The organism is Micromonospora sp. DH13 (assembly GCF_020873825.1).
GTDB classification, from domain to species: domain Bacteria; phylum Actinomycetota; class Actinomycetes; order Mycobacteriales; family Micromonosporaceae; genus Micromonospora; species Micromonospora haikouensis.
This window is the reverse complement of sequence record NZ_JAHWGR010000044.1, coordinates 1-57,671: the sequence shown is the minus strand read 5'-3', so window position 1 is coordinate 57,671 and position 57,671 is coordinate 1. Positions and strand designations below refer to the sequence as shown.

Here is a 57,671-nt window from a genome sequence, read left to right as displayed (position 1 = left end):
CGAGCAGCTCGGCGTATCCGGGCCGGACGGCGGTGACGCCCGCCCAGAGCAGCTGTGCGCCCAGCGGGGCGACGACGATCGGCACCAGGCCCAGCGCGAACCCGGCGGCGAGCCGCCCGTACGTGGTCCGGCCGCGCCGCTGGGCGAGCCAGCCGAGCGCGGCCACGGCCAGCAGGGCGGCCACGGCCAGCGGCAGGACCAGCCAGCCGGGGTAGCGGGCGAGCCCGCCGGGGACGGGGAAGTAGGTGGCGTCGTGCCCGGCGTCGAGGGCCTTGAGGTCGGCGCGGCCGAACTCGCGGGCCAGGCCGAGCGCGTTGTCGCCGTGCTGCTGGAGGCTGGCCCGGTCCATCGCGGCCGGGGTGTCCAGCGGCGTGTGGTAGACGGCTCCGCCGTCGATGTAGGCGGAGTTGAGCCCGACGAAGCCGGCCCGGTCGAGGAACGCGGTGAAGTCGGTGTCGTTGGGCAGCGCCCGGTAGATCTCCACGGCGAACGAGGTGCCGACGGGGTGCGGGGCGGCGCGGCCGAACACGTCGACGAGCTTCGCGTTGTCCCGGGACGTCTCGAACATGATCACCGGGCCGGTCGAGCCGCGCGCCTCCAGGTTGAGCACGACCCCGCCGTCGGCGGCGAGCGGATGGTCGGCGGCGAACGCGGACGCCCCGCAGAGGCACGCCTCCTCGGCGTCGGTGAGCACGAACACGACGTCGTTGCGGGGGCGGGGGCCGGCGGCCAGCGCGCGGGCCACCTCCAGGATGGTGGAGGTGCCGGCGGCGTCGTCGTTGCCGCCGGGGCCGGACTGCACCGAGTCGTAGTGGGCGACCAGGAACACCTTGCCGGTGGGGTCGGTGCCGGGCAGCCGGGCGACGACGTTGCGGACCCGGGCCAGGGTCGACCCGGCGGCGGCCCCGCTGAGCTGGCCGGCCTCCCGGGCGACGGTGTCCTGCACCGAGGTCTCCAGGCCGAGGCCGCGCAGCACGCCCTCCAGGTGCGCGCGGACCTGGTCGTTGGCCGGGCTGCCGGCCGGGTGCGGCCGGGCCGCGATCGTCTCCACGGTCCGGTACGCCCGCGCGGCGCTGAACTCGTCGGCGGGGGCGTCGGCGGGGCGCGGGGCGGGGGTGTCCAGGTCGTACGCGACGGTGCCGCCGACGGCGAGCAGGGCGGCGAGCGCGGCGAGGGCGGCGAGCGGGCGGCGGCGGGGGCGGGCCAGCGCCCGGTCGGCGGCGCGGGTGGGGGGCGGTGCGCCCACGGGTACTCCTCGGGGTGGGGCCGGGCCGGGCCTCGGGGTGGTGGGCCAGGGTGGGCACCATCCTGCACCGTCGGGCCCCGCGGCGGGACTCCCCGCGGCACTTGTTCCCTTTGTCCGCGCCGGGTGGTGACCGGCGGCATCCCGTCCGTGCCGGACCCGTCGTGTTGTGTGGGAGCGTTGTCTAATACAGGATCAGCAGGGCACTCGGAAGGAGCCCGACATCACCAGCGATCTCCCGCGTCCCGGTGCGGTGACGCGGCCGCCCCGGGGGGCCGGCTCTGCCGGTTCCTCCGTCGTGCCCCGGGCGTTCCCGGCCGCCGGCGGCCTGGGTCACCACCCGGTGCTGCCGCCCGGCGAGCGGCTGCGGGTGCTGCTGGTCGAGGACGACGAGGGCGACGCCTTCCTGGTCGGCGAGTTGCTCGCCGAGACCAACTCGTCGATCGACCTGCTGGTCGCGACCAGCCTGAGCGAGGCCCGGCAGCGGGTGATGGGCGTCGACTGCGTGCTGCTCGACCTCGGCCTGCCCGACGCGCAGGGGCTGGACGGGCTGCGCCAGGTCCTGGAGATGTCCAGCGGCGCGGCGGTCTGCGTGCTGACCGGGCGCTCCGACGAGCACCTGGGCATCGTCGCGGTCGCCGAGGGCGCGCAGGACTACCTGGTCAAGGGCCAGGTCGACGGGGTGCTGCTGACCCGGGCGCTGCGCTACGCGGTGGAGCGCAAGCGGGCCGACGTCAACGCGCGGCGGCTGCGCGAGGTGGAGCTGCGCCAGGCCGAGTCGGCCCGGTTGGAGCGCGGCCTGCTGCCCCAGCCGCTGATGTCGACCGACGAGGTCGCGGTGCACACGTTCTACCGGCCCGGCCGGCACGCGGCGCTCATCGGCGGCGACTTCTACGACGTGGTGCAGACCCGCCCGGACCGGGTGGACCTGATCGTCGGCGACGTGTGCGGGCACGGCGTGGACGAGGCGGCGCTGGGGGTGGAGCTGCGGGTGGCGTGGCGGGCGCTCGTGCTGGCCGGGGTGCCCGACGACGAGGTGCTGCCGGCCCTGGAGCAGGTGCTGATGAGCGAGCGCCGACTCCAGGAGATCTTCGCCACCGTGGCGACCGCCCGGCTCGACCTGGCCGGCAACGCGGCCACGGTGCGCCTCGCGGGGCATCCGCCGCCGCTGCTGCTGTCCGGGGGTAAGGTCGCGCCCGTGCCGGCGCCGGGCGGCCTGCTGCTGGGCGTCCGCCCCCGCCGTCCCGTGGCCTTCGACCTGGAGTTCGACACCGATGACTGGTCCCTGTTGATGTACACCGACGGCCTGATCGAGGGGCGCGTCGGCGACGGCGACGAGCGGCTCGACGTCCCCGGCCTGACCGAGCTGCTCGGCGACCGGGACAATCTCGCCGTGCCGCTGGCCGAGCTGCCGGCGTGGCTGGTCGGGCGGGCCGAGCAGATCAACGGCGGCCCGCTCGCCGACGACGTCGCCATGCTCCTGGTCACCCGGGGCGGTGGCCGGTGACGGCACGCACCGCCGGCTGGACCCTGCGCCGCCGGGTCGTCGCGCTGCTCACCGTCGTGGGCGTGCTGCTGGGCGCGTCGGTGGCCGTGGAGATCGCCGTGGCCGCGAAGAACCGCGACTACACCCACTCGGTGCTCGACCGCACCGGCCCGCTGCGCGCCCAGTCGCAGGAGCTACTCAGCGTGCTGGTCGACCAGGAGACGGCGATCCGGGGGTACGCGCTGACCGGCGACCGCCGGGACCTCGAACCGTACGTGCAGGGCGGCGAGCGCGAGCAGCAGATCTACCGGAGCATGCGCGGCCTCATCGGCGTCTACCCGGCGCTGGCCCGCCAGCTCGACGCGGTCGAGGCGGAGGCGGGCCGGTGGCGCAGCACGGTCGCCGAGCCGGTGATCCGCACCACCGAGGAGCAGGGCACCACCGCCGGGCGGGCGTTGATCACGGAGGACTCCCGGCAGCGCTTCGACGTCATCCGCAAGTCGGTGAGCCAGCTCCAGGAGGGCATCCTCGTCGAGCGCGAGAAGGGCGCCGACAACATCTACCGCACCAGCAGCATGCTGGTGCTGCTGCTGGTCGGGGCGGCCCTGGTGGTGGCGGTCGCCGGGGCGGTGCTGCTGATCTCGCTGGAGCGGATGGTGGTCCGGCCGCTGACGGGCCTGGCCGAGCAGGTCCGCGAGGTGGCCAGGGGCGACTTCCAGCACCGCATCGCCGGCTCCGGGCCGCCGGAGTTCCTGCGGCTCGCCGACGACGTGGACGCGATGCGCCAGAAGATCGCCAAGGACCTGGCCGAGGTGCGGGAGGCCCGGGAACGCATCGAGTGGGTCAACAGCCAGCTCCAGAAGCAGGCCGAGGAACTGGTCCGGTCCAACCGGGACCTGGAGCAGTTCGCGTACGTCGCCTCGCACGACCTGCAGGAGCCGCTGCGCAAGGTGGCCAGCTTCTGCCAGCTCCTGCAGCGCCGGTACGCGGGGCAGCTCGACGAGCGCGCCGACCAGTACATCGCGTTCGCCGTGGACGGCGCGCAGCGGATGCAGCGGCTCATCAACGACCTGCTGGCGTTCTCCCGGATCGGGCGGCTCACCACCGGCTTCACCGAGGTCGACCTCAACGGGGTGATGGGCGACGTGGCGGGGCAGACCGAGGCCGCCCGGCAGTACGCCGACGGCGAGCTGACCTGGGACGCGCTGCCGACGATCCGGGGCGAGGAGCCCCTGCTGACGAACCTGCTGGCCAACCTGGTCAGCAACTCGATCAAGTTCCGCCGCCCGGACGTGCCGCCGAGGGTGCACGTCTCCGCGCGGCTGGTGGGCGACGAGTGGGAGATCAGCTGCCAGGACAACGGCATCGGCATCGAGCCGGAGTTCGCGGACAAGATCTTCGTGATCTTCCAGCGGCTGCACTCCAAGGACGCGTACCCAGGCACCGGCATCGGGCTGGCGATCGTGAAGAAGATCGTCGAATACCACGGCGGCCGGGTCTGGGTGGACACCGACACCGCCGAGGGCACCGCGATCCGGTTCACCCTCCCGGCGCTGCCCGAGGACGTGGAGGCGGCCGCGCGGGCCGCCGAGCAGCCGCCGGCCGGCGAGGCGGCGGGCGACGAGGCGACGGCGGGCGACGAGGCGACGGCGGGCGACGAGCCGGCGACCGGCGAGGCGGCCGGGGCCGACCCCGTGGAGGGCGGCGCGCCGGTCGAGCCGGCCGACGACGACGGGGCCCGGGTGGAGGTGCCCCGGCCACGCGGCGCGCGGGCGGAGGGGACCGACGGGACCCAGGACAGCGACGGCACGAAGGAGGCGGTGGGATGACCGCGCCCGCAGACGGCAAGAGCCCGATCGAGGTCCTGCTGGTCGAGGACGACCCGGGCGACGTGTTGATGACCCAGGAGGCGTTCGAGGAGCACAAGCTCCGCAACCGGCTGACCGTCGTCTCCGACGGCGCGGAGGCTCTGGCCTACCTGCGCCGGGAGGGCAAGTACGCGGACGCGGTGGCGCCGGACCTGATCCTGCTCGACCTGAACCTGCCCCGCCGGGACGGTCGGGAGGTGCTGGAGGAGATAAAGCAGGACGAGCAGCTCTGCCGCATCCCGGTGGTGGTGCTGACCACCTCCCAGGCCGACGAGGACATCCTGCGCAGCTACCAGCTGCACGCGAACGCGTACGTCACGAAGCCGGTCGACTTCGAGCGGTTCATCGCGGTGGTCCGGCAGATCGACGAGTTCTTCGTCAGCGTGGTGAAGTTGCCGCCGCGTGGCTGACCTCACCGACACCCTGACCGACGACGTCGCCGAGCTGCTGCACCGCGCGGCGACGGACGTCGTGCTGCCCCTGTTCCAGCAGCTGGACGACGCCGACGTGACGGAGAAGGCCCCCGGTGACCTGGTCACCGTCGCCGACCAGCGGGCCGAGGAGCTGATCAGCGCCGGGCTGCGCCGGCTGCGCCCCGCTTCGGTGGTGGTCGGCGAGGAGGCGGTCGCCGACGACCCGTCCCTGCTCGGGCATCTGCGCCCCGGCGGGGCCGGCGGGCACCTGAGCGGCGGCGGCGACGTCTGGCTGGTCGACCCCGTCGACGGCACCGCCAACTTCGCCGCCGGCAGGCGCCCGTTCGCGCTGATGGTGGCGCTGCTGACCGGCGGGGAACAGGTCGGCGCGTGGGTGCTGGACCCGCTGGGCGGGACCCTGGCCGTCGCCCGCGCGGGCCACGGCACGACGGTGAACGGTGTGCCGGTGCGCATCGGCGACGCCGTGCCGCCGCCCGGCGAGCTGCGCGGCACGGCGATGACCCAGTTCCTGCCGCCGAAGCTGCGGCGGCGGGCCGAGGCCGGCGGGGAGCGCATCGGCGCGCTGCTGCCCGGCCAGCACTGCGCCGGTCGGGAATACCTCGACATGCTCGTCGGCGAGCAACAGTTCGTGCTCTTCTGGCGCACCCTGCCGTGGGACCACGCCCCCGGGGCGCTGCTGGTCCGCGAGGCCGGCGGGGTGGCCCGCCGGTTCGACGGCAGCGACTACCACCCGGCCGAGGACGCGCCGGGGTTGCTGGTCGCCGCGAACGAGCGGGTGTGGGCCGAGGCCCGCGAGGCATTGATCCTCGACTGAGATCCGTGGGAGCCTCCGCCGGGGCGTCCGCCGCCGTCCGGTCCGGTATCCTGACCGGCGGTCTCCGCCAGCGGGCCGTCGCCCGGCGTCGGTGGGGGCCGCCGCGCACCACCGGGAGCCGGTGGTCGAGGGAAGGGACGCCGCCGTGCCCAGGACCAGCCTCATCCGGCGTCGCGGCCGGGGGCCGCTGACCGTGCTGCTCGTCGCCGTGGCGCTGCTGCTCGGCGTGGGCGCCGTGCCGGCCGCCGCCGAACCCAACGAGGGCGGCACGAAGAAGCTGCGCGAGGCGCTGGAGTCCGCCGCCAAGGGACACATCGAGGCCAAGGCGAAGCTCGACAACTCCAAGCGCCGCCAGCAGCTGCTCACCACCCAGCTCAAGACCGTCGAGACCCGGCTGGTGGGGCTGACCGCGCAGGTCGGCGAGGTGGCCGCGCAGTCGTACCGGCTGGGCCGGATGACCGCGCCGGCGCTGCTCATCCAGTCGGTGTCCCCGGAGGCGTTCCTGAACCGCGCCGTCGAGCTGGACGTGATGGCCCAGCGGGACAGCCGCCGGTTGCGCGAGATGATCGAGACCCGGGACGAGGCGAACCGCGCCAAGATCGCCATCGACGCCGAGGTGCGGGAGCAGCAGAAGCAGCTCGCGGCGCTGGCCAAGAAGAAGCGGGAGGCCGAGACCGCGCTCGCGGCGGTCAGCTCCGGCAGCGGCTCCGGGTTCAGCGGCGGCTCCGCCTCGGCCAAGCCGGCCCCGCGCAACTCCGACGGCAGCTGGCCGTCCGAGTCCTGCTCGGTCAACGACCCGACCACCTCCGGCTGCATCACCCCGCGCACCCTGCACGCCCTCCAGCAGGCCAAGGCCGCCGGCTACAAGCGGTACGTCTCCTGCTACCGCAGCGGCGGCAGCGGCGAGCACCCCAAGGGGCGGGCCTGCGACTTCTCCGCCGCCACCAACGGCTTCAAGGACGAGACGGCCACCGGTGGCGACAAGGCGTACGGCGACAGCCTGGCCAACTACTTCAAGAACAACGCCAGCCGGCTCGGCGTGCTCTACGTGATCTGGTACAGGCAGATCTGGATGCCGAACACCGGATGGCGGGCGTACAGCGGCAGCGGCAGCCCCGCCGCCGACCACACGAACCATGTTCATCTCTCGATGTACTGACCCGGGGGCCCAGCTTCGCTGCGTACCATCGCGACGGTGAGCAGCTCATCGTCGCCCGCCGCCGTCGCGCAGGCGCGGCCCGCGCCGCCCCCCGCCCGCGCCCTGCCCAACGGTCTCGCCGCGTTCCTGGTCTTCTTCTCCAGCGGGGCGGTGCTCGTGCTGGAGACCGTCGCGCTGCGCCTCGTCGGCCCGTACGTCGGGGTCACCCTGGAGGTGACCAGCTCCGTCATCGGCATCGCGCTGGGCGCGATCGCGTACGGGGCGTGGACGGGCGGCTGGCTGGCCGACCGGCGGGACCCGCGCGCCCTGATCGCCCCGGCGCTGGTGCTGGCCGGCATCGCCACGGCCGTCACCCTCCCCGTCGTCCGGTACGCGGGCGAGGTGCTGCGCGGCGGGGCGGCCAGCGCCGTGCTGCTGCTCACCGCGCTCGCCGTGTTCGTGCCGGCGGCGCTGCTCGCGGCGGTCACCCCGCTCGTGGTGAAGCTCCAACTCGCCGACCTGCGCCGCACCGGGCAGGTCGTCGGCCGGCTCTCCGGCATCGGCACGCTGGGCGGCATCACGGCGACCCTGCTGACCGGCTTCGTGCTCGTCGCCGCGCTGCCCAGCAGCGTCATCCTGCTCGCCCTCGCCGTGCTGCTCGGCGGCACCGGGCTGGGGCTCGGCGCGTACCTGCACCGGCAGGGGCGGGCGGGGCTGGCCGGGGCGGGGGCGGGGCTGCCCGGTCCGGGCCGGACGAAGGCCGTCCTCGCGGTGCTCGGGCTGGCCGGGGCGGGACTGACCACCATCGCCCCGAACCCGTGCGACGTGGAGACGGCGTACCACTGCGCGTCGGTGGAGACCGATCCCGGCCGGCCGTCCGGGCGGACGCTGCTGCTCAACTCCGCCCAGCACTCGTACGTCGACCTGGCCGACCCCACCCACCTGGAGTACGCGTACACGCAGTGGATCGGCGCGGCGGCCGACGTGGCCGCCCCCGCCGGGCAACGCCTGGACGCCCTGCACCTGGGCGGCGGCGGCTTCACCGTGCCGCGCTACCTGACCGCCACCCGGCCCGGCACCGACAACGCGGTCTTCGAGATCGACGGCGGCCTCGTCGAGCTGGACCGCCGGGAGCTGGGCGTGCGCCCCGGGCCGGGCCTGCGCATCGAGGCCGGCGACGCCCGGGTGCTGCTCGACGCGGAGCCCGCCGACAGCCGTGACCTGGTGGTCGGCGACGCGTTCGGGCACCTCGTGGTGCCGTGGCACCTCGCCACCCGGGAGATGGCCGCCGGGATCAACCGGGTGCTGCGCCCCGGCGGGATCTACGTGCAGAACGTCATCGACTACCCGCCCGGCCGGTTCGTCCGCAGCGAACTGGCCACCGTCGCCGCCGCGTTCCGGCACGTCGCCCTGGTCGCCCCGCCCGACGCTGTCGCCGGCCGGACCGGCGCGAACTTCCTCATCGTCGCCTCCGACGCGCCGCTGCCGCTGGCTCCGCTCGCGGGCCGGGTCAACGCCCTGCCCGAGGCGGCGATCGTGCTCGCCGGCGACGTGCTGACGTCCTTCGTCGGGGACGCGCTGGTGCTCACCGACGACTACGCCCCCGTGGACCAACTGCTCGCTACCGCCTGAAAGGGTGAAACCCTGACCGATTCTGACCGTGCGGGGTTAGGACGGCGCGGGTCGGGCAAAACCTCCGACCATGGGTGGAGCGGTCCGTAACGGCGCGCAGCTGCTCGGCGAGCGCTACCGGCTCGTCGAGCAGCTCGGCGCGGGCGGCATGTCCGTCGTGTGGCGCGGCTACGACGAGGTGCTGGGCCGGCAGGTCGCGGTTAAGGTGCTCGCCTCCCGGCTGGCCAGCGACCGGGCGTTCCGGCACCGGCTCCGCGCCGAGGCCCAGGCCGCCGCCCGGCTCTGCCACCCCAACATCACCAACGTGTACGACTACGGCGAGTCCGAGCAGGTCGGGCTGACCGTCCCGTACGTCGTCATGGAGCTGGTCGACGGCGGGCCGCTCAGTGCCCGGCTCGGCCGCGACGGGACGCTGCCCTGGCGGGAGGCCGTGACCATCGGCGCTGAGGTCACCTCGGCGCTGGCCACCGCGCACGCCCGGGGCGTGGTGCACCGCGACGTGACCCCGGGCAACGTCATGCTCACCTCCACCGGCGTGAAGGTCGTCGACTTCGGCATCTCGGCGCTGGCCGGGGAGAGCGAGAAGGGCGCGGAGGGCACGCTGCTCGGCACCCCCGCCTACCTGGCCCCGGAGCGGCTGGACAACGGCCAGGTCTCCCCGGCCACCGACGTGTACGCCCTCGGCCTGCTGCTCTACCGGATGCTCACCGGCCGGCTGCCCTGGCAGGCGAGCACCACCACCCAGATGCTGCGCGCCCACATGTACGCCGAGCCCGAGCCGATGCCGGACGTGCCGGGGCTGCCCGTCGAGGTGGCCGGGATGGTGCACCGCTGCCTGGCCAAGCGCCCCGAGGACCGCCCGGCCACCGCCGAGGTGGCCCGCACCCTCGCCGACGCGGCCGGGATGCTCGCCACGGTTCCGGTGCCGTCCGCGCCGGCCGGGGGCGACCCGGCCCGGCTCGACCCGGACGTGCTCGCCAACGCCGGCACCACGATCCTGCCCTGGTCGACGGAGACCGGCGCGCTGCCCTTCCCCGGCCGCACCCGCGCCCGGCGGGCGGTGGCGCGGCGGCGTCGGGTCGAGGCGGGGGTGGCGGCGGCCGGCCTGGTGGCGGTCACCGCGACGATGTGGGGGCTGACGTCCCGCAGCCCGGCCAGCGGCGGCATCGACCGGCCCATCGAGGCCCGGATGGGGCTGACCGGGCCGCCGCCCTGCGCCGTCGACTACGCGCTGCGCAAGGACTCCGGGAAGGACTTCACCGCCGAGCTGACCCTCACCAACACCTCCGAGCGGGAGCTGCGCGACTGGACGATGAGCTTCGCGTTCCCCGGCCAGCAGACCGTGACAAAGACCGACCCGGCCGTACGCCAGCAGGGGCGCACGGTCGAGGTGCGGCCCGCCGCCGGGCAGCCCGCGCTGGCACCCGGCGCGGCCCGGAAGGTCGCGCTGACCGGCCGGTACACCGGCACGAACCCGCTGCCGCTGGAGTTCCGCCTCGGCGACGCCGAGTGCCGCGTACGCGTCTCCGGCGTCGCCGGGACCGTGCCCACCGCCAAGCCGACCGCCAAGCCGACGAAGGCCCCGGCGAAGCCCACCACGAAGAAGGCCACGGTCGCGAAGGCCGGCGGCCCGGGCGGCGGCGCGAACAGCGGCTCGGGCGGCGGCGCGAAGGCCCAGCCCGACAAGCCGGACAAGCCCGCGAAGCCCGGCCCGCCCGCCAAGCCCGGTGCGCCCGGCAAGGGCAAGGGGAAGTAGCCCGGCCCGGCTCAACCCAGCGCAGCGCAGCTGGCTCAGGTCAGCTCGGCGAAGCGCTGCACCTGGGCGATGCTGCCCTCCACGATCAGCACGCTGCCCGGGGCGAGGACGGTGCCCGGGTCGGCGTACCGGAACCGCTCGCCGGGCAGCTTCGCCCCGACCACCATCACCCCGTAGCGGTCCGCCGGGGCCAGCTCGCGCAGCGGCCGCCCGACCAGCGCGTCCGGCACCCGCACCTTGGCGATGGCGAAGTCGTCGCCGAACTCGATGAAGTCGAGCATCTTGCTGACGATCAGGTGCGCCACCCGTTCCCCGGTCTCCGCCTCCGGGAAGATCACGTGGCGGGCGCCGACGGAGCCGAGGATCTTCGCGTGCTTCTCCGAGGTGGCCCGCGCCCAGATCTCCGGCACGCCCAGCTCGGTCAGCCCGAGGACGGTCAGCACGCTCGCCTCCACGGACGCGCCGATCGCCACGACCACGCGCGGGAAGTCCGTCACGCCGAGCTGCCGCAGCGCCCCCTCCTCGGTCGCGTCGGCCTGCACCACCCGGTCCAGGTACGGCGACCAGCGCTGCACCCGTTCGCCGTCGCGGTCGATGGCCAGCACCTCGTGGCCGAGCTGGGTCAGCGAACTGGCCAGGTGGCAGCCGAACCGCCCCAGCCCGATCACCGCGACGCCCCCGCCGTCTGAGTTCCTAGCCGACAATGGGTTGCTCCTCCGGGTAGCGGTACAGCCGTCGTCGGGTGTTCAACGCGATCGCCGACCCGAGGGTGAGCGGCCCGACCCGACCGACGTACATGAGGACGGTCAGCACGATCTGGCCCGGCTCGGCGACGGTCGACGCGACGCCCGAGGAGAGCCCGGTGGTGCTGAACGCCGAGGTCACCTCGAACAGTGCCCGGTGGTAGGCCATCCCCTCCGTGAGCAGCAGCATGAGGACGGTCCCGCCGACCACCAGCGCGACGCTGAGCAGGGCGACGGTCAGGGCCTGCCGCAGGCTGGCGGTGGACACCCGCCGCCGGCCCACGATGACGTCCGGCTCGCCGCGCAGCTCCGCCCAGATGGCGAAGCCGAGCAGAAAGAACGTGGCGACCTTGATTCCGCCCGCCGTGCTGGCGCTGCCGCCGCCGATGAACATCAACGCCACCAGCAGCGGAACGCTCTCCTCGTCCAGCCCCGCCGTGTCGAGGATGGCGAACCCGCCGGTGCGGATCACCGCGCTCTGGGTGAAGGTGGCCAGCACCTTGCCGGCGACGTCGTAGCCGCCGATGGTGCGCGGGTCGGGCCACTCGGCGGCGAGCAGCCCGACGAAGCCGACGACCAGCAGCACCGCGCTGCCCCACACGGTGAGCTTGGTGGCGATCGCCCAGCGGCCCGGCGTCCGCCACTCCCGGGACGCCTCGAACAGTGCGGGGAAGCCCAGCCCGCCGACGATCGTGCCGACCGCGATCGGCAGGCAGATCCACGGGTCCCGCGCGAACCCGACCAGGCTGTCGGAGAAGAGCGCGAAGCCGCCGTTGTTGAACCCCTGCACGGCGTGGAAGAAGCCGTACCAGAGGGCCCGGCCCGGCGGGTAGTCGTAGCCGAGCCAGAACCGGCCGGCGAGCACGGCGGTCATCACCAGCTCGCAGGCGGCCATGGTCCCCGCGATGCGCAGCAGCAGCCCGCGTACGTCGCCGATGCCGAACTCGGCGGTCTCGGCCTGCACCAGCAACCGGTTGCGTAGCCCGAGCTGCCGGGCGACCACGAGCACCACCAGGGTCGCGCCGCTGAGGATGCCGAACCCGCCGACCTGGGTCAGCACGGTGATCATCACCAGCCCGAACCCGTTCCAGTACGTCGGGGTGTCGACCACGGACAGGCCGGTGACGGAGACCGCCGAGGTGGCCGTGAAGAACGCCGTGCTGAACGGGGTGAACCGGTGCGCGTTGGTCGCCGCCGGCAGCATCAGCGCGCCGGTGCCGAGCAGGATCGCCGCCAGGAACCCGAACGGCACCAGCCGCACGGGGTGACGGAGAAACCGGTGCACCAGACAATCTTCCGTTCCCCGCCGACCGTCGGTGCCGAAACGGCCATCTGTCCGTCAACCCGCCCCGGTCTGCTGGGCGCGATCCCTCGACGACAGGAGACGGCGTTGCGACGTACCCTTTCCGCCCTCGGCCTGGCCGGCGCGCTGCTCGCGGCGGCCGTGGCGGTGCCGGCCATGAGCGCCTCGGCGAAGCCGGAGGCCGCCCCCGGTACCGCCCCGGACGCCGCCCCGCCGGCCGCCGCGGACCGGTCCCGAGCCGCCGACCGGCCGCTGGTCATCGGCCACCGGGGCGCGAGCGGCTACCGGCCCGAGCACACCCTGGAGGCGTACCGGCTGGCGATCCGGATGGGCGCCGACTACATCGAGCCGGACCTGGTCCCGACGAAGGACGGCCAGCTCGTCGCCCGGCACGAGAACGAGATCTCCGGTACGACCGACGTGGCGGCCCACCCCGAGTTCGCCGCCCGCAAGGCCACCAAGACCATCGACGGGGTGTCGGTAACCGGCTGGTTCACCGAGGACTTCACCCTCGCCGAGCTGAGGACGCTGCGGGCCAAGGAGCGGCTGCCCCAGGTGCGGGTCGCCAACACCGCGTTCGACGGCAAGCTCCCGGTGCCCACCCTCCAGGAGGTCATCGACCTGGCCCGCACCGAGAGCAAGGCCCGGGGCCGCACGATCGGCGTCTACCCCGAGACCAAGCACCCGAGCTACTTCGCCTCGATCGGGCTGCCCCTGGAGGAGCGCCTCGTCGCCGTGCTCAAGGCGAACAAGCTCACCCACCGCAACGACCCGGTGATCATCCAGTCGTTCGAGACGGCCAACCTGCGCAAGCTGGACAAGCTGACCGACGTGAAGCTGGCCCAGCTCCTCGACGCGTCGGGCCGCCCCTACGACTTCACCCTCGCCGGCGACCCCCGCACCTACGCCGACCTGGCCACCGCCTCCGGCCTCAAGTGGATCGCCGGGTACGCCGACGGCGTCGGCGCGAACAAGAACCTCATCGTCCCCCGGGACGCCGCCGGCAAGCTGCTCGCCCCCACCGCCCTGATCCGGGACGCCCACCGGCTCAAGCTGGTGGTGCACGCCTGGACGTTCCGGGCCGAGAACCAGTTCCTCCCGGCCGACTTCCGCATCGGCGCCGACCCGAACGCCCGCGGCGACATCACCGCCGAGTACGAGCTGTTCTACGGCCTCGGCCTGGACGGTGTCTTCGCCGACCAGCCGGACACCGCCGTCGCCGCCCGCGCCGGCCTGCCCCGCCACTGACCGAACTCGCACGAACGCGGCCCGCCCCCTCCGCCGGGGGCGGGCCGCGCTGGTTGGGCGTGCCGCGCTGGCCGGGTGCGCTGCGGCTGGCGGTGCGGCCCCCTGTTCTGCCGACTAGGGAGCTGATGTCGTAAATGGATCGGGCCCGCACCGTCACGTTCCGAGCGCAGGCTGGTCAGGCCGCGTGACCACACCTGTCACCTGCCGGTGCAGCAGACCTGTCCGACCTGGGTCGAGCAGCCCCGGCTTTCGGTGCCGAGTCATCTGCGACATCAGCTCCCTAGCCGGCGAGAACAGGGGCCCGAGCCCAGGCGTAGCCCGTCATGTCGGGCAGGTGGGGGTATCGGCGAGGCAGGACACGCCCATCTCCCCGACATGGAGTCGATCACCGCCGACCGCCGACCGCCGACCGCCGACCGCCGGCAGCCGGCGGGTGGCAGGTGGCGGTGGCGGTGGCGGTGGCGGTGGCGGGAGGCGACACACCGGCCGGTTGCCGGCGTGGCGATCGGCCCCCGGCACGTGCGGGGCGGCCGTGCTGCCATCGCGTGACTGTCCGGGCGGGCCACCCATTCATCGGTACTTGTGTGTTTCCGCCACATGGCTCGTGGGTGACGTCACTTCTAGCGTGATCCGACACATGACGTTAACTTTCTCCGAGTCCTCACGTGGAGTCGAAATGACGGTCCGGACGACGCGGCGGGTGTTCCTCTCCGCCGCCACGATGATGGCCGCGGCGCTCGCCGCCACGGCCTGTGGCAGCCCGCAGGACACCGCCTCCGGCGGCGGCGACGGTGCCGCCCCGGTGAAGGTCGGCCTGGTCTACTCCCAGTCGGGAGCGCTGGCCAGCTACGGCAAGCAGTACATCGAGGGGTTCCGGGCCGGGCTCGACTTCGCCACCAGGGGCACCGGCAAGGTCGGCGACCGGGCGATCGAGGTCACCGAGGTCGACGACGCGGGCGACCCGGCGAAGGCGGTGTCGGCGGCCAAGGACCTGATCGGCAAGGGCACGAAGATCATCGCCGGCTCGACGTCGTCGGGCGTGGCCCTCCAGGTGGCCCCGATCGCCGCCCAGAACAAGGTCCTGTTCATCTCCGGCCCGGCCGCCACCGACGCCGTGACCGGGGCGAACCGGTACACGTTCCGCTCGGGGCGGCAGTCCTACCAGGACGTGGTGACCGCGAAGTCGTTCATCGGCGACCCGACCGGCAAGAAGGTCGTCGTGTTCGCCCAGGACGGCGCGTTCGGCGACGCCAACGAGGCCGCCGTCAAGGCCGTGATCGGCGGTGCCGGGGCCACGGTGAGCAGCGTTCGCGCGCCGGCCAGCGCCACCGAGTTCACCCCGTTCGCCAGCCAGATCAGGTCTGCGAAGCCCGACCTGCTCTTCGTCGCCTGGGCCGGCACCACCGCCCCCGCCATGTGGCAGACCCTCGACCAGCAGGGCGTGCTCTCCTCGACCACGGTGGTGACCGGGCTGGACATCCGCGCGTCCTGGCCCACGTTCGGCGCGGCCGGTGCCAAGATCTCCTTCCTGTCGCACTGGTTCGACGGGGCCGCCGACACCGAGGCCGCGAAGGCCGCCAAGGCGAAGGTCCCCGGCGGCACCCTCGACCTGTTCCACCCCGACGGCTTCGCCGCCGCCCAGATGGTCGTGCGCGCGGTCGAGCAGGGTGGCGACGACGTGGACAAGATGATCAAGGGGCTGGAGGGCTGGAGCTTCGAGGGCGTCAAGGGCACCATGACGATCCGCGCCGAGGACCACGCCCTGCTCCAGCCGATGTTCCAGGCGAAGCTGGCCGGCAGCGGCAGCGCGTACACGGCGACCGCGCAGAAGAGCCTGACCGGCGACGAGACCGCGCCGCCGGTCGGCCAGATGAAGGGCTGACCCGTGCTCGCCACCCGCGCCCTGACCTGGCGCATCGGTGAGGTCGCCATCGTCGACGGCGTGCACCTCGACCTGGCGCCGGGCGAGTTCCTCGGCGTGATCGGGCCGAACGGCGCCGGCAAGACCTCCCTGTTCAACCTGATCACCGGCCTGCGCCCGCCGACGGCCGGCCAGGTGCTGCTCGACGGCGAGGACGTCACCGCCCTCCCGCCGCACCGGCGGGCCCGGCGCGGGCTGGGGCGTACGTTCCAGTCGTCGTCGGTGTTCGGGTCGCTGACCGTGCGGGAGAACGTGCGGCTCGCCGTACAGGCGCACCGGGGTGGCTCGATGAAGCTGTGGCGACGGGCGGCGGCCGACCGGGGGGTGGCCGCCGCCGCCGACGCGGCGCTCGACCGGGTCGGCCTGCACCACCGGGGTACGGCGCTCGCCGGCACCCTCGCCCACGGCGAGAAGCGCAAGCTGGAGATCGCCCTGCTGCTCGCCGGGGAGCCCCGGGTGATGCTGCTCGACGAGCCGATGGCCGGCGTCAGCGCCGAGGACGTGCCCGAGCTGGTCGCGGTGATCCGGTCGCTGACCGGCGACAGCGGCCGGTCCGTGCTCATGGTGGAACACCACATGGACGTGATCCTCGAACTGGCCGACCGGATCGCCGTGATGCACCACGGCGCGCTGCTGGCCTGCGACACCCCGGAGACCGTGATGGCCGACGCCACCGTCCAGGAGGCGTACCTGGGGGAGGCACTGTGACGGGCGAACCGGTCCTGACCGTCGCGGACCTGTCGGTGCGCATCGCCGGGCTGCACATCCTCCAGGGGGTGTCGTTCACCGTCGCGCCGACCGGCGTGACCGTGCTGCTCGGGCGCAACGGCGTCGGCAAGACCACCACCCTGCGCGCCGTCCTCGGGTTGACGCCCCGGGGCGGCGAGGCGCGCGGCACCGTGCGGATGGGCGGGCGGGACCTGCTCGACCGCCCCACCCACCGGCTCGTCCGCGCCGGGCTCGGCTATGTGCCGGAGGACCGCGACGTGTTCGCCGGGCTCACCGTCGCCGAGAACCTGCGGCTCGCCGAGCGGCGGGGCACCACCCCGGCGTACGACCGGGTCTTCGCGCTCTTCCCGGAGCTGGACCGGCGCGGACGGCAACGGGCCGGCTCGCTCTCCGGCGGGCAGCAGCAGATGCTCGCGATCGGCCGGGTGCTGCTCAACGACAACCGGCTGCTGCTGGTCGACGAGCCGACCAAGGGGTTGGCGCCGAAGGTGGTGACCGAGGTGGCCGAGGTGCTGGAACGCGTCGCCGAGACGGTGCCGGTGCTGCTGGTCGAGCAGAACCTCGCCGTGGTGCGCCGGCTCGCCACCGACGCGGTGGTGCTCTCCGCCGGCCGGGTCGCCTGGGCCGGCGGCGCGGGCGAGCTGCTGGGCTCGGCGGAGCTGACCCGATCCCTGCTGGGCGTGGGCTCGGGGGAGGTGCGGGCGTGAACACGATCGTGCTGCTGACGCTGACCGGGCTCGGCCTGGCGGCGCTCTACTTCCTCGTCGCGTCCGGGCTGTCGCTGGTCTTCGGCCTCGCCGACGTGCTCAACTTCGCCCACGGGCTGTTCCTCGGCGTCGGCGCGTACGGGACGTGGTGGGCGGCGGGCAACCTGCCCGGTGTCGGCGGCGAGGGGCTCGGCTTCGTGCTCGCCGTAGCCTTCGGGGTGGCCGCCGGCACGGTCGTCGCCGTGCTCGTCGAGCTGGTGCTGATCCGGCCGCTGTACTCGCGCACCATCGAGCAGGTGCTCGTCACCGTCGGCCTGTCGCTGGCCGGGGTGGCGCTGCTCCAGGCCACCTGGGGCGCGGACGCCCGGCCGTTCCCCCGCCCCGCCTGGACCCGGCAGGTCACCGGGATCCTCGGCGCGCAGGTGCCCAACGGCGGGCTGCTGCTGATCGTCGCCGCCGCCGTGGTGCTGGGGGCGCTGCTGGCGTTCCTGCGCTGGACCCGGTACGGGCTGATCATCCGGGCCGGCGTGGAGAACCGGGAGATGGTCACCGCGCTGGGCATCGACGTGCGCAAGGCGTTCACCCTGGTCTTCGCCATCGGCGGGGCCGCCGCCGCGCTGGCCGGCGCGCTCGGCGGCGTCTACTTCGGCACCGTCTCGCCCGGCCAGGGCGGCTCCTTGCTGATCTTCGCGTTCATCGTGGTGGTGATCGGCGGCATGGGCTCCGTCGTCGGCTCCGCGTACGCGGCCGTCGCCGTCGGCCTGCTGCAACAGTTCGTCAACTACTACGGCGCGTCCGGCGTCGGCGACCTGTGCGTCGTCGCGCTGCTGGCCGTGGTGCTGCTGCTGCGCCCCCAGGGCATCGCCGGAAAGGTGGCTCACGCATGACCGACTCGATGGTCGAAGCGCCCCCGGCACGGGTGCCGGACGAGCTGACCCCGCACCGGCGGGGCTGGCACGGGCTGCGGCCGTACCTGCCGCTGGTGGCGCTGGCCGTGGCGGCGGTCCTGCCGTACTCGACGCTGGAGCTGCCCGGGATCTTCGAGGGGCCGCTGAACTCGCCCGGCACCCTGCAACTGCTCGCCGTCTGCCTCGTCTTCGGCGGCCTCGCCGCCGGCTACGACCTGCTGTTCGGGCGCACCGGGATGCTCTCCTTCGGGCACGCCCTCTACTTCGCCGCCGGCGTGTACGGCACCGACATCCTGGTCACCCGGGCCGGGCTGCCGCTGTGGCAGGCCGCGCTGCTCACGATCGTCGGCGGGACGATCCTCGCCGGGCTGCTCGGCGCGGTGGCGCTGCGTACGGCCGGGATCGCGTTCGCCATGGTCACCCTCGCCTTCGCGCAGGTCGGGGCGATCCTGGTGGCCCGGGACTTCGGCGGGCTCACCGGCGGCGAGGAGGGGCTGCCGCTGGACGTGTCCGGGCTGCCCGCCGGGCTGGTCGGGGTGGCCAACACCGTCAACCTGTACTGGCTGGCGCTGGCGTACCTGGCCCTGGTGGTGTTCGTCGTGCACCGGGTGTCCGGGTCGCCGACGGGGCGGGTGCTCGCCGGCCTGCGCGACGACGAGCGGCGCATCGGCGTGCTCGGGCTCGACCCGTACCGGTTCAAGCTGGTCGCGTTCACCCTGGCCGGCGGGCTCGCGGCGGGCGGGGGAGTCGTCTACTGCCTGATCGTCGGCGGCGCGTCGCCGCACATCACCTCCAGCGAGCTGACCCTGTCGCTGCTGGTGATGGTGGTGCTCGGCGGCCCTGGCACCCGCTGGGGGCCGGTGCTCGGCGGCGTCGGCTACATGTACCTGGACCACCGGCTCACCGCGTTCGGCAGCAGTGACGCGGTGGAGTCGCTGCCGGCGTTCCTGAGCCGCCCCCTGAGCCAGCCGCTGTTCGTGCTGGGCACGGTGTTCATCCTGGCCGTCTACTTCTTCCCCGGCGGCCTGGCCAGCCTCCGCTCCCGCCTCGGCCCGCTGGCCCGCCACCTGCCCGCCCGCCGCACCCCTTGATCGACGGGGCGGGGGGCCGGGGCTGGTAGGAATGGGGGGTGGATCAGCAGGGACAGGTGCGGGAACGGGCCGAGGCGGTGCTGCGTCGGCTGGCCGGCGACCACGCCCGGCTGCGGGAGGACCAGTGGCGGGCCATCGAGGCGCTGGTGGTCGACCGGCGGCGGGTGCTCTGCGTGCAGCGCACCGGGTGGGGCAAGTCGGCCGTCTACTTCGTGGCCACCGCCCTCCTGCGCGACCGCGACGGAGAGGGCCCACCCGCCGACTCGAAGCCCGCCGACTCCGGAGCCGCCGTCGTCGGGCCGACGGTGATCGTGTCGCCGCTGCTGGCGCTGATGCGCAACCAGGTCGAGGCCGCCGCCCGTGCCGGCATCCGGGCCCGCACCATCAACTCGGCCAACCTCGACGAGTGGGACGCGATCACCGCGGAGATCCACGACGGCGCGGTGGACGTGCTGCTGATCAGCCCCGAGCGGCTCAACAACCCCGACTTCCGGGACGCGGTGCTGCCTCAGCTGGCGGCGACGACCGGGCTGCTCGTCGTCGACGAGGCGCACTGCGTCTCCGACTGGGGGCACGACTTCCGGCCCGACTACCGGCGGCTGCGCACGTTCCTGGCGAACCTGCCGGAGCGTACGCCGGTGCTCGCCACCACGGCCACCGCGAACGCCCGCGTCACGGCCGACGTCGCCGAGCAGCTCGGCGACGCGCTCGTGCTGCGCGGCACGCTGGACCGGGAGTCGCTGCGCCTGGGGGTGCTCGACCTGCCCAGCCCCGCGCACCGGCTCGGCTGGCTCGCCGACCACCTGGACCAACTGCCCGGCTCCGGGATCATCTACACGCTGACCGTGGCGGCGGCCGGCGAGACCGCCGAGTTCCTGCGCTCCCGGGGCTACCCGGTCGCCTCGTACACGGGGCAGGCCGAGGACGCCGACCGGCGGGCCGCCGAGCAGGACCTGCTCGACAACAAGATCAAGGCGCTGGTCGCGACGAGCGCGCTGGGCATGGGCTTCGACAAGCCCGACCTCGGCTTCGTGGTGCACCTGGGCGCGCCGCCGTCGCCGATCGCGTACTACCAGCAGGTCGGCCGCGCCGGCCGCGCCGTCGAACACGCCGAGGTGCTGCTGCTGCCCGGTGCGGAGGACGCGGCCATCTGGCGCTACTTCGCCTCGCTGGCGTTCCCGCCCGAGGAGCAGGTGCGCGCCGTGCTGGCCGCCCTGCACACCGACCGGCCGCTGTCCACCCAGGCCCTCGAACCGATCGTCGACCTGCGCCGGGCCCGCCTCGAACTGATGCTCAAGGTCCTCGACGTGGACGGCGCGGTGCGCCGGGTGCGCGGCGGCTGGCTCGCCACGGGCGAGCCCTGGGTCTACGACGAGGCCCGGTTGCGCCGCGTCGCCCAGGCGCGCACCGCCGAGCAGCAGGCCATGCGCGAGTACGCGACGACGCCCGGCTGCCGCCTGCGGTACCTGCGGGAGTGCCTCGACGACGCCGGGGCGGGCGACTGCGGCCGGTGCGACCGGTGCGCGGGCCCGCTGTTCACCGCCGACGTGTCTTCGCCGGCGCTGGGCTCGGCCCAGGGCTTCCTCGGCCGCCCCGGGGTGGACGTCCCGCCGAAGAAGCTGTGGCCGACCGGGTTGGACGCGGTGGGCGTACCCCTGAAGGGCCGGATCCCCCCGGCGGAGCAGGCGCTTTCGGGGCGGGCCGTGGGGCGGCTGTCCGACCTGGGCTGGGGTGGCCGGCTGCGGGAGCTGGTCGGCCCCGGCGCGGCGGACCGGCCGGTCCCCGACGACGTGGCCGGCGCGGTCGTCGAGGTGCTCAAGGCGTGGGCGCACGGCGACGACCCGTGGCCGCGCCGCCCGGTCGGCGTGGTCGCGGTCGGCTCCCGGCGGCGGCCGGAGCTGGTCGGTTCGCTCGCGGAGCGGATCGCCGCCGTGGGCCGGCTGCCGCTGCTCGGCGCGGTCGTGCCCACGGGCGCCGCCGGCCCGGACGGTCCGCGCGGCAACAGCGCCCAGCGGGTACGCGCGCTGCACGACGCCTTCGCCCTGCCGGACGGGCTGGCGGACACGCTCGCCGGGCTGGACGGGCCGGTGCTGCTCGTCGACGACCTGGTCGACACGGGCTGGACGCTGACGATGGTGGCCCGGCTGCTGCGCCGGGCGGGCGCGCCCGACGTGCTCCCCCTGGCGCTGGCCGTCGCCGGCTGACGCGTGTTTGCAGGGGCCCCCTGTTAACGCATTCTGTTGTACAGGGGGCCCCTGCAAACAAAAGTTCCCGGGCGCGGCGGATTGCGACCAGGGCCACGCCAGGCGGTCGCTGACCAGGCTGGGCGGGGCCCGACGGTACGGTGGGCGGATGACCGATCAGCTTCCCGACGGCGGGGAGCCGCAGCAGCCCGGGGTGCTGGTCGACCGGGGCACGCTGCGGCTCGCGCTGGTCGTCGGCGGGCTGGTGCTCGCGGTCCTGCTCGGGTTCGGCCTCGGCCGGCTCAATCCGCCCCCGGCGGCCGGCGGCTACGCGCTGACCCCGGCCGGCGCGGACCACACCCATGCCCCGGGCACCGGGGCGCACGACCACGGCGGCACCGCCGACGGGGGCGACCCGACGGGCGTCGGCGGCCTCGCGGTCAGCTCCGGCGGCTGGACGCTGGCCCCGCTGGCGGCCGACCTCGCCGCCGGGCGGGCCGGCGAGTTCCGGTTCCAGATCCGGGACGCCCAGGGGCGGCCGGTGACCCGGTTCGCGGTCGTGCACGACAAGCCGATGCACATGATCGTGGTGCGCCGCGACCTCACCGGTTACCAGCACCTGCACCCGACGATGGCGACGGACGGCACCTGGTCGGTCCCGCTGACCCTGCCGCAGCCGGGCGTCTGGCGGGCGTACGCCGACTTCACGCTGGTCACCGACGATGGCGGGCAGAGTGCCCGGACGTTGGGCACCGACCTGGCCGTCCCGGGGGAGTACGCTCCCCGGCCGCTGCCGGCGGCGGCCCGCACCGCCACCGTGGACGGCTTCGCGGTGAGCTGGTCCGGCGAGCCCGCCATCGGCGTGACCCGGCCGCTGCGGTTCGAGGTGCGCGCCGCCGACGGCGCCGCCGCGCCGCTGGAGCGCTACCTGGGCGCGTACGGGCACCTGGTGGCGTTGCGCGAGGGCGACCTGGGATATCTGCACGTGCACCCGGAGGCGGGGCCGCCGACGGCGGGGGTGAGCTTCCAGGTGACCGTGCCGGGGCCGGGCAGTTACCGGCTCTACCTCGACTTCCAGGTGGCCGGCGTGGTGCGGACGGCCGAGTTCACCCTGAACGTGCCCTGACCCGTGACCCTGCCGGGGCCGGGGCGGCTCAACCGGCGCGGCTCAGCAGGGACGGCTCAGCCGGCGCGGCGGACCGGACGGCGGGCCAGGTAGCGGAGCAGGTCGCGGATGTGGTGCTTCTCCTCGGCCGGCACGGCCGGGTCGGCCAGCCGCTGGAGGATGACCCGGACGTCGGCCTCGACCGGCCCCTCGTCGCCGCGCCGCCGGGGGACGGGCCCGGAGTCGGGCAGCCCGAGGGCCCGGAAGGCCGCCGTCACGGGCAGGTCGAGTGCGGCGCAGAAGCCGCGCACCTTCGCCAGCTCGGGGTAGTCCTGCCAGTCGCCGGCGAGCCAGCGGAAGACGGTGGACCGGCCCACGCCGGTGTGCGACGCCAGGTCGCTGACGGTCCAGCCCCGTTCCTCGCGGGCGTCGTCGATGGCGCGTCGCACGAAACGCGCGAACGCCATCTGCGGCGAAACCTCTGGCGAAGCCATTCCTGCGCGGTCTTCCTTCGGGCCGGAGCACCGGGCGGTGCCCTCTGAGGGTAGTCCCACGGGTGGCGGAAGCAAGCGTTTGCTCGCCCCCTTCGTCCCGATCGGTGCCGTCCCGGGGCGGCTACCTGCGAATATCCCTCATGTTCTTTCCCGCCGAGTGGGAACGTTCCCACGGGAAGCGTATCGGTCGCTGCGGGTGATTGCCGTACGTCAACTAAGCTCGATGCTCGTCCGCCCACCGTCCGTGGCCGTCCGAGACCGCCCGATGAGGAGCAGCATGACCGAGCCGAGCCGTCCGGTGCCGCACCGTCCGGGTGCGGTCAGTCTCTTCTTCGTCGCCAAGGCCGGCGTCTTCGCCGTCGGCTTCTGGGGCTGGCTCGCCTTCCTGGTGCTCCACGTCGACCGGGTGACCGGGGCGCACGTCCTGGCCGCCGCGGGCGCGGTCACCACGACGCTGGTCGGCGTGGTGCTCGGCGTGCGCCTGGCCCTGCAGCGCAACGCGGCGGTGCGGCACGCCGAGCTCAAGCGGCTCCTGGTCGACATCTCCTGGAACGCCTTCGCCGCCGCCGGAAACGCGGAGACCCCGGCCAAGGTGGTGCCGTTCCCGACGGTGTCGCCCGACGCCGAGCGGCCCGGTGGCCGGGGGCGCGGAGACCGGTTCTCGGCCTTCGACCGCAGCACTGGCAACGAGCGGCCCCCGGGGCGGGACCGGGGCGGCAGCGGCGACCGCCGCCGCTGAGCGGACCGGCAGGAGAACGGCCCCGGGCCGGACCGGCGCGGGCGCGCCGCGGGCCGGCACGAGAGCGGACCCGGCCCGGCCCGGCCTGCCCGCTGGGCTTGATCGATTCCATGTCGGCGACATAGCGGTATCCCGACCCGTCGGACCCCGCCATATTCCCGACATAGCGAGCGTGGGCCGGGCCCGTGAGCAGGTGCGGGCCGGGGTTCGGCGGCCCCCGGGGGCGCGCCGGGTCAGCCGGTCGGCGGCGTGGCGAGCAGCGTCTCCAGGCGCGGGGTCACCCGCCACTGGTCGACCAGCGCCCGGTAGTCCGCCCGTTGCCCGTCCGTCGGCGGCCCGCCCGCCCGGCGCGCCCGGATCAGCAGGTTCCGGGGCGTGTGCCGGGAGTCGACGAACTCGACCACCTCGGTCCGGTACCCGTGCAGCCGCAGCAGCGCGGCCCGCAGCGAGTCGGTCAGCACGTCCGCGAAGCGCTCGCGCAGGATGCCCTGCCGGGTCAGCAGGTCGTACGGGGCCGGAGCCGGCCGGGTCCGCAACTGGGCGGCGAGGTCGTGGTGGCAGCAGGGCGCGGCGAGCACCCAGCGGGCGTCCCAGCGCACCGCCCGGGCCAGCGCCTCGTCGGTGGCGGTGTCGCACGCGTGCAGGGCCAGCACCAGGTCGGGGGCGGGGTCGACCACCGCGTCGGCGATCGTACCCGCCACGAAGATCACCCGGTCGGCCCAGCCGAGCCGCCCGGCCAGCTCGGTGTTGCGCTGCCGCTGGTCCTCCCGCACGTCGACGCCGACCAGCCGCACGTCCAGCCCGCGCTGCGTGAGATACCGGTACGCGGCGAAGGTCAGGTACGCGTTGCCGCAGCCCAGGTCGACCACCCGCAGCGGCCCGGCGAGGTCGTCCGGCAGGGTCGCGGCGAGCGCCCGCAGGAACGCGTCCACCTGCCGGCGCTTCGCCGCCGTGCCGCCGATCTCGGCGAAGATCGGGTCGCCCGGGTCGAGCAGCCACTCCTTGGCCCGGTCGTGCCCGGCCGGCTCGGCGGCGGGCCGGGCGGCGGCGGCCCGGTGCACCTGCGCCTCGCCGGACTTGGTCACACGGAGCTGGAGCGTCACGTCGGTCGTCTCCACGTGCCAGTTGCCGAACGGCTCGGCCAGCAGGGCGTCCACGGCCGCGCCGGCCTCCGCGCCGGGCGCGAGGTTGCGGGTGTGCGGGCGGGCCCCGTCGGAGGTGGCGAGCTGCAACCTCGGGCCCGCCTTGAGGACGACGGGGCGCAGCTCGGCGCGGACCACCGAGGGGCGGTGCCCCTTACGGCGGCCGGCGGCGACGGCCCGGGTCAGCGCGGGGTCGAGCAGCAGGGCCCGGACCTCGGTCAGGGCGGCGTCCAGGGGTTCGGGCATCTCTCCATCTTCCTCGCCGGGATTCCCCCGGGCGCGGCGGGCGGCGGCCCGCGGCGGGACACCGGGGCGATCCCTCGGCGGGACGTCGGGCGGCGATCGACGGGCAGCGGGCCGATCCCTCGGCGGGATATCGGGCGGCGGGCGATCCGTCGGTGGGGCGGCGGTCGGCGGGACGCCGGGTGTGCCGGGTCGCCCCGCCCGGTCGGTCGGCGCCGGAACGCGACATCCCCCGCTCCGGTGGGACCGGGCGGGGGATGTCGGCGTTGCGCGTGGGTCAGTCGGCGGTCGCCTCGGCGGGCGTACCCGGGCCGGAACCGCCACTGCGGCGGCGTCGGCGGCGGCGGGGCTTGGCCGGATCGCCGTCGGCCGCCGCCGCCGCGGCGGGCTCGGCGCCGGACGGCTCGGCGGTGACCACTGCGGTCGGCTCGCCGGCCCCCGCCTCGCCGACCCGGCGGCGACGCCGGCGGCGCGGCGTGCGGGCGTCGCCCTCGGCGGCCTGCTCGGCCGGGACGCCGGCGGCGTCGCCGTCGCTGGCGGGCCGCGCCGGGCGGCGCTCGCCGCGACCACGGGACTCGCCCCGTTCGCCGCGCCGGGGGCCCCGGCCGCTGGACTCGCCGCGCCGGGACCGGCCGCCGAGGTCCTCCTCGACCTCCGCCGACAGCCCGGCCCGGGTCCGCTCCGCCGTCGGCAGGGTGCCGGTGACGTCGCGGGAGATGGCCAGGTCGGTGTAGAGGTGCGGCGAGGTGTGGTAGGTCTCCGGTGGCTCCGGCATCTCCAGCCCGAGCGTCTTGTCGATGATCCGCCAGCGGGGCATGTCGTCCCAGTCGACGAAGGTCACCGCGACGCCCGTGGCGCCGGCCCGGCCGGTGCGGCCGATCCGGTGGGTGTAGGTGTCCTGGTCTTCGGGGCAGTCGTAGTTGATGACGTGGGTGACACCGCTGACGTCCAGGCCCCGGGCGGCCACGTCGGTGGCGACCAGGATGTCGATCTTGCCGGCCCGGAACGCGCGCAGCGCCCGCTCCCGGGCACCCTGGCCCAGGTCGCCGTGCACGGCGGCCACGGCGAAGCCGCGGAAGTCGAGGTCCTCGGCGACCCGGTCGGCGGCCCGCTTGGTGCGGGTGAAGATCATGGTCAGGCCGCGCCCTTCCGCCTGGAGGATGCGGGCCACGATCTCGATCTTGTTCATCGAGTGGGTGCGGTAGACCAGCTGCTCGGTCTGCGGCGACGGCCCGGTCTCGGCGGTGTGCCCGGCGTGGATCGTCATCGGCTGGCGCAGGAAGCGCCGGGACAGCGTGACGATCGGGTCAGGCATGGTGGCCGAGAAGAGCATGGTCTGCCGGTCCTCCGGCAGCATCGCGAGGATCTTCTCGACGTCATCGAGGAAGCCCAGGTCGAGCATCCGGTCGGCCTCGTCGAGCACCAGCGCGCGCACCCGGTCGAGGCGCAGGTGCTTCTGCTTCTGCAGGTCCATCAGCCGGCCCGGCGTGCCGACCAGGATCTCGACGCCCTTGCGCAGCGCGTCGATCTGCGGCTCGTACGCCACGCCGCCGTAGATCGGCAGCACCCGGACGCCCCGTGTGCGCCCGGCGGCGTCGAGGTCCTTGGCGACCTGGATGCCCAGCTCGCGGGTGGGGACGACGACGAGGGCCTGCGGCACGCCGTCGCCGCCCTCGGCCGGGGCGAAGACGCGCTCCAGCAGCGGCACGCCGAAGCCGAGGGTCTTGCCGGTGCCGGTCGGTGCCTGGCCGATCATGTCGACGCCGCGTAGCGCGATCGGGATCGCGTACTCCTGGATGGCGAAGGCGCGGGTGATGCCGGCCGCCGCCAGCGCCTCGACGGTCTCCGGTCGGGCGCCGAGCTCGGCGAAGGTGGGTGCCTCCGGGCGGACCGGGGCGGTGGGTGCCAGCTCCTGGCCGGCTGTGGGATCGAAGATCTGATCGCTCATATGGATTTGGGGGTGCCCTCTCGTGGTGCGCCCCTCAGGTCCTCAGGGCGCGGACGGTAGTGGCGCGGGCCACACGGTCGGGGGCGGAGATCGCCGAGCCGGACCGGGCCGCACGCGCGCCGTGGTGCAGGGCTTCGGGTCGGAATCGACCCTTCGCCAGATCGGCGCCCACGGCAACTGCCCCATACTACCTGAGCCGCCCCGGTGTCGTCCCTGTTCAGGACAGGGTCCCCACGTCGGGGTCGGTGATTGTGACCTGGGTCACTTTAGCCCTACCCGATTGCGCCCGCTGCGACGCGTTTCGGAGGGGTGGGGAGGTCCGGCCGGCCGACCTGCGCGGTCGGGCCGGCCAGCACCTCTGGCCGCCGGTCTCCCGCAGGGAGATCAGCGAACGGTGAAACCGACCGCCCGGGGCGAGGCCTCGGCGATCTCGACGTAGGCGACCTTGTTGACCGGCACGATGATCCGCCGGCCCTTCTCGTCGGTCAGGGAGAGCGTCCCTTCGTCCTTCGCGAAGGCGTCAGTCACGATCTGCTCGATCTCGGCCGGCGACTGCGCGCTCTCCAGAACCAGCTCGCGCGGCGCGTACTGCACGCCGATCTTGACCTCCACGGTGCCTCCTCAACTGGGGCGAAAAAGCCGCCGTGGGAAGGCTATCCGATCTCACGGCCGGATGTTCAGGCTGACTCACCCTGCAGCGGGAAGCTGGCGATGCCCCGCCAGGACAGCGCCGCCACGAGCGCCTCCGCCTCGGCCTTCGGCACCTGCCGGCCCCCGGCCAGCCAGAACTGCGCCGCCGTCTCCGCCGCGCCGACCAGGCCGGAGGCGAGCAGCTCGGCGTGCGCCCGGCTCACCCCCGTGTCGGAGATGATCGTGTCGGTGATCGCGGCGATGCAGCCCTGCTCCACCCGCTCCACCCGCTGCCGCACGGCCGGGTCGTTGCGCAGGTCGGACTCGAAGACCAGACGGAACGCCTCGCTCTCGTGGTCGACGAAGTCGAAGTACGCGCGGACCGACGCGCTGACGCGTTCCTTGTTGTCGTTGGTGCCCCGCATCGCGTCGTGCACCTTTGCCACGATCGCGTCACAGTGCGTGTCCAGCAGCGCCAGGTAGAGCTCCATCTTGCCCGGGAAGTGCTGATAGAGCACCGGCTTGGAAACCCCCGCCCGCTCGGCGATGTCGTCCATCGCGGCGGCGTGGTATCCCTGCGCGACGAACACCTCCTGCGCCGCCGCGAGCAGCTGCTTGCGCCGCGCGGAGCGGGGCAAACGCGTGGGCCGGCCGGCGGTCTGGGCACCGTTCCCCACAGCCGTCATGGGAACCTCCGAAACTGGTCGTACGAGCCGGCATATCGCCCGAACCGGTCGGGGTCGATGAACCCCGCGCGGAATTGGCCCGCCGCTGTAACTTATCGCCACTGTCACCACACGGTAGCCTCAGCGGGGGCGACCAAGGAGCGCGCGGTGAGTGAAGCAGGGCAACCCGGTGCCGCCACCCCGGGAGAGCACGGCGACGGCACGGGTCAGCAGGACGACCTCGCCCGTTCCGTCAGCGGGTGGGCGCCCTCGGCGACCGGCTGGTCCAGTGGCGGCGACGCCGGCGCGTCGCGGGAGGCGCCGTCCGGCTGGGGCCGCACCGAGCCGGCGTCCGGCTGGGGCGCCTCGTCGCCGCGCCACGGCGACCTGCCGGCCCCCCTGCCCGGCCCGGCCACCCGGGGTGAGCCCCCGACCCGGGTCAACGGCCACCCGCACGTCAACGGCGTGGCCCACCCCGGGGACGAGTCGCGTCCCGGCCGCCCGACGCCGGTCAGCGCGCCGCCGCTGCCGGAGGACGCCGCCTGGGAGACCGACGACGACCGGCTGACCGTCCCCGCGCAGCGCCCGGCCCCCGCCCTGGAGCGCTCGGCCGGCCCGTCGCGCGGCACCGACCCGGACCCCGCTGCCCGGCACTCCTCCGACGACCAGCCGGCCCCCCGCCTGGGCCACTGGCCCGACGGCGACGCCCCAGCGTCCGCGCCCCCCGCCGGTCAGGTGCCGCCGGCCGACGCCGGCTTCGACGCTCCGCGCGGCTTCCCCGCCGACCGGGCCGCCCTCGACCAGGGCGCGACGGCCGGCGGGCCGTACGACTGGGCCCACCGCTTCCCGCCCGAGGACGACGATCCGCGCGGCTATCCGGCCGACCCCGGCCGTGCCGGCCATCCCGGCGACCCCGGCCGTGCCGGCTATTCCGGTGAGCCCGACCGCGGCGGCTATCCCGGCCCTCCCGGCGAGCCCGACCGTGGGCCGGTCCGGGGGCGTGACGAGAGCGCCGCGCCACCCCCGCCGGGCTGGGCCGGCCCCGACTGGAACCGCCCGAGCTGGGGCGGGGGGTGGGCCCCGCCGTGGTCCCGCGACCAGGCCGAGCCGGCCGGCCGCCGCTCCCGCGACGACGAGGGCGAGCCCGCCCGCCGGTCCCGCGACGACGGGTCGGCCGGGCGTCGCCTGCGCGCCGACGAGGACACCGCCGACCGCCACGCCGGCATCGACGAGCTGGCCGGGCGCCGGGCCCGCGCAGAGGCCGAGCCGGTCGGCCCGGCGCGCGCGGAGGCCGAGCAGACCGGTCCGCCGTCACGCGAGGGCCGGGCGGCCGACTGGGCCCCCCCGCCCGGTCGCAGCCACCCGCCGGAGCCGAACCACCCCTACGCCGCCGAGCCGACCCGGCCGTACGAGCCGGTGCGCGCCGAGCCGGTCCGCCCGTACCAGCCGGTGCGGGCCGAGCCGATCCGCCCGTACGAGCTGCCCCGTCCCGGGTCCGAGCCGCGTGCCGGGGCCGAACCGGCCGCCCGACCCGCCCCGGACCCGGCCGAGCGCCCCGCCTGGGCCGGTGGCCGCCCCGCGTCTGCCCCGCCCGCCGCCGGGCCCGAGACCTCGGCCGCCGCAGCCGTCGACCCGGCCGAGGTCCGGGCCGCCGCCGCCCGGCCCTTCCGGCTCCGTCCGGTCCCCGAGGACGCCCCGCCCACCGACGCACCCGGCCAACCGCCGACCGCCACCGGTGCCGGGCCGACCGCCGCACCCGCCACGAGCGGGATCGGCCGGCTGGTCCGCACCCCACCCGCGCCCGCCCCGACGAGCGCACCCCCGTACGCGGCCCGCCGATCCGCACCCGACCCGGTGACCCCGGCCACCCCGGCCGACGGGGGCCGGCAGCCGGACCGCACGGCGGTGCTGCCGCAGCGCGTCCCCGCCGAACCGGACGTGCCCGTCGTGCCGGAGCCGCCAGCCGTGGAGCCCCCCGCCGAGACCCCGGAGCTCGCCCGCATCGCCACCCACCTTCGTCGCGACGACGAGCCCGCCCCGCCGCAGGAGCGGCCCGAGGGGTTCGACGTCAACGCCATCCTCGACGCCGTGCGCGGTGTCGCCGGGGTGCGGGACGCGGCCCTGCGCCGCACCCCGGCCGGCGCGCACAGCCTGCGGCTCGATCTCGCCGACGGTGCCGACCCCGCCGAGGTGAGCCGCCAGGTGGCCCGCCTGCTGCAGGAGCGGATGGGGCTGGCCGCCGCCCCGCAGGACATCCCGGGGATGCCGAGCGCCCCGCCGCCGCCCGTGCGTCGTCGTTCGGCCGAGGCGCGCCCCGACCTGCGGGGCACCGCCCCCCGGCCCCCCGAGCGCCGCCCCGTCGACCCCCGGGGAGCCGCCGGCCGGCTGCCGGAGGCCCGGCCGCCCGCCGACGCGCCGCCGCCCCGGCTCGACCGCCGGGCCGACCCGGCGGGGGAGCCGCCGCGCCGGCGTCGCCAGGCGACCACGCACCGGGGCCGGGCCGCCGTGGAGGAGCCGGGCCAGGTCAGCGCCGCCCCGGCCGGCCTCGCGACGGGCAGCCCGGCGACGCTCGGCTCCTCGTACTCCGGTGGGCAGATGACCACGACGGAGACCGCGCCGTCGCGACCGCTGGACACCGGCGGCGCGCCGGGGCCCCGAGTGGTGATCGACCACGTCCAGGTCAGCACGTTCGGCCTCGACGCGAACGTCGAGGTCCGCCTCCTCGCCGACCAGGAAACCGCATCCGGGTACGCGACCGGGCCCGCCGTGGACGGCTACGTGCTGCGGCTCTGCGCCGTCGCCGCGGCGGCGGCGGTGGACCAGTTGCTGCGCGGCGGCGAGCAGGAGCCCGACCGGGGCCGGTGCTTCGTCGAGCACGCGGCGGTGGTGCCGTTCGGCAACTGCGAGGTGGCCACGGTGGTGGTGCTGCTGGTCTGCGACGGCTGGGTCGAGCAGCTCGCCGGCTCGGCACTGGTGGCCGGCGACCCCCGGCAGGCCGTCGTCCGGGCCACCCTGGCGGCCGTCAACCGCCGCCTGGAGGCGCTGCTGGCGTGACCGACGGCGGGCGGGACGCCGGCGGCGCGGGCAGACTTGGTGCCATGAAAGCCGCCATCCTCGGGCCGGACCACCACCTGCCCCCGCACGGGACCCCGCCGCCGTGGCCCGGTCGGGAGGTACGCCTCGACGGCTCCGTCACCTACGTCCGGGACACCCCGGCCACCGCCGCCGGGGCCGAGCCGGCGCTCTACGTCCACGGCCTCGGCGGGTCGTCGCAGAACTGGACCGACCTGGCCGGGCTGCTCGCCGACCGGCTCGACGGCCAGGCCATCGACCTGCCGGGGTTCGGGCACAGCGAGCCGAGCCGGCGCTACACGGTCCCCGCGTTCGCCGAGCACGTGGTCCGCTGGATCGAGCACTCCGACCGGGGGCCGGTGCACCTGCTCGGCAACTCGCTGGGCGGGGCGGTCTCGGTGCGGGTCGCCGCGCTGCGCCCGGACCTGGTACGCACGCTGACCCTGATCTCCCCGGCGCTGCCCTTCCTGGACTTCCGCCGCTCGTTGCAGGGCCGGATGCTGCCCCTGCTGGCCGTGCCGCGCGGGGAACGGCTCGTCGGCTGGCAGTTGGCCCGGCTGGACCCGAAGGTGATGGCGCAGCAGGTGATGGAGTCCTGCGTGGCCGACCTGACCCGGATCAGCGAGCAGCGCCGGCAGGAGGCGCTGGAGGAGATCCTGCTGCGCTACCAGGCCGCGCACTATGCCTCCGTGTACGTGCGCACCTTCCGCGGCCTGGTCTCCAGCTTCCTGCGTTCGTACCTGCGGGGGCCGGAGTCGCTGTGGCGGCTCGCCGCGGCGGTGCGGGTGCCGACGCTGGTGATCGGCGGGTCCGAGGACCGGCTGGTCGACGTGCGGGTGGCGCCGCAGGCCGCCCGGGTGATCCCGGACAGCCGGCTGTTGATGCTGCGCGGCGTGGGGCACGTGGCCCAGCTGGAGGTGCCCCGCACGGTGGCCCGCGCGGTGCTCGGGTTGCTCGACGAAGTGGCGAACCCCGTGACGGTCCGTGACGTGGCATCCTGACCGGGATGCCCGGATTCCTGCCTCGTCGCGCTTCCCGCCCGAATTCCCCCGCAGCCCCTGCCGTCCGACGGCGTACCCTGCTGTCGGTGGCCGCCCTCGCCGGGTGCGTCCTGGCCGGCGCGGTCCTGCTGACGGCCCGCCCCCCGACAGGCGACGGTCCCCCGACCGACGTCGAGGCGCTGGCCGTCGACCAGGCGGCCCGCACGCCGGCCCCGGCGGGCGGCGTGGCCCTCCCGGCGGCGTCGCCGAGCCCCGGCGGCCCCCCGGCGGCGGCATTCGGCGGTCCCCCGCCCGTCGACACCGGCTCCCCGCCGGCGCCCGGCGCGTCCCCGGTGCTGCGGATCCCGGGGCCCGTGCCGTCGGCCGGCGGGGGCGGCTTCCGGTACGACGACCGCCCCGGCGCGGTGCTCGGCGCGGCCGGCGCGCTGCGCCGCTACCGGGTGGCGGTGGAACGGGAGGCCGGCGAGGACGTGGGCGACTTCGGCACGGCGGTGCAGGAGGCGCTGGCGGGGCCGGGGAGCTGGGTGGACAGCGGCCGGCTGCGGCTGCAACGGGTGCCCGGCGCGGCCCGGCACGACTTCACGGTCTACCTGGCCACGGCCGGCACGGCGGGGCGGATGTGCGCAGCCGGCGGGGTCGACATCCGGGTGGGCGGGCGGCCCTACACCTCCTGCCGCGCGCCCGGGAAAGTGATCATCAACCTGGACCGGTGGCGGCTGTCGGTGCCGCACTTCGTCGATGCCGGGGTGCCGCTGGCGGTCTATCGGACGTACGTGGTGAACCACGAGGTCGGGCACCAGTTGGGGCACGGGCACGAGCGCTGCCCGAAGCCGGGCCGGCCGGCGCCGGTGATGATGCAGCAGACCCTCTTCCTCAACGGCTGCGTGGCCAACCCGTGGCCGTACCGGGACGGCCGCCGCTACGCCGGCCCGCCGCTGTGACCGGGGCGCAGCGCGCCGGGAAAGGCGAGGGCTTTTCGCGCTGTAGGTGGCAAAAGCGCAGTTGAGCGCGTTCTGTCTGTCAGGCTGACGGGGTGACTACCCTCTCCCCATCCGGGGCGTACCGCCCCCGGCGGCCGGGTCGCTCGCGCTCCCGTACGGCGCTCGGCGGCCTGTCCGCCCTGGTCGCCGTCGCCGCCGCCGCGCTCCTGGTCCTCGGCGCGGTGCCGCCGACCGGGCCGGCGGACCCCGGCGGGGCGGGGGCCGGGGCGGGCGACCACAGCGTCGGTGCCGCGCAGGGAGACCGGGCCGACCAGGACGGCCGGGCCGAGCGGGCCGCCCCCGGGCGGTCGGGCGGCTGGCCGACCAGCGGACCCGGCCGGTTCACTGCCGCCGGGGGTCAGTCCCCGGTCCAGGGCACGGGCGGGCCGGTGCGCCGCTACCGGGTGCTCGTCGAGCGGGACACCGGCCAGGACCCGGACGCGTTCGCCGCCGCGGTCGACGAGGCGCTGGGCGACCCGCGCAGCTGGATAGCCTCGGGCGACCTGCGCCTGCAACGGGTGGCCGGGCCCGCCGGCCCCGCCGACCCGGAGCCCGCCGCCGGCCCGGAGGCCGACGCCGTCCCCTCCGCCGACGCCGCCCCCGACACCCCCGACGTTTCCGCACCCGAGGCGGACTTCACCGTCTACCTGGCGACCCCCGTCACCTCCGAGCGGATGTGCGCGCTCGGCGGGCTGCGCACCGAGCGGTACACCTCCTGCCGCCTGCCCGGCCAGGTGATCATCAACCTGGCCCGGTGGATGGAGGCGGTCCCGGACTACGGCGCCCCGTTGGACGTCTACCGCGCGTACGTGGTCAACCACGAGGTCGGGCACGAGCTCGGCGAGCTGCACGAGGCATGCCCGGGGCCGGGCGAGCCCGCGCCGGTGATGCAGCAGCAGACGTACGGCCTCGACGGCTGCGTCGCCAACCCCTGGCCCTACCTCGACGGCAAGCGGTACGCGGGGGAGCCGACCCCGGGCACCTGAGTTATTCCCGCTCCCGCATGTCGGGCGGGTGTCCCTGCTCATGGCCGATCGGCGGTTCGGCGAGCGACAATGGCTCGTCACCCACGCCGATCCCGGGGAGTCCACCGTGTCGTTGCCCCCGCTCGTCGAGCCCGCCGCCGAGCTGACCGTTGACGAGATCCGCCGCTACTCGCGCCACCTGATCATCCCCGACGTCGGGGTCGAGGGGCAGAAGCGGCTGAAGAACGCCCGGGTGCTCTGTGTGGGCGCCGGCGGTCTCGGCTCGCCGGCTCTGCTCTACCTGGCCGCGGCGGGCGTCGGGACGCTCGGCATCATCGACTTCGACACCGTCGACGAGTCCAACCTCCAGCGGCAGGTCATCCACGGCGTCTCCGACGTCGGCCGGTCCAAGGCCGAGTCCGCCGCGGCGTCGATCCGCGAGATCAACCCGCTGGTCAACGTGGAGATCCACAACACCGCGCTGGACCGCGACAACGTGCGGGAGATCTTCTCCGGCTACGACCTGATCGTCGACGGCACCGACAACTTCGCCACCCGCTACATGGTCAACGACGCGGCGGTGCTGCTCGGCAAGCCGTACGTCTGGGGGTCGATCTACCGGTTCGACGGCCAGGCGTCGGTGTTCTGGGCCGAGCACGGCCCCTGCTACCGCTGCCTCTACCCGGAGCCCCCGCCGCCCGGCATGGTCCCCTCCTGCGCCGAGGGCGGCGTGCTCGGCGTGCTCTGCGCGTCGATCGGCTCGATCCAGGTCAACGAGGCGATCAAGCTGCTCGCCGGCATCGGTGAGCCGCTGGTCGGCCGGCTGATGGTCTACGACGCCCTGGAGATGAGCTACCGCAAGATCAAGGTCCGGAAGGACCCGAACTGCGTGCTCTGCGGCGAGAACCCGACGGTCACCGACCTGCTGGAGGACTACGAGGACTTCTGCGGCGCGGTCTCCGAGGAGGCCCAGGAGGCGGTGGTCGACGCGACCATCACCGCGGCCGAGCTGAAGGAGTGGCAGGACGCCGGCAAGGACATCTTCCTCGTCGACGTCCGCGAGCCCGCCGAGTATGAGATCGTCCGGATCCCCGGCTCGACGCTCATCCCCAAGGGCGAGATCATCTCCGGCGAGGCGCTGGCGAAGCTGCCGCAGGACAGGCAGATCGTGCTGCACTGCAAGTCCGGCGTCCGCTCCGCCGAGGCGCTCGCCGCGCTCAAGGCGGCCGGCTTCCGCGACGCGGTGCACGTCCAGGGCGGCGTCCTGTCCTGGATCAAGCAGATCGACCCCTCGCTCCCCGCGTACTGAGCACGACCGGGCTGAGTGCAAGGAGGGGCCCCTTCTTAACGCTTTCGGTAGAGAAGGGGCCCCTTCTCACACCCACCCGCCGGTCGGCGGCAACTGCTCGCCCACCGTTGGCAACTGCTCGCCCAGTGTCGCCCGGCCGACCATCCGAGGTGGGATCGCGTTTGCGTCGGTAGCGTTCCTGCCGTGGTCGACTTGGACGCCGCGATCGGGTTCGTGGTGGCGCACGGTGACGCGGTGGAACGGGCCCGGCTGTCCTGGCTGCGGGCCGGCGCGGCACCGTCGCCGGAACTGCTCGACAGCGCCGAGGTGGGGCAGACTCCCACCGGCGGCTGGCCTGCCGTCTGGGGCGCCGACGTCGCCTCGGTCGACGCCACCTGCTTCCGCCTCGCCGAGCTGGACGACCTCGGTGCTCTCGGCCGTCCCGCCGCCCGCCGGGCGCTGGACTGGTTGGCGTCCCGGCAGCAGGCCGACGGCGGCTGGGAGGAGGATCCCGCCCTCGCCGACGACGCCCCCTGGTGGGCCAGGCCCGGCGACCCCGAGGCGCGGCTGTACCTGACCGCCACCGTCACCTTCTGGCTCACCGTCGCCGATCTGGACGCGCGGCACGTCGCGTCCGGCCGCCGCGCGGCACACTCACCCGACCCCCGCTGGCCGGCCGGACCACCCGACCAGGCCGCTGGCGCGTACGCCGGCAGCGCCTACCAGGGCGTGGTGCAGACCGCCGTCCAGGCCCTCGCCGGGCAGCTCCAGCCGGACGGCACCTTCCCGTCGTACCTGGCCGTCGGCTGGCTCAGCGCGGCGGTCTTCCACCAGCAGGAACTGTTCTACGAGTCGGCCCGGATCCAGGTGTCGCTGGCCGACCGGATGCCGAAGCTCTCCCCGGCCAACGCGGCGTCGCTGGCCGCCGCCCTGCGGCGGGTCGGCGTCGACGAGCAGCACTGGACGCTGGTCGCGGCCCGCCGCCGGTTGGCCGAGACCCAGCGCAGCGACGGCGGCTGGGAGAGCGACGACGGCCACCAGTTCGACGTGCACACCACCCTGGCGGCGATCCGCGCCTGCCGCTGACCGCCCCGCCGCCTGCCTCGGGCTCCGCCCAGCGGGGTGAGAAGGGAACCCCTCTCTACCGTATGCGTTAACAAGGGGCCCCTCCTTACACCTACCCCCGCAGGTGGCCGTCGCCCGTCACCACGTACTTCGTGCTCGTCAGCTCCGGCAGGCCCATCGGCCCCCGGGCGTGCAGCTTCTGCGTCGAGATGCCGATCTCCGCGCCGAAACCGAACTCGCCGCCGTCGGTGAACCGGGTCGAGGCGTTGACCATCACCGCCGCCGCGTCGACCCGGGCCACGAACTCGCGGGCCGCCGACTGGGAGTCGGTGACGATCGCCTCGGTGTGCCCCGTGCCGTACCGGCGGATGTGCGCCACCGCCGCGTCGAGCGAGTCGACGACGGCGACGGAGATGTCCGCCGACAGGTATTCCGTGGCGAAGTCCTCGTCGGTCGCCGGCACCACCGCCGACGAGTACGCGGCGACCTCCGGCGAGCCGTGCACCGTCACCCCGGCCTCGGCGAACGCGGCCAGCACCGCCGGCAGGAACGCGTCCGCGACGGAGGCGTGCACGAGCAGCGACTCGGCGGTGTTGCAGGTCGACAGGCGCTGGGTCTTGGCGTTCAGGGTGATCGCGACGGCCTTGGCGGGGTCGGCGGCGGCGTCGACGTACACGTGGCAGTTGCCCACCCCCGTCTCGATCACCGGCACCGTCGACTCCTCGACGACGGTGCGGATCAGCGACGCCCCGCCGCGCGGGATCAGCACGTCGACCAGGCCGCGCGCCCGCATCAGCTCCTTGACCGAGTCGCGGGAGCTGGCGTCGAGCAGCTGCACGGCGTCCGCCGGCAGGCCCGCGCCGGCGACCGCGTCGCGCAGCACCGCCACCAGGGCCGCGTTGGAGTGCGCCGCCGAGCCGGAGCCGCGCAGCAGCGCCGCGTTGCCCGACTTCAGGCAGATCCCGGCGGCGTCGACGGTCACGTTCGGGCGGGCCTCGTAGATGATGCCGACCACCCCGAACGGCACCCGGACCTGCCGCAGCTCCAGCCCGTTGGGCAGGGTCGAGCCGCGTACCACCTCGCCGACCGGGTCGGGCAGCGCGGCCATCTCGCGCAGCGCCTCGGCGATGCCCGCCACCCGGGCGGCGTCGAGCGCGAGCCGGTCCAGGATGGCCGAGCTCAGCCCGGCCTCCCGCCCGGCCGCCAGGTCCGCCGCGTTCGCGGTCACGATCTCGGGGGTACGCGCGACCAGCGCGTCGGCCATCGCCACCAGCGCGGCGTCCTTGGTGGTGCGCGTGGCGACCGCCAGGGCCTCCGCCGCGCCCCGGGCCCGCCTGGCCTGCTCGACGACGCTCATCCAGCTCACTCCTCACGGTGTTAGGAAGGGACCCCTGTACAACAGAATGCGTTAACAGGGGGCCCCTGCTTACAGCAGCACCAGGTCGTCGCGGTGGACGACCTCACGTTCGTACGCCGGCCCGAGCGCCGCCGCCAGCTCGCCCGTCGAGCGGCCGAGCAGCCCGGGCAGCTCCACGGCGTCGTAGTTGACCAGCCCCCGGGCCACCGGCGCGCCCCCCGCGTCGACCAGGTCGACGGGGTCGCCGGCGGTGAACGCCCCGTCGACGGCGGTGATCCCGGCCGGCAGCAGCGATTTGCGCCGCCCCACCACGGCGGCCACCGCGCCCGCGTCGAGGTGCAGCCGGCCGCGCGGGGTGGTGGCGTGGGCCAGCCAGAACAGCCGGGCGGTCGGGCGTCTGCGCTCGGCGTGGAACAGGGTGCCGACCTCGTCGCCGGCCAGCGCGGCGGCGGCCAGTCCGGCGGCGGTGAGCACCACGGGGATGCCGAAGCCGGTGGCGATCCGGGCCGCCTCGACCTTGGTGACCATGCCGCCGGTGCCGACGCCGGCCCGCCCGGCCCCGCCGATCTGCACGCCGGCCAGGTCGCGTTCGTCGCGGACGTCGGTGATCCGGGTCGACTCGGGCCGGGCCGGGTCGCCGGTCCACAGGGCGTCGACGTCGGAGAGCAGCACCAGCAGCTCGGCGTGGACGAGGGCGGCGACGAGGGCGGCGAGCCGGTCGTTGTCGCCGAACCGGATCTCCTCGGTGGCGACCGTGTCGTTCTCGTTGACGATCGGCACGGCCCGCAGGTCGAGCAGCTTGCGCAGCGTCCGGTACGCGTTGCGGTAGTGCGCCCGGCGGGTCACGTCGTCGACGGTGAGCAGCACCTGCCCGACGGTGAGGCGGTGCCGGGCGAAGCCGGCCGCGTACCGGCCGATGAGCAGGCCCTGGCCGACGCTGGCGGCGGCCTGCTGGGTGGCCAGGTCGCGCGGGCGGCGGCTGAGCCCGAGCGGGGCGAGCCCGGCGGCGATCGCGCCGGAGGAGACCAGCACCACCTCGCGGCCGTCGGCGGCGAGCCGGGCGAGGGTGTCGACGAGCGCGTCGACGCGGTCGTCGTCGAGGCCCCCGGACGCGGTGGTCAGCGAGGACGAGCCGATCTTGACGACGACCCGCCGGGCCGAGGTGACTGCGAGACGCACCCGCCCATTCTGCGCGGTCGGGTCGGCGGGGCCCGGCGGCGTTCCCATATCGTGGCAGCTCGTGACACCTGCGGAGTACGTCGAGGCGGTCCTGGAGCTGGTCGAGCGCATCCCGCCGGGGCGGGTGATGTCGTACGGCGCGGTCGCCGACGCGCTGGCCGAGCGCTCGGGGCGGGCGTCGGCGCGGCTGGTCGGCTCGATCATGGCCCGGCACGGGGGCGGGGTGCCGTGGCACCGGGTGGTCACCTCTGCGGGCCGGCTGCCGCCCGGTCACGAGGTCGAGGCGCGGGCCCGGCTGCGCGCCGAGGGCGCCCCGCTGGGCGGGGCCGGGGTGGACATGGCCGCGGCGGCCTGGTCGCCGGAAGAGGGGATGTGACCGCGACCGTAACGTGAGTAACATTCGGCGTCATGACGCTGCCGCCCGCCGGACCCGGGACGCCGCCCGCGGCCCAGGCGCCGCCGACTGGCGCGGGCGGGGCCGCTCCGCAGTCCGGCGGTCACGTCCTGCCCCGCCGGGTGCACGCCGGCTACGCGCTCGGTTCCCTGGTCACCGGGGCGTTCGGCACCGTGCCGGGGCTGCTGCTCCTGCCCTACCTGACCGACACCCTCGGCGTCGCCGCCGGGGTGGCCGCCCTGCTGGTGCTCCTGCCGAAGGCGTGGGACGTGCTGGTCAACCCCGTCGCCGGGCGGATCTCCGACCGGACCAGGTCGCGCTGGGGGGCCCGCCGGCCGTACCTGCTGCTCGGCGGCCTCGCCCTCGCCGCGCTGTTCGCCGCGATCTTCGCCGCCCCGTTCGGCGTCGGCCCGGCCGCCGGGGCGTACGTCGCCCTCGCCTTCCTCGCCACGGCGACCGCGTTCGCGTTCTTCCAGGTCCCCTACGTGGCGATGCCGGCCGAGCTGACCGACGACTACGCCGAACGTACCCGGCTGATGAGCTGGCGGATCGCGGTGCTGGCGGTGGCCATCCTGGTCTCCGGCGCGGTGGCCCCCGCCGTGGTGACCGCCGGCGGCGACGGCGTCGCCGGGCACCGCTGGATGGGCCTGTTCGTCGCCGCGCTGATCGTGCTCGGCACCCTCGGCGCGTTCCTCGGCACCCGGGGCGCGCCCACCGGCACGGTCGGCGAGAGCGAGCCGACGCTGCGCGCCCAGCTCGCCGTCGCCGCCCGCAACCGGCCGTTCCGGGCGCTGCTGGTCTGCTTCGTGATCCAGTCCGCCGGGGTCGCCACCATCCTGGCCGGGGTCAGTTACTTCGCCGACCAGGTGCTGCGCGACCCGACCACCGGCCCCACCGTGCTGTTCGCCTGCTTCGTCGGGCCGGCGCTGCTGGTGATGCCGCTGTGGACCCGCGTCGGCGCGCGGGTCGGCAAGCGGTCCGCGCTGGTCGCCGCGTCCGCGCTGCTCACGGCGGGGGCCGCCGGCCTGGTCGCCGCGCCGGTGCTGCCGGCCGTCGCGGTCTACCTCGTGGTCGCGGTCATCGGCGTCGGGTACGCCGGCCAGCAGGTCTTCGCGCTGGCCATGCTGCCCGACTGCATCGCGTACGACACGGCGCGCACCGGCCGCCGGCAGGCCGGCGTGTTCACCGGCCTGTGGACGGCGGGGGAGACCCTCGGCCTCGCCCTCGGCCCCGGCATCTACGGGCTGGTGCTCCAGCTCAGCGGGTACGTCTCCTCCGACACCGGCACGGCGGCAGCGCAGTCCGACGCGGCCCGCCTCGGCGTGCTGCTGGGCTTCACGGTGCTGCCGGCCCTGCTGGTCGGCCCGCCCCTGCTCCTGCTGCGCCACTACACGCTCACCCGGGACGACCTGCTGACCGTCGCCACCGGCCACCACGAGACCGGCCACCACGAGAGGAACGTCACCGCCGCATGAGCGACGACCAGGACAACGGCCAGGACACCGGCCGGGCGCTGCCGGAGCGCGGGCTGCCGGCCGAGCGGGTGCTCGGCGACATCGGGGCGCTGCGCGCGGGGGACCGGCCCACCCACGGGGGGCGGCTCTTCGCGTACGTCTACGACCCCGCCGTGCCCGGCCTGGACGAGCTGGCCGCCGCCGCCCACGCGAGCAGCGCCCACGTCAACGGGCTCGACCCGACGGCGTTCCCGTCGCTGCTGGCGATGGAGAACGCGCTGGTCGGGGCGGCGTCCCGGCTGCTCGGCGGCGGCCCCGCCAGCACCGCCCCCGACGTCGTCGGCAGCGTCACCAGCGGCGGCACCGAGTCGCTGATCCTCGCCGTGAAGGCCGCCCGCGACGCCCGCCCCGACGTCGCCGCGCCCCGCATCGCCGTCCCGGTGACCGCCCACGCGGCGTTCGCCAAGGCCGCCCACTACCTGCGGGTCGCCCTCGACCCGGTGCCCGTCGACCCGGTGACCCTGCGGCCGTCCGCCGCCGCCGTGGCCGCCGCGATCGGCCCCGACACGGTGCTGGTGGCCTGCTCCGCCCCCTCGTACGCGCACGGCGTCGTCGACCCCGTCGCCGAGATCGCGGCGGTGGCCGCCGAGGCCGGGGTGCGCTGCCACGTCGACGCCTGCTTCGGCGGCTGGACGCTGCCCTGGTTGCGCCGCCTCGGCGAGCCGGTGCCGCCGTTCGACTTCGCCGTCGCCGGGGTCACCTCGATCTCCGTCGACCTGCACAAGTACGCGTACGCCCCGAAGGGCGTCTCCGTGCTGCTGCACCGCACCCCGGCGCTGCGCGCCCCGCAGTTCTTCGCGTACGCCGACTGGCCCGGCTACACGATGGTCAACCCGGTGATCGCCTCCACCCGCTCGGGCGGCCCGATCGCCGCCGCGTACGCCACGCTGCGCCACCTCGGCGAGGACGGCTACCTGCGGCTCGCGGCGGCGACCCGCGACGCCGTGGCCGGCCTCGCCGACGCGGTACGCGGCACCGACGGGCTGCGGCTGCTGGCCGAGCCCGAGTCGACGGTGGTCTGCTTCACCTCCACCGACCCGACGCTGGACCTGTTCGTGCTGGTCGACGAGCTGACCGCGCGCGGCTGGCACACCCAGCCCCAGCTCTCGTACGCCGACCTGCCGGCCAGCGTGCACCTCACCGTGACCGCCGCGGTGGCCCCCCGGGTGGCGGAGTTCGGCCCCGACCTGGCCGACGCGGCGGCGGCGGCCCGCGCCGCCGGCCCGGTGGAGCTGCCCGCCGAGCTGACCGCGCTCGCGGCGACCCTGACCCCGGACGCGCTCACCCCGGAACTGGTCGCCGGCCTGGCCGCCGCCCTCGGCCTCGGCGGGCCGGGTGCCGGCCTCGACGGCGCGGCGGCGGACGGTGCGGGCGGCTTCGCGCCGGACGCCACCGTCAACGCCCTGCTCGACGCCGCCCCGCCGGCCCTGCGGGAGCGGCTGCTGGTCGAGTTCGTCGGCCTGCTGCAACGCCCCACGTACTGAGCTGCCCCTGAGCCGCCGCCCCGAGCTGTCCCGTTCGCGGCGGGCGGCGGCTGTGGTTGACTGGCGCGGGAGAGAGGAGGCGGTCGTGCAGCTGCCGGCAGTGCTCGGGGAGCCGATCCGGTTCGTGCTGAACTGGGGCCGCCGCTACTCGCTGTGGGTGTTCAACTTCGGCCTCGCCTGCTGCGCGATCGAGTTCATCGCCACCAGCATGGGCCGGCACGACTTCATCCGGCTCGGGGTGATCCCGTTCGCCCACGGCCCGCGGCAGGCCGACCTCATGGTGGTCTCCGGCACGGTCACCGACAAGATGGCCCCGGCGATCAAGCGGCTCTACGACCAGATGCCCGAACCGAAGTACGTCATCTCCTTCGGCGCGTGCTCCAACTGCGGCGGCCCCTACTGGGACTCGTACTCGGTGACCAAGGGCGTCGACCAGCTCATCCCCGTCGACGTGTACGTGCCCGGCTGCCCGCCCCGCCCGGAGGCGCTGCTGCACGGCATCCTGCGCCTGCAGGAGAAGATCGCCGCCGAGCAGTCCGGCATCGGCGGCGTCCCCCGCCCCGACCCCCTGGCCTCCCCGGCCGACGCCGCTCCCGCCGCCGCCCGGCCGCCCCGCCCGGTGGACTCGCTGACGGCCCCGCCGATCCGCCGGCCCACCACCCCCTGAAGCCACCTCGCGACAGGGGCGCCCCCGAGGGTGGTGGCGGGGGGTCAGCCGGTCACTGCGGGGCCAGGGTGAACGTGGCGACGTTGTCCCCCGGGGTCGCGTCGGGGCTCACCCCGAACCACGCGGTCCACAGTTCCAGGGTGACGTCCCGGGCGCTGGTGGGGGCGCTGAAGACCACGTCGAAGGCGCGCTCCTCGCCCGGCATCATCCGCGTTCCCGGCACCAGGGTCTCGTCCGAGTACGCCGGGCCGGACGTCGGATCGGTGCCTTCGATCACCACGCCAGCCGGGAGGTTGGTGGCCTTGAGGTAGAGGCTGCTGTGCGGGGCGTCGCCGGCGTACCGGACCCGCACCGGGAGCCGGTAGCTGCCGTAGGGGTCGACGGTGACCGGGCCGGTCACGTCGATCGCCGCGTCCGGGCGGGCGTCCTGGACGTACGGGACCGGACGGGGGCGGGTCAGCGACCCGGTGGTGGACCGGAACTGGGCGCCGAACGACGTGCTGACGCTCGCCCCGGCGGCCGAGAAGACGTCGAGCACACCCCCGGTGGCCGACATCGGGTAGGCGCGCGGGGTGGCCAGCACGTGGAAGCCGACGGAGAAGCTGCGGCTCTCGCCCGGCGCGAGGTCGCCGCCGTCACCCGGGACGGCGCAGATCCGGACCTCGTGGTTGTCCACCGGGTCCGCGTAGTCGCACTGGAGCGAGTCGGCGAACGAGCTGGGCACCGGCTCACGAACCTGGAACCAGAAGTGGTCGGCCGCCGGGCCCGGGTTGGTGATGGTCACCGGGAGGCTGCCCCGGTAGCCGCGCTCGGTCGGGTCCAGGATGAGCCGGCCCACCGAGACGGTGGCGGTCCCGGTCGGGCGGGCCGATGCGGGTTCGGCGGTGCGGGCCATCGCCGCCCCGGCCGGTGCCAGCGCGGCCGTGCAGCCGAGCAGGGCGATGGCGAGCAGGCCCGCTGTGCGTTCGATCATCGGTGTGGGTCCTCCGTGGGGCGCGTCCGGCGCGGTGCGCCGGGCGACGAAGCGGCACCACCGGGACGGCCCCGGCGATGTCGGGAGTGGTCCGTCCCGGGTGTCGCCGCGCCACGGCGTCGCCGCCGCGCGTGACCTTCCCGCGTCGCCACGTACCCCCGTACCGTGGCCGCGTCATCATCATCGATCCTCGGCCGGCCCGCCACCCCGTGTCCGGGCGCCGTCCGGCGGCAGCTCCGGGAGGCGGCCGGCGGTCCACCCCGGTCGGCGCGGTCTCAGCATCGAGCGGCCACATCCCGCGGACGGCACCCGTACCCACCGGCCGGAGGCGCGACAGAACGTGACCCCCGCGCCGGCGACACAAGCCTCACCCCACCCCTTTGCTCTGCACCCGCATACGCAACGGCCACGCAGTGCAACCGGCTGCCGCACCCGCCGGCGGTCCGCGATCTTGCAGGCGGCCAGCTCCGTGGCGTGTTGCGTGGGTGGGTGCAGAGCAAAGGGGAGCGCAGGTGTCCTTCGCGGTCGGGGAGACGTGACGCAGAGTCAGGTCCCGCAATTCTTCGCGGCCGGCAGCCCCTGCCCGGATCGCTTCGCACCGGGCCGCCGTGATGGACCTCACCGGCTGGCGCGGCCCAGGGGGTAGGTGGGACGGTGGCGGGCTGGGATTAGCCTGCGGCCATGAACCAGTCTGCGGACAAGCGTTCCGCTTTCATCGTCGACGTGCTGACCGAGGAGTTCGGCGCGTCGATGGCGCTCGACCCGGCGGCGTTTCGCCGCAAGTTCCGCAAGATGGCCGCCTCTCCGTTCGCCTTCTACCGGGGCAGCGCCTCGCTCTTCTACGCCGACCAGCGCGGCGACTTCGCCGACGACGCGTTCCTCGACGAGCGCACCAGCCGGGTGTGGATCCACGGGGACCTGCACGCGGAGAACTTCGGCACCTACATGAACGCCTCCGGGCGGCTCGTGTTCAACGTCAACGACTTCGACGAGGCGTACGTCGGGCCGTTCACCTGGGATCTGCGCCGCCTCGCCGCCAGCGTCGCCCTGCTCGGGTACGCCAAGGCGCTCTCCGACCGCGCGATCGGTGACCTGGTCGCCGGCTTCGCCCGGTCGTACCTGACGGAGCTGCGGGCCATCGCCGCCGGCGGGGACGACGCGATCGGCTCGATCACCCTCGACAACGCCGACGGCGTGCTGCGCCGGGTGCTCCAGCAGGCCCGGCTCAACACCCGGGTGGACCTGCTCGCCGCGCAGACCACCGTCGACAACTACGAGCGCCGGTTCTCCCTCGGCGACGGGGTGTTCGAGATCGACGGCGACACCCGGGAGAAGGTCTGCGCCGCGTTCGCCGAGTACCTCGGCACGCTGCCGGAGTCCTCGGCGAACCTGCGCCCGGTCTCCGCGCACATCAAGGACGTCGTCCTGCGCAAGGGGGTGGGCATCGGCTCGGCCGGGCTGCCGTCGTACAACCTGCTGCTGGAGGGGCACACCGAGGCGCTGGAGAACGACGTCGTCATCTACATGAAGCAGGCCCAGGTGCCCGCGGTCGCCCGGCACATCGACGACGAGCGGGTGCGGTCGTACTTCCGGCACCAGGGGCACCGGACGGCGGAGTCGCAGCGGGCGCTGCAGGCCCACGCCGACCCGTGGCTGGGCTTCACCGAGCTGGACGGGGCGGGCCAGCTCGTCGCCGAGGTCTCCCCGTACGCCGCCGACCTGGACTGGTCGGACGTCAACGAGCCGGAGGAGCTGGCCGGGGTGCTGGCCGACCTGGGCCGGGCGGTGGCCCGGATGCACTCGGTCGCCGACGACGAGTCCAGCCACGACCTGGTCGACTACTCCACCGAGGAGGCGATCGTCGCGGCGGTCGAGACGGACCCCGACGGCTTCGTCGCGGGCCTGGTGGAGTTCGCCCACGCGTACGGGCTGCGGGCCCGCGAGGACCACCAGCTCTTCGTCGACCTGTTCCGCAACGGCCGGCTGCCCGGCATCTGAGCAGGGCCGAGTCTCACAGGGTGAAGTCGAGCACCACCTTGATGTCGTCGCCGGTGGGGGTGTACGCCTGCGCGTACTCCGCCACCGGCACCCGGCGGGTGATCAGCGCGTTCAGCCAGGACTGGTCGGCGCGGGCCAGCGCCGCGGCGGCCAGGTCCCAGTGCCGCCGGTTGGCGTTGACCGAGCCGAACACCACGTTGTTCTCCAGCACCAGCTCCCGGTTGAGGGCCCCGGCGTCGAAGTCGAGGGGCCGGCCGCCGCTGGACACGCCGGTGAGGCAGACGATGCCGGTCGGCCCGGCCTTGCACATCGCGTCGAGCACGACCGACGGCGCGCCGGTGCACTCCACCACCACGTCCGGCACCAGGTCGAGCTGCCCGACCGGCCCCGTGTGGTACGTCGCGCCGAGCGCCCGGACCAGGTCCGGCTTCGGCCCGGTCTCGGCGCGGTCCAGCACGTGCACGGCGAACCCGCGCTGGGTGGCCAGCAGCGCCGCCAGCAGGCCGATCGGCCCGGCCCCGGTGACGAGCGCGGTCTGCGGCTGCCACTCGGCGCGGGCCCCGATGCGCTCGATGTGGTCCCACGCCTTCGCCACCACGCTGGTCGGCTCCAGCAGCATCCCCACCGGGGCGAGGGCGGGGTCCAGCCCGACGGCGAAGCGCGGCTGCACCCGCCACCGGTCCCGGGCGAAGCCGGGCAGCCCCTTGATGCCGTGCTCCGTGTACTCGCCGTTGCGGCACATGTCCCACTCGCCGACCGCGCAGTTGGCGCAGGGCACCGGGTCCGGGTGCCGGACGATGCCGACCACCAGGTCACCGGGGTGCAGGGTGCCGCTCGGGTCTTCCAGCACCCGGCCCAGCGACTCGTGCCCGAGCACCAGGGCCGACGCGCCGGGCGGGGCCTCGCCGAAGGTGCCCTCGACGATCTCGTGGTCGGTGCCGCAGATCCCCACGGCCAGCGCCTCGACGAGGATCGCCCCCTCCTCGGCGTGCGGCTCCGGGTAGTCGTCCACCAGCCGCAGCGAGTCGCGGACTCCGGGGTTGACGGTCACGGCGCGCACGACCCCCATCCTTCCCCGCCGGGCGCGCCGCCGCTCGGCGAATCCGGCATCCGGCCCGCCGCCCGCCCGGCAGAACCGGCATCCGGCCCGCCCCGGGGGACCGGCGTCGGTCATAGGATCAGCGGCATGACTCCCGAAGAGGTCGGCCAGCGGCTGGTCGCGCTGCTCGCGCCCGTCGAGGCCACCGCGTCGGTGTCCGGCGGCCAGGCGTACGCGCGGGCCACCGTCGACGTACCCCCGGCGAGCTGGCGGGACGCGCTGCGCGCGGCCCGCGACGACGCCGACCTGGGCTGCGACTTCTTCGACTGGCTCTCCGCCGTCGACCAGCTCGCCGACGGCTGCGAGGTGGTCGCCCACCTGTGGTCGACGGGGCGTCGGCACGGCCTGCTGCTGCGCACCCGGGTGCCGTGGGACGCGCCCCGGGTGGACTCGGTCGTCGACCTCTATCCCGGCGCGGCCTGGCACGAGCGGGAGACGTTCGAGATGTTCGGCGTCGACTTTCCCGGGCACGGCGAGCTGCGTCCGCTGCTGCTGCCGCCGGAGTTCGAGGGGCACCCGTTGCGCAAGGAGTTCGTGCTCGCCTCCCGGGTGGCCAAGCCGTGGCCGGGCGCGAAGGAGCCGGGCGAGTCGACCGCGGCCGGTGGCCGCCGGGCGGTGCGCCCGCCGGGGGTGCCGGCCCCGGGCGAGTGGGGGCCGGCGTCGCCGCCCGCCGCCGCGCCGCCCGCCGCCGCGCAGCGGGGCGACGGCGACGGGGGCGCGGCCTGATGCCCGACTGGTTGGAGGCCGTGCTGCGGGTGGTCGGCGTGCTGGTCGCCTTCCTCACGCTGCCGCTCGTCGTCGGGCAGGCCGAGCACAAGGTGATGGCGCACATGCAGGGCCGGCTCGGCCCGATGTACGCGGGCGGCTTCCACGGCTGGGCGCAGCTCGTCGCCGACGGGGTCAAGTTCGTGCAGAAGGAGGACGTGACCCCCCGGGAGGCGGACCGGGCGGTGTTCCGGCTGGCCCCGGTGGTGGCCCTGGTGCCCTACCTGCTCGCCCTGCTGGTGATCCCGCTCGGGCCCGGCGACCTGGTGGGCCAGCCGCTGGACATCGGCCTGTTCTTCGTCCTGGCCGTGGTCGGGGTGGGCGTGGTGGCGGTGCTGATGTCGGCGTGGGCGTCGGCCAACAAGTACAGCCTGCTCGGCGGGCTGCGCGGGGCCGCCCAGCTGCTCGGCTACGAGCTGCCGCTGGTGCTGGCCGCCGCGTCGGTGGCGATGGCGGCCGGCACGCTGAGCCTGCCGGGCATCGTCGAGGCGTGGCGGCCCTGGTGGCTGCTCTGGCAGGCCCCCGCGATGATCGTCTTCTTCGTCGCGGGGCTGGCCGAGATCCGCCGGCCCCCGTTCGACATGCCGGTCGCCGACTCGGAGCTGGTCTTCGGCTACATGACGGAGTACACGGGGCTGCGCTTCGCGTTCTTCCTGCTCGCCGAGTACGTCGGCATCGTGGTGATCGCCGCGCTGACCACCGTGCTCTTCCTCGGCGGCTGGCAGGGCCCGTTCGCCGACGCGCAGCTCGGCTGGCTGTGGACGCTGCTGAAGGTCTTCGCCGTCTCGTTCGTGATCATCTGGCTGCGGGTGTCGTACCCCCGGCTGCGCGAGGACCAGCTCCAGCGGCTGTGCTGGCTGGTGCTGGTGCCGGCCTCCCTCGCCCAGCTCGTCCTCACGGCCGCCATCCGCGTCTGGATGTAAGGAAGGGCCCCCTGTTAACGCATTCTGTTGTACAGGGGACCCCTCCTAACACTCCTAACACTCGTTACGGGGCGGCGTAGAGCAGGCGGTTCGGCGAGCCGGGGCCCGGGTTGCCCACCACGCCGGTGGTGGCGGCGGCGATCAGCGCGCTCTTGGCCTGCGCGAGGGTGGCCGTCGGGAACTGCTGCCGGTAACGCGCCATCCACCCGGTGACGTGCGGCGCGGCCATCGAGGTGCCCGACCAGCCGGAGGCGACGGCCGTGTTCGAGGCGATGCCGGCGGAGGTGATGTCGACGCCGGGGGCGAAGACGTCCACGCAGGTGCCGTAGCTGGAGAACGAGGCCCGGGTGTCCGTGACGTCGGTCGCGGCGACGGTGACGCCCCGGGACGAGCGGGGGCCGTTGGTGCAGGCGTCGGTGTTGAAGTTGTTGGCGATGAAGACGGTGTGCACGCCCGAGTCGATCAGGTTCTCGGCGGCGGTGTTGGGGGTGGTGCCGTACCCCTGGAGGCTGAAGTTCGCCACCGACACCGGGTCGTGGTTGGCGGCGATCCAGTCCATGCCCTCGATCAGGTCCGTCGTCCAGCCGGAGTTGTCGCACTGCAGGACGCGTACGGCCTTGATGGTGACGGCCTTGGCGACCCCGTACGTCGCGCCGCCGACGGTGCCGGCGACGTGCGTGCCGTGGCCGTGGCAGTCGTTGGTGCCGTTGCCGTCGCCGACCGCGTCGTAGACGCCGCTGGCCCGGCCGCCGAAGTCGACGTGGGTGGCCCGGATGCCCGAGTCGACCACGTACACGGTGACGCCGGAACCGGTCGACGTGTAGCCGAAGCTGTTGTTCAGCGGCAGGTTGTGCTGGTCGATGCGGTCCAGCCCCCAGGACGGCGGGTTCGACTGCACAGCAGACGTCGAGAAGTCGTCGGTGCCGCCGCCGTAGATGCGGCTGTCCCGCTCGACGTACGCGACGGCGGGGTCGGCCCGCACGGCGGCGAGGGCGGCCGGGGTGAGCCGGGCGGCGTACCCGTCGAGGACCCGGGTGTAGCGGTTGAGCACGGTGCCGCCGGCGCGCTCGGCGACGGCGGCGGCCCGACTGGTGCGGGCGGTGCGCGTGGCGCGGTCGGTGCTGGCGGGCGGATCGGCGAGCACCACGATGTACCGGTCCGGCGCGGCCTCCGGCCCGCCCGGGCGCAGCGGGGCGGGCGCGGGACGGCCGGGCTCCGCCGCGCCGGGGGCGGCCGACGCGGGTACGGCGAGGGTGGTGACGAGCGCTCCGGTGAGCATGCCGGCCAGCACGCCGAGGCGTACCGTTCTGCGACCTGGCTTCCGCAAGGCTGATCTCCTCAACTGTGGACAGCCTGCGCCGAACACCGGCGAAAGGCCGGCGGCGCAGGCCACTCAAGTCGATCAGCTTGAATTGAAGCGAGTGTTAAATGATGAAGAGCATCGATGTGATTTCAGTCCAGCGGGGTGTGCGCCGGGTCGACCCGCTCGGCGGGCGGCGGGGGCGGCGGCGGGGTGCCGTCGCCGAAGGGTCGCCCACCGAGGGCCTCCCGGCCGTGCGGGGTGAGCCAGTTCGTCAGGTCCGGGCCGAGCGGGACGACCCCGGTCGGGTTGATGTCCCGGTGCACCTCGTAGTAGTGCCGCTTGATGTGGTCGAAGTCGATCGTGTCGCCGAATCCGGAGGTGGTGAACAGGTCCCGGGCGTACGCCCACAGCACCGGCATCTCCGACAGCTTGCTCCGGTTGCACTTGAAGTGGCCGTGGTAGACCGGGTCGAAGCGGACCAGCGTCGTGAACAGCCGCACGTCGGCCTCGGTGATCGTGTCGCCGACCAGGTACCGCTGCCCGGACAGCCGCTCGGTCAACCAGTCCAGCCGGTCGAACAGCCGCCGGTACGCCGTCTCGTACGCCTTCTGGCTGCCGGCGAACCCGCACCGGTACACGCCGTTGTTGACGTCGGCGAAGACCACGGCGTTGACCTCGTCGATCTGGTCGCGCAGCCGGGCCGGGTACAGCTCGGGCGCGCCCTGCCGGTGGTACGCCGTCCACTCGGTCGACAGGTCCAGGCTCATCCGGGCGTAGTCGTTGGTGACCACCTGCCCCGTCGGCACGTCCACCATCGCCGGCACGGTGATGCCCCGCTCGTAGCCGGGGAACCGCCTGAAGTACGCCTCCTGGAGGCGTTCGATGCCGAGCACCGGGTCCCGCCCGCCCGGGTCGAGGTCGAACGTCCAGCTCCGGGCGTCGTGTGTCGGCCCGGCCACCGCCATCGAGATGGCGTCCTCCAGGCCGAGCAGCCGGCGCACGATGATCAGCCGGTTGGCCCAGGGGCAGGCGCGGCTGACCGCCAGCCGGTAGCGACCCGGCTCGACCGGCCAGCCGTCCCGCCCGTCGGCGGTGATCCGGGTGGCGATGTACCGCTGGTCCCGGGTGAACTCCCCACCGGGCTCGACGTACTTGCCGCCGGGCTCGGCACTGCTCGCGCCGGATTCCGAGCCCTTGCCGCCGGTCGTCGCGCCTGCCTCGTCGCCCACGTCGCCCCCTGCTGTCCGCCTCGCCGTCTCCGTCCGTCCCATCTTGACCGATCCGCCGCCCCGGGGCCCGCCGAGCGCCGATCACCGTGCCCGGAGCCCGCCGAGCGCCGATCGCCGCGCCTCCGGACCGCCCGGGGCCGGCTGGCTAGGCTGCCCCGGTGAGCGACATGGAGGCGGCGGCGGTGCACGACGTGGAGGCGGCGGCCCGGCGCTTCGTCGCCGACGTGTGGAACGCCGGGCACGAGGAGTCGGTGTACGAGCTGGTCGCGGCGGGCTGCCCGGGGCTGGGCGGGACGGGCCCGGAGGCGGTCCTGGCGTGGCACCGCGAGCGACGGGCGGCCTTCCCCGACCTGCGCTACAAGCTCGTCGACGTGGTCGCCGCCGCCGACCGGGTGGCGGTGCGCTGGCGGGCCGCCGGCACCCAGGCCGGCCCGTTCGGGCCGGTGCCGCCCACCGGGCGGGTGGCGAGCTTCTCGGGGGCGACGTTCCTGCGCTTCGACCCGGCGGGGCGGATCGTCGACGTGTGGCACGCCACCGAGCTGTTCCAGCTCCTCCAGCAGCTCGGCGTCGACATACTCCCGCCGCTCACCGGCCCCTGACCCCGCCGCCGCTCACCGGCTCGGCACGCTGGGCGGAACCGCTCACAGGTGCCGGGGCGTGATCCGGGCGATCGACAGGTTCACCGGGAACGGCTCGCCGGTGTCGACGAACTTCGTCCAGCGGCCGGTCTCCGTGTAGACCTCGTTGACGGGGTCGATCCGATGGGTGTGGACGACCAGCTCGCCGTCGCCGGTCTCGATCCGCCAGTAGAACGGGATGCCGGCCTGCGCGTAGAGGGCCGGCTTGAGCACCCGGTCGATCGAGCGGGTGCTCGGGGAGACGACCTCGACGGCCAGCACCACCTCGTGCGGCGCGTACCGCGACGGCGAGCGCCGGGCGGCCTCCGCCGTGGTGACCAGCACGTCCGGGATGAAGCAGCGGGTCCGGTTGATCCGCACCTCGACGCCCTGGGTCACGTCGTACTCGTCGGGGCACTCCTTGATGAGGTCTGCCATGAGAAGACCGGCGATGGTCTGGTGGATGCGGGTGGGGGAGGGGGACACGAGCAACACTCCGTCGAGCAGTTCGCGGCGGCGACCGTCCTCGGGCAGCCCGTCGAGGTCGTCGGTCGTCCACCCGCCCTCAGGCGGGACGTCGCTCTGCAACGCGGCGGTCATGGGACAAGTCCTTCCCGGCGTGTCGTTCTCCCCGCCGTCACCGTACCGCGCGAAGGGCCGGGTGGTGGTCGCGCGCGCCGGGGGCACAGGGCAGGATGGGCGGCATGGGCGAGACGAGTGGGCGGGGCGTGCCCGGCGAGGGGCTGGCGAAGGGGCTGGCGGTCACGCTGCGCACGATGACCCGCCGCTCGACGACCCAGCAGTACCCGGACGTGGCCCCCGAGCTGCCGCCCCGCTCCCGGGGCGTGATCGCGCTGCTGGCCGAGAACTGCACCGTCTGCATGCTCTGCGCCCGCGAGTGCCCCGACTGGTGCATCTACATCGACTCGCACAAGGAGGAGGTGGCGGTGCCCGGCGCCGCCCGCCCCCGCCAGCGCAACGTGCTCGACCGGTTCGACATCGACTTCTCGCTCTGCATGTACTGCGGCATCTGCGTCGAGGTCTGTCCCTTCGACGCGCTCTACTGGTCGCCCGAGTTCGAGTACGCCGAGTACGACATCAAGGACCTGCTGCACGACAAGGACCACCTCGGCGAGTGGATGGCCACCGTCCCGCCGCCGCCCGCGCACGACCGCAACGGCGAGCCGGCGAAGGAGGAGGCCACCGCCGCGCGCAAGGCCGCCGCCCCCGCCGGGTCCGCCGCCCGGCCGACCCCTGCCCGGGTACGCCCCGAGCCCGGCCCCGCCGCCCGCCCGACCCCCGAGCCCCCGGCGGACGGCACCCCCACCGACCCGGGTGCCGCCCCGTGACCGGTGCGGACGTGCTGCTGCTGGCCCTCGGCGCGGTGGCGGTCGGCGCGGGGGCGCTGGTGGTGACGACCCGCCACCTGGTCCGCGCCGGCCTCTACCTGGTGGTCTGCCTGGGCGCGCTGGCCGGCGTCTACCTGGTGCTCGCCGCCGAGCTGGTGGCCTGGGTGCAGGTGCTGATCTATGTGGGTGCCGTGGTGGTGCTGCTGCTGTTCGCGGTGATGCTGACCCGCGCCCCGATCGGCGCGTCCGACGACCTGGACCGGCCGGGCTGGCCGGCGGCCCTGATCGGCGGCGGCGCCGGCCTCGGGCTGGCCGCCCTGCTGGTCGACGCCTACCGCTGGACCCGGGTGGACCTGCCCACGCCGGGCACCGCCGAGCGGCTCGGCGAGCAGGTGTTCCGCACCTGGGTGCTGCCGTTCGAGGTGCTGTCGGTGCTGCTGCTGTCCGCTCTGGTCGGCGCGGTCGTGCTGTCCCGCCCCGACATCGGCCGCCGCCCGGCCGACACCACGGGCCGGGGAGCAGCGGGCAGCGCGGGAGCCGGTCAGGACCGCGCGGGGGGCCGCCCGTGAGGCCCGTCGTCCCGTACGTCACCGCCGCCCTCCTGTTCGGCCTCGGCGTCTACGGCGTGCTGCGCCGCCGCAACGCGGTGCTCGTGCTGATGGCGGTGGAGCTGATGCTCAACGCCGTCAATTTGATCCTGGTCACCGCCGACGCCACGGTCCGGGCGGCGTTGCCGCACGCGGGGCAGGTGTTCGCGCTGTTCGTGATCGTGCTGGCCGCCGCCGAGATCGGCGTGGGGCTGGCCATCGTGCTCCAGCTCTACCGGCTGCGGGCCAGCGTCGCCGTCGACGAGGTGCCGCTGACCGAGCCGCCGGCCGGACCGCCGGCCGAACAGGCGGGGCGGGCCACGACCACCGGCGAGGTGACCCGGTGACCGGCCTGCTCGGGGCGCTGCTGCCGGCCGTACCCCTGGTGGCGGGTCTGGTGGGGTTGCTGCTGCCGCCCGTGTCGCGCGGCGGGGGCGCGCGGGCCGGGGCGGATCCGGCCCGCCGGGTCGCCGTCGGGCTCGGCGTGGCGGGCGCGGCCGGGGCGCTGCTGGTCGCGGTCGCGCTGCTGGCCCGGGTCGGCGCGCCCGTGGAGACGTCGACCACCTGGATCGACCTGGGCGGCCTGCGGGTCACCCTCGGCGTCCGGCTCGACGGCGCGGCGGCCCTGGTCGCCGTCGCGGTGGCGGCGGTGGCGCTGGCCGTGCAGGTCTACTCGGTGGGCTACCTGCGGGCCGGCCCGCACGACGAGGCCGGCGTCGACGTCGACCACCGCTACCCGCCGTACGCGGCGCAGATCAGCCTCTTCACCGCCGCGATGCTGCTGGTGGTCGTCGCCGGTGACCTGGTCATGCTGCTGGTCGGCTGGGAGGTGATGGGCCTCTGCTCCTACCTGCTCATCGCCCACGACCGCCGGCTGCCCGGCGCGCCGGCCGCCGCGATGAAGGCGTTCCTGGTCACCCGCGTGGGTGACGTCGGCTTCCTGCTCGGCATCGCCCTGCTCGGCGTCTCGGCGGGCAGCTTCCGCATCGCCGACGTGCTCGCCCACGACCACTCCGCCGGCACGCTCACCGCCGCCTGCCTGCTGCTGCTCGCCGGGGTGGCCGGCAAGAGCGCCCAGTTCCCGCTGCACACCTGGCTGCCCGACGCGATGGCCGGCCCGACCCCGGTCTCCGCGCTGATCCACGCCGCCACCATGGTCGCGGCCGGGGTCTACGCGGTCACCCGCCTCTTCCCGCTGTTCGAGCGGGCCCCGGCGGCGCTGGCTGTGCTCGGGGTGCTGGCCTCGGTGACCCTGCTGCTCGGCGCGCTCGCCGCCACCGCCCAGGACGACCTGAAGCGGGTGCTGGCCTGGTCGACGGTGTCGCAGCTCGGCTACATGACGGGCGCGCTGGCCGTCGGCGCGCCCGCCGCCGCGCTGTTCCACCTGCTCACCCACGCCGCGTTCAAGGCGCTGCTGTTCCTCGCCGCCGGCGCGGTGATCCACGCCCTCGGCACCCCGCTGCTGTCCCGCATGGGCGGCCTGCGCTCGACGATGCCGGTGACGTTCTGGTGCACGGCGGTGGGCCTCGGCGCGCTGGCCGGCGTCCCCCCGCTGGCCGGCTTCTGGAGCAAGGACGGCGTGCTCGCCGCCGCCCAGGCCGCCGCGCTCGACTCCGCCGGCCCGGCCCCCGCCTGGGTGGGCTGGCTGGTGTGGCTCGCCGGGCTGGCCGGCGTCGCCGTCACCGCCTGGTACGCCACCCGGCTGCTGCTGCGCGCGTTCCTCGGCGCGGCCCGCCCGCCGCTGCCCCCGCACGACCGGCCGATCTCGCTGCACCCGCACGACCCGCCGGCCGTGATGCGGGTGCCGATGCTGCTGCTGGCGGTGCCGGCCGCGCTGCTCGGGCTCGCCGCGTTCTGGCCGGCGTTCACCGGCCGGCTCGGCGCACCCGAGGGGGAGTGGACGCACGTCGGCCCGGCGCTGCTGCTGCCGCTGGCGCTGCTCGCCGCCGGGGCCGCCCTCGCCTGGGCCGGCTGGCGGCGGGACCGGGCCGCCGACCCGGCCCGCGCCCTCGGCCCGCTGGGGCCGGTGTTCGCGTCCGGCTTCCGGCTCGACGACGTGCAACACGCCCTCGTCGTACGCCCGGTGACCGCCCTCGCCCGGTTCGCCCGCGCCGCCGACGAGCGGGTGGTCGACGGCGCGGTGGAGGGCACCGGCCGGGGCGCGACCGGCCTCGGCGGGGCGCTGGCCGGGCTGCACCGGGCCGCGCTGCCCCGGGCGGCGGCCGGGGTGCTGGCCGGGGCGCTGCTGATCGGCCTGGCCGCTGTGCTGATCGGGGGCGTCGCGTGAGGGCGGCGCGGGTGCACGGGAGTGGTCGCGTGCGGGCGATCGGGGGAGCCGGATGAGCCTCGGACAGGTCCTGCTCGTCGCGGCGCTGGCCGTCCCGGCCGTCGGCGCGGCCGTGGTCGCGCTGCTGCCCGGTGACCGGGCGGCCCGCGTCGTCGGCACGGTGGCGGCCGGGCTGACCCTGCTGGCGACCCTGCCCCTGGCCACCGGCGACCGGGGCTGGACCGCCTACGGGGTCAACCCGGCGGTGCGCCCCTGGCACCGGCTCGACCTGCCCTGGGTGCCCGCCCTCGACCTGCGCTTCCACCTCGGCGTGGACGGCATCTCCTACCCACTGGTCGTGCTGACCGCGCTGCTCACGCTGCTCTGCTGCGCGTACACCCTGTGGCGGGTGCCCGACGGCGGCGGCAGCGGCCGGGCCCTCGTCGCGCTGCTGCTGGTCGTCGAGGTCGGCATCCTCGGCACCTTCCTCGCCCTCGACCTGGTCCTGTTCTTCGTGTTCTTCGAGGTCGTCCTCCTGCCGATGTACGCGATCATCGCCGGCTGGGGCGGGGCCGACCGGCGGCGGGCGGCGGCCAAGTTCGCCCTCTACACGCTGCTCGGCTCGGTGCTGCTGCTCGTCGGCGTCTACGTGGTCGTGGCCGCCGCCGGCACCGCCGACCTCCTCGCGCTCACCGGCGGCACGGGGCTGTCGCGGGGCACCCAGCTCGCCGCGTTCACCCTGCTGGGGCTCGCGTTCGCGGTGAAGAGCCCGCTGTGGCCGCTGCACTCCTGGCTGCCCGACGCGCACACCCAGGCGCCCACCGTCGGCAGCGTGATCCTCGCCGGGGTGCTGCTCAAGATGGGCACGTACGGGCTGATCCGCGTCGCCGTCGGGGTGGCCCCGGAGGGGGCCCGCTGGGCGGCCCCGGTGCTCGGGGTGCTCGCCGTCGCCGCCATCATCGTCGGCTCGCTGGTCTGCCTCGCGCAGGGCGAGCTGAAGCGGCTCATCGCCTACTCCAGCGTCGGCCACATGGGGTTCGTGCTGCTCGGGGTGGCCACGCTCACCGCCACCGGCCTGCAGGCCGCGCTGATCGGCAACGTCGCGCACGGGGTGATCACCGGCCTGCTGTTCTTCCTCGCCGGGGCGGTCAAGGACCGCGCGCACACCGGGGCGCTGGCCGAGCTGTCCGGGCTGCGGGAGACCGCGCCCCGCCTCGCCGGGCTGCTCGGCTTCGCCGCCGTCGCCTCGCTGGGGCTGCCCGGCCTCGCCGGCTTCTGGGGCGAGGCGTTCGCCGTGGTCGCCGCGATCGGGCGGGGCGGCCCGCTGTGGACCACCCTCGGCGTGCTCGCCGCCGTCGGCGGGGCGCTGACCGCCGCGTACCTGCTGCGGCTGCTGCGCCGGGTCACCCACGGCCCGGCCAGCCCG

The 57,671-nt window shown here is 75.0% G+C and carries 50 protein-coding genes (1 of these 50 running past the window's edge); 35 read left to right on the top strand and 15 right to left on the bottom strand.

Features of this window, described 5'->3' with window-relative positions:
* Window positions 1–1,246 carry the 5' portion of a M28 family peptidase gene (locus LPA42_RS29715; protein WP_228987024.1) on the bottom strand. The gene continues 1,136 nt to the left of window position 1, outside the view, so 1,246 of the gene's 2,382 nt are visible here — the first part of the coding sequence; it begins with the start codon at window positions 1,244–1,246; its stop codon lies off the left edge, out of view.
* A 295-nt stretch (window positions 1,247–1,541) separates the two neighbouring features.
* On the opposite strand from LPA42_RS29715, the gene LPA42_RS29710 reads away from it, so the two are divergent.
* The 7 genes from LPA42_RS29710 (at window position 1,542) to LPA42_RS29680 (ending at window position 10,371) form a co-directional block, all read left to right on the top strand.
* Window positions 1,542–2,750, top strand: coding sequence for a PP2C family protein-serine/threonine phosphatase (locus LPA42_RS29710; RefSeq protein WP_091276606.1), 1,209 nt, complete (start codon window positions 1,542–1,544; stop codon window positions 2,748–2,750).
* Window positions 2,747–4,558: an ATP-binding protein gene (locus LPA42_RS29705; RefSeq protein WP_228987023.1), complete on the top strand. Its 1,812-nt coding sequence runs from the start codon at window positions 2,747–2,749 to the stop codon at window positions 4,556–4,558. The genes LPA42_RS29710 and LPA42_RS29705 overlap by 4 nt, the downstream gene beginning before the upstream one ends.
* Window positions 4,555–5,007: a response regulator gene (locus LPA42_RS29700; RefSeq protein WP_077938233.1), complete on the top strand. Its 453-nt coding sequence runs from the start codon at window positions 4,555–4,557 to the stop codon at window positions 5,005–5,007. Before LPA42_RS29705 ends, LPA42_RS29700 begins: the two co-directional genes overlap by 4 nt.
* Window positions 5,000–5,845 (top strand): inositol monophosphatase family protein, encoded by an 846-nt coding sequence (locus LPA42_RS29695; RefSeq protein WP_077938234.1) that lies wholly within the window; start codon window positions 5,000–5,002, stop codon window positions 5,843–5,845. Before LPA42_RS29700 ends, LPA42_RS29695 begins: the two co-directional genes overlap by 8 nt.
* 145 nt (window positions 5,846–5,990) lie before the next feature.
* Window positions 5,991–7,004, top strand: coding sequence for a hypothetical protein (locus LPA42_RS29690; protein ID WP_228987022.1), 1,014 nt, complete (start codon window positions 5,991–5,993; stop codon window positions 7,002–7,004).
* 36 nt (window positions 7,005–7,040) lie between these two features.
* Window positions 7,041–8,615, top strand: a complete 1,575-nt coding sequence (locus LPA42_RS29685; RefSeq protein ID WP_228987021.1) for a fused MFS/spermidine synthase — start codon at window positions 7,041–7,043, stop codon at window positions 8,613–8,615.
* Between the two features lie 70 nt (window positions 8,616–8,685).
* Window positions 8,686–10,371 (top strand): serine/threonine-protein kinase, encoded by a 1,686-nt coding sequence (locus LPA42_RS29680; protein WP_077938235.1) that lies wholly within the window; start codon window positions 8,686–8,688, stop codon window positions 10,369–10,371.
* Window positions 10,372–10,406: 35 nt separating this feature from the next.
* Here LPA42_RS29680 and LPA42_RS29675 read toward each other — a convergent pair whose 3' ends face one another.
* Both LPA42_RS29675 and LPA42_RS29670 read right to left on the bottom strand, forming a co-directional pair.
* Entirely contained in the window at window positions 10,407–11,075 is a 669-nt protein-coding gene (locus LPA42_RS29675) for a TrkA family potassium uptake protein (RefSeq protein WP_077938236.1), read from the bottom strand.
* Entirely contained in the window at window positions 11,065–12,399 is a 1,335-nt protein-coding gene (locus tag LPA42_RS29670; protein WP_077938237.1) for a TrkH family potassium uptake protein, read from the bottom strand. The genes LPA42_RS29675 and LPA42_RS29670 overlap by 11 nt, the downstream gene beginning before the upstream one ends.
* Before the next feature lie 105 nt (window positions 12,400–12,504).
* Here LPA42_RS29670 and LPA42_RS29665 point away from each other — a divergent pair, with 105 nt between their 5' ends.
* The 8 genes from LPA42_RS29665 to LPA42_RS29630 all read left to right on the top strand — a co-directional run bounded on the left by LPA42_RS29665 (window position 12,505) and on the right by LPA42_RS29630 (window position 22,330).
* On the top strand, window positions 12,505–13,665 hold the full coding sequence (locus LPA42_RS29665; protein WP_077938238.1) for a glycerophosphodiester phosphodiesterase: 1,161 nt from the start codon (window positions 12,505–12,507) through the stop codon (window positions 13,663–13,665).
* 676 nt (window positions 13,666–14,341) lie between these two features.
* Window positions 14,342–15,547, top strand: a complete 1,206-nt coding sequence (locus tag LPA42_RS29660) for a substrate-binding domain-containing protein (protein WP_077938239.1) — start codon at window positions 14,342–14,344, stop codon at window positions 15,545–15,547.
* A gap of 3 nt (window positions 15,548–15,550) precedes the next feature.
* On the top strand, window positions 15,551–16,294 hold the full coding sequence (locus LPA42_RS29655) for an ABC transporter ATP-binding protein (RefSeq protein ID WP_043965379.1): 744 nt from the start codon (window positions 15,551–15,553) through the stop codon (window positions 16,292–16,294).
* The gene (locus LPA42_RS29650; protein ID WP_077938240.1) at window positions 16,291–17,022 is read left to right on the top strand and encodes an ABC transporter ATP-binding protein; all 732 of its coding nucleotides are present in this window, start codon (window positions 16,291–16,293) and stop codon (window positions 17,020–17,022) included. The genes LPA42_RS29655 and LPA42_RS29650 overlap by 4 nt, the downstream gene beginning before the upstream one ends.
* Complete coding sequence (locus LPA42_RS29645) at window positions 17,019–17,909, top strand: branched-chain amino acid ABC transporter permease (RefSeq protein WP_077938241.1); 891 nt, start codon at window positions 17,019–17,021, stop codon at window positions 17,907–17,909. The genes LPA42_RS29650 and LPA42_RS29645 overlap by 4 nt, the downstream gene beginning before the upstream one ends.
* Window positions 17,906–19,021 (top strand): branched-chain amino acid ABC transporter permease, encoded by a 1,116-nt coding sequence (locus tag LPA42_RS29640; RefSeq protein WP_077938242.1) that lies wholly within the window; start codon window positions 17,906–17,908, stop codon window positions 19,019–19,021. The genes LPA42_RS29645 and LPA42_RS29640 overlap by 4 nt, the downstream gene beginning before the upstream one ends.
* A 38-nt stretch (window positions 19,022–19,059) precedes the next feature.
* On the top strand, window positions 19,060–21,225 hold the full coding sequence (locus tag LPA42_RS29635; RefSeq protein WP_077938243.1) for a RecQ family ATP-dependent DNA helicase: 2,166 nt from the start codon (window positions 19,060–19,062) through the stop codon (window positions 21,223–21,225).
* A gap of 148 nt (window positions 21,226–21,373) precedes the next feature.
* Complete coding sequence (locus LPA42_RS29630) at window positions 21,374–22,330, top strand: hypothetical protein (protein WP_077938244.1); 957 nt, start codon at window positions 21,374–21,376, stop codon at window positions 22,328–22,330.
* A gap of 56 nt (window positions 22,331–22,386) precedes the next feature.
* Here the strand turns inward: LPA42_RS29630 and LPA42_RS29625 are convergent, their stop codons facing one another.
* Window positions 22,387–22,803: a helix-turn-helix transcriptional regulator gene (locus LPA42_RS29625; RefSeq protein WP_043965390.1), complete on the bottom strand. Its 417-nt coding sequence runs from the start codon at window positions 22,801–22,803 to the stop codon at window positions 22,387–22,389.
* 277 nt (window positions 22,804–23,080) lie between these two features.
* Between LPA42_RS29625 and LPA42_RS29620 the strand changes: the two genes are divergently transcribed.
* Window positions 23,081–23,542 (top strand): hypothetical protein, encoded by a 462-nt coding sequence (locus LPA42_RS29620; protein WP_077938245.1) that lies wholly within the window; start codon window positions 23,081–23,083, stop codon window positions 23,540–23,542.
* A 233-nt stretch (window positions 23,543–23,775) separates the two neighbouring features.
* Here the strand turns inward: LPA42_RS29620 and LPA42_RS29615 are convergent, their stop codons facing one another.
* From LPA42_RS29615 to LPA42_RS29600, 4 genes are all read right to left on the bottom strand, one after another.
* Complete coding sequence (locus tag LPA42_RS29615) at window positions 23,776–24,930, bottom strand: SAM-dependent methyltransferase (RefSeq protein ID WP_077938246.1); 1,155 nt, start codon at window positions 24,928–24,930, stop codon at window positions 23,776–23,778.
* 274 nt (window positions 24,931–25,204) lie between these two features.
* Window positions 25,205–26,875, bottom strand: a complete 1,671-nt coding sequence (locus tag LPA42_RS29610) for a DEAD/DEAH box helicase (protein ID WP_077938247.1) — start codon at window positions 26,873–26,875, stop codon at window positions 25,205–25,207.
* A 384-nt stretch (window positions 26,876–27,259) separates the two neighbouring features.
* Window positions 27,260–27,487: a DUF3107 domain-containing protein gene (locus LPA42_RS29605; RefSeq protein ID WP_077938248.1), complete on the bottom strand. Its 228-nt coding sequence runs from the start codon at window positions 27,485–27,487 to the stop codon at window positions 27,260–27,262.
* 65 nt (window positions 27,488–27,552) lie between these two features.
* Window positions 27,553–28,191 (bottom strand): TetR/AcrR family transcriptional regulator, encoded by a 639-nt coding sequence (locus LPA42_RS29600; RefSeq protein WP_043965396.1) that lies wholly within the window; start codon window positions 28,189–28,191, stop codon window positions 27,553–27,555.
* A gap of 147 nt (window positions 28,192–28,338) precedes the next feature.
* Between LPA42_RS29600 and LPA42_RS29595 the strand changes: the two genes are divergently transcribed.
* The 6 genes from LPA42_RS29595 (at window position 28,339) to LPA42_RS29570 (ending at window position 36,562) form a co-directional block, all read left to right on the top strand.
* On the top strand, window positions 28,339–31,224 hold the full coding sequence (locus LPA42_RS29595; RefSeq protein ID WP_228987020.1) for a hypothetical protein: 2,886 nt from the start codon (window positions 28,339–28,341) through the stop codon (window positions 31,222–31,224).
* A gap of 44 nt (window positions 31,225–31,268) precedes the next feature.
* Complete coding sequence (locus tag LPA42_RS29590) at window positions 31,269–32,243, top strand: alpha/beta fold hydrolase (protein WP_077938249.1); 975 nt, start codon at window positions 31,269–31,271, stop codon at window positions 32,241–32,243.
* Between the two features lie 86 nt (window positions 32,244–32,329).
* Window positions 32,330–33,184 (top strand): DUF3152 domain-containing protein, encoded by an 855-nt coding sequence (locus LPA42_RS29585; RefSeq protein ID WP_228987019.1) that lies wholly within the window; start codon window positions 32,330–32,332, stop codon window positions 33,182–33,184.
* Between the two features lie 92 nt (window positions 33,185–33,276).
* Entirely contained in the window at window positions 33,277–34,209 is a 933-nt protein-coding gene (locus tag LPA42_RS29580) for a DUF3152 domain-containing protein (protein WP_228987018.1), read from the top strand.
* Window positions 34,210–34,249: 40 nt separating this feature from the next.
* Window positions 34,250–35,497, top strand: coding sequence for an adenylyltransferase/sulfurtransferase MoeZ (gene moeZ, locus LPA42_RS29575; RefSeq protein ID WP_176734112.1), 1,248 nt, complete (start codon window positions 34,250–34,252; stop codon window positions 35,495–35,497).
* A gap of 183 nt (window positions 35,498–35,680) precedes the next feature.
* The gene (locus LPA42_RS29570; protein ID WP_077938251.1) at window positions 35,681–36,562 is read left to right on the top strand and encodes a prenyltransferase/squalene oxidase repeat-containing protein; all 882 of its coding nucleotides are present in this window, start codon (window positions 35,681–35,683) and stop codon (window positions 36,560–36,562) included.
* A gap of 91 nt (window positions 36,563–36,653) precedes the next feature.
* Here the strand turns inward: LPA42_RS29570 and LPA42_RS29565 are convergent, their stop codons facing one another.
* Entirely contained in the window at window positions 36,654–37,898 is a 1,245-nt protein-coding gene (locus LPA42_RS29565) for a glutamate-5-semialdehyde dehydrogenase (protein ID WP_077938252.1), read from the bottom strand.
* A gap of 69 nt (window positions 37,899–37,967) precedes the next feature.
* Window positions 37,968–39,125 carry a glutamate 5-kinase gene (gene proB, locus LPA42_RS29560; RefSeq protein WP_077938253.1) on the bottom strand — a complete coding sequence of 386 codons (1,158 nt, stop codon included), beginning with the start codon at window positions 39,123–39,125 and terminating at the stop codon, window positions 37,968–37,970.
* Between the two features lie 13 nt (window positions 39,126–39,138).
* On the opposite strand from proB, the gene LPA42_RS29555 reads away from it, so the two are divergent.
* From LPA42_RS29555 to LPA42_RS29540, 4 genes are all read left to right on the top strand, one after another.
* Entirely contained in the window at window positions 39,139–39,453 is a 315-nt protein-coding gene (locus LPA42_RS29555) for an MGMT family protein (protein ID WP_077938254.1), read from the top strand.
* Window positions 39,454–39,485: 32 nt separating this feature from the next.
* On the top strand, window positions 39,486–40,946 hold the full coding sequence (locus LPA42_RS29550) for an MFS transporter (protein WP_077938255.1): 1,461 nt from the start codon (window positions 39,486–39,488) through the stop codon (window positions 40,944–40,946).
* A complete protein-coding gene (locus LPA42_RS29545) occupies window positions 40,943–42,469 on the top strand; it encodes an aminotransferase class V-fold PLP-dependent enzyme (RefSeq protein ID WP_077938256.1) in 1,527 nt (508 codons plus the stop codon). Before LPA42_RS29550 ends, LPA42_RS29545 begins: the two co-directional genes overlap by 4 nt.
* Before the next feature lie 85 nt (window positions 42,470–42,554).
* The gene (locus tag LPA42_RS29540; RefSeq protein WP_091276539.1) at window positions 42,555–43,136 is read left to right on the top strand and encodes an NADH-quinone oxidoreductase subunit B; all 582 of its coding nucleotides are present in this window, start codon (window positions 42,555–42,557) and stop codon (window positions 43,134–43,136) included.
* Window positions 43,137–43,188: 52 nt separating this feature from the next.
* Here the strand turns inward: LPA42_RS29540 and LPA42_RS29535 are convergent, their stop codons facing one another.
* Window positions 43,189–44,109: a hypothetical protein gene (locus LPA42_RS29535; RefSeq protein ID WP_228987017.1), complete on the bottom strand. Its 921-nt coding sequence runs from the start codon at window positions 44,107–44,109 to the stop codon at window positions 43,189–43,191.
* 681 nt (window positions 44,110–44,790) lie between these two features.
* On the opposite strand from LPA42_RS29535, the gene LPA42_RS29530 reads away from it, so the two are divergent.
* Window positions 44,791–46,107, top strand: coding sequence for a DUF2252 domain-containing protein (locus LPA42_RS29530; protein WP_077938264.1), 1,317 nt, complete (start codon window positions 44,791–44,793; stop codon window positions 46,105–46,107).
* A 13-nt stretch (window positions 46,108–46,120) separates the two neighbouring features.
* Here the strand turns inward: LPA42_RS29530 and LPA42_RS29525 are convergent, their stop codons facing one another.
* Entirely contained in the window at window positions 46,121–47,167 is a 1,047-nt protein-coding gene (locus LPA42_RS29525) for a glucose 1-dehydrogenase (protein WP_198956615.1), read from the bottom strand.
* Between the two features lie 126 nt (window positions 47,168–47,293).
* Between LPA42_RS29525 and LPA42_RS29520 the strand changes: the two genes are divergently transcribed.
* Both LPA42_RS29520 and LPA42_RS29515 read left to right on the top strand, forming a co-directional pair.
* Window positions 47,294–47,932, top strand: a complete 639-nt coding sequence (locus tag LPA42_RS29520) for an NADH-quinone oxidoreductase subunit C (RefSeq protein WP_077938266.1) — start codon at window positions 47,294–47,296, stop codon at window positions 47,930–47,932.
* Window positions 47,932–48,894, top strand: coding sequence for a complex I subunit 1 family protein (locus tag LPA42_RS29515; protein ID WP_077938289.1), 963 nt, complete (start codon window positions 47,932–47,934; stop codon window positions 48,892–48,894). The genes LPA42_RS29520 and LPA42_RS29515 overlap by 1 nt, the downstream gene beginning before the upstream one ends.
* A gap of 64 nt (window positions 48,895–48,958) precedes the next feature.
* On the opposite strand, the gene LPA42_RS29510 is transcribed toward LPA42_RS29515, so the two are convergent.
* Entirely contained in the window at window positions 48,959–50,221 is a 1,263-nt protein-coding gene (locus LPA42_RS29510) for a S8 family peptidase (protein WP_198956616.1), read from the bottom strand.
* A 125-nt stretch (window positions 50,222–50,346) separates the two neighbouring features.
* A complete protein-coding gene (locus LPA42_RS29505; protein ID WP_228987026.1) occupies window positions 50,347–51,306 on the bottom strand; it encodes a glutathione S-transferase family protein in 960 nt (319 codons plus the stop codon).
* Window positions 51,307–51,593: 287 nt separating this feature from the next.
* Between LPA42_RS29505 and LPA42_RS29500 the strand changes: the two genes are divergently transcribed.
* Window positions 51,594–52,025: an ester cyclase gene (locus tag LPA42_RS29500; RefSeq protein ID WP_228987025.1), complete on the top strand. Its 432-nt coding sequence runs from the start codon at window positions 51,594–51,596 to the stop codon at window positions 52,023–52,025.
* Between the two features lie 42 nt (window positions 52,026–52,067).
* Here LPA42_RS29500 and LPA42_RS29495 read toward each other — a convergent pair whose 3' ends face one another.
* On the bottom strand, window positions 52,068–52,643 hold the full coding sequence (locus LPA42_RS29495; protein WP_077938268.1) for a Uma2 family endonuclease: 576 nt from the start codon (window positions 52,641–52,643) through the stop codon (window positions 52,068–52,070).
* Window positions 52,644–52,747: 104 nt separating this feature from the next.
* Here LPA42_RS29495 and LPA42_RS29490 point away from each other — a divergent pair, with 104 nt between their 5' ends.
* From LPA42_RS29490 to LPA42_RS29470, 5 genes are all read left to right on the top strand, one after another.
* Window positions 52,748–53,392, top strand: coding sequence for an NADH-quinone oxidoreductase subunit I (locus LPA42_RS29490; RefSeq protein WP_228987016.1), 645 nt, complete (start codon window positions 52,748–52,750; stop codon window positions 53,390–53,392).
* Window positions 53,389–53,961 (top strand): NADH-quinone oxidoreductase subunit J, encoded by a 573-nt coding sequence (locus LPA42_RS29485; RefSeq protein ID WP_228987015.1) that lies wholly within the window; start codon window positions 53,389–53,391, stop codon window positions 53,959–53,961. The genes LPA42_RS29490 and LPA42_RS29485 overlap by 4 nt, the downstream gene beginning before the upstream one ends.
* Window positions 53,958–54,326: an NADH-quinone oxidoreductase subunit NuoK gene (gene nuoK / locus LPA42_RS29480; protein ID WP_077938270.1), complete on the top strand. Its 369-nt coding sequence runs from the start codon at window positions 53,958–53,960 to the stop codon at window positions 54,324–54,326. The genes LPA42_RS29485 and nuoK overlap by 4 nt, the downstream gene beginning before the upstream one ends.
* Window positions 54,323–56,266, top strand: a complete 1,944-nt coding sequence (locus tag LPA42_RS29475; protein WP_077938271.1) for an NADH-quinone oxidoreductase subunit L — start codon at window positions 54,323–54,325, stop codon at window positions 56,264–56,266. Before nuoK ends, LPA42_RS29475 begins: the two co-directional genes overlap by 4 nt.
* A 52-nt stretch (window positions 56,267–56,318) precedes the next feature.
* Window positions 56,319–57,671, top strand: a 1,353-nt coding sequence (locus LPA42_RS29470) for a NuoM family protein (RefSeq protein ID WP_228987014.1), incomplete at its 3' end; no start/stop codon positions are given.

Bases quoted from the DNA above. Each gene is read 5' to 3' on its own strand.
- LPA42_RS29700 (WP_077938233.1), top strand. From the start codon at position 4,555: ATGACCGCGCCCGCAGACGGCAAGAGCCCGATCGAGGTCCTGCTGGTC.
- LPA42_RS29680 (WP_077938235.1), top strand. From the start codon at position 8,686: ATGGGTGGAGCGGTCCGTAACGGCGCGCAGCTGCTCGGCGAGCGCTAC.
- LPA42_RS29660 (WP_077938239.1), top strand. From the start codon at position 14,342: ATGACGGTCCGGACGACGCGGCGGGTGTTCCTCTCCGCCGCCACGATG.
- LPA42_RS29640 (WP_077938242.1), top strand. From the start codon at position 17,906: ATGACCGACTCGATGGTCGAAGCGCCCCCGGCACGGGTGCCGGACGAG.
- LPA42_RS29630 (WP_077938244.1), top strand. From the start codon at position 21,374: ATGACCGATCAGCTTCCCGACGGCGGGGAGCCGCAGCAGCCCGGGGTG.
- LPA42_RS29625 (WP_043965390.1), bottom strand. From the start codon at position 22,803: ATGGCTTCGCCAGAGGTTTCGCCGCAGATGGCGTTCGCGCGTTTCGTG.
- LPA42_RS29620 (WP_077938245.1), top strand. From the start codon at position 23,081: ATGACCGAGCCGAGCCGTCCGGTGCCGCACCGTCCGGGTGCGGTCAGT.
- LPA42_RS29615 (WP_077938246.1), bottom strand. From the start codon at position 24,930: ATGCCCGAACCCCTGGACGCCGCCCTGACCGAGGTCCGGGCCCTGCTG.
- LPA42_RS29610 (WP_077938247.1), bottom strand. From the start codon at position 26,875: ATGAGCGATCAGATCTTCGATCCCACAGCCGGCCAGGAGCTGGCACCC.
- LPA42_RS29600 (WP_043965396.1), bottom strand. From the start codon at position 28,191: ATGACGGCTGTGGGGAACGGTGCCCAGACCGCCGGCCGGCCCACGCGT.
- LPA42_RS29590 (WP_077938249.1), top strand. From the start codon at position 31,269: ATGAAAGCCGCCATCCTCGGGCCGGACCACCACCTGCCCCCGCACGGG.
- moeZ (WP_176734112.1), top strand. From the start codon at position 34,250: ATGGCCGATCGGCGGTTCGGCGAGCGACAATGGCTCGTCACCCACGCC.
- LPA42_RS29565 (WP_077938252.1), bottom strand. From the start codon at position 37,898: ATGAGCGTCGTCGAGCAGGCCAGGCGGGCCCGGGGCGCGGCGGAGGCC.
- proB (WP_077938253.1), bottom strand. From the start codon at position 39,125: ATGGGAACGCCGCCGGGCCCCGCCGACCCGACCGCGCAGAATGGGCGG.
- LPA42_RS29550 (WP_077938255.1), top strand. From the start codon at position 39,486: ATGACGCTGCCGCCCGCCGGACCCGGGACGCCGCCCGCGGCCCAGGCG.
- LPA42_RS29545 (WP_077938256.1), top strand. From the start codon at position 40,943: ATGAGCGACGACCAGGACAACGGCCAGGACACCGGCCGGGCGCTGCCG.
- LPA42_RS29535 (WP_228987017.1), bottom strand. From the start codon at position 44,109: ATGATCGAACGCACAGCGGGCCTGCTCGCCATCGCCCTGCTCGGCTGC.
- LPA42_RS29530 (WP_077938264.1), top strand. From the start codon at position 44,791: ATGAACCAGTCTGCGGACAAGCGTTCCGCTTTCATCGTCGACGTGCTG.
- LPA42_RS29520 (WP_077938266.1), top strand. From the start codon at position 47,294: ATGACTCCCGAAGAGGTCGGCCAGCGGCTGGTCGCGCTGCTCGCGCCC.
- LPA42_RS29515 (WP_077938289.1), top strand. From the start codon at position 47,932: ATGCCCGACTGGTTGGAGGCCGTGCTGCGGGTGGTCGGCGTGCTGGTC.
- LPA42_RS29500 (WP_228987025.1), top strand. From the start codon at position 51,594: ATGGAGGCGGCGGCGGTGCACGACGTGGAGGCGGCGGCCCGGCGCTTC.
- LPA42_RS29495 (WP_077938268.1), bottom strand. From the start codon at position 52,643: ATGACCGCCGCGTTGCAGAGCGACGTCCCGCCTGAGGGCGGGTGGACG.
- LPA42_RS29490 (WP_228987016.1), top strand. From the start codon at position 52,748: ATGGGCGAGACGAGTGGGCGGGGCGTGCCCGGCGAGGGGCTGGCGAAG.